Below are 56,109 nucleotides of genomic sequence, written 5' to 3'. Positions count from 1 at the left end.
CGATCTTCTCGACAGGCTTGGATTCTGCGATGGACCGGTTGCGGGCGGCAAGATCGATGATCTCGGGCACCCCGAACAGGCCCAGCAGGATCGGGATGATCGGCAGACCCTCCCAAAGATATAGGAACGGGCCGATGAAACGCGGATCGCCGGTGCCCGGCGCCTGCCCGACAGTCGACAGGATCAGCCCCAGCCCCGCCATCATCAGCCCACGCGACTGGCTGCGGCCAGACAGCGAAGCCGCCATGACGAGGCCCAGCACCACCATCATGAAGAACTCGGGCGAGGAGAAGCTGTTTACCAGCGCGCGCAGGAGCGGCAGGAACAGAATAAATATCACGGTCGCCACCAGCGTGCCGAAGATCGATCCGAAATAGGAGGCCGAGAGCGCCCGGCCCGCCTCGCCCCGCTTCGACATCGGGTATCCGTCAAGCGAGGTCGCCAGCGCCGCCGCCGTGCCCGGCACGCCGAGCAGGACAGCGGGGATCGAGTCGGTCTGGACGGTCACGGCATAGACCCCGAGCAGCATGGCAATCGCGGCCAGCGGATCGCCCATCTGCAACGCGAAGGGGATCAGCAGGATATGCGCCACCAGCCCGCCAAGGCCGGGGATCAGCCCGACGACCATGCCCGCCACGATGCCGATCATCATCGCGCCAAAGACATTGGGGGTAAAGACGATGCCCATACCCGATGCGAATGCGTTGAAAATAACGGTGAGTTCTTCCATGTCCGCCCCAAGCGCGTCCTGCCTGCCGGCGCCGCGTGGCGCCCGGCAGGCCAGTTTCCGTCAGTTCAGTTGGCGTTGACCGCGATGATCCGGTCGACGATGTCGCGGGCGGCCGGGCCGTCCGTCCATTCCGCCGGCAGACCATATTGTTTTTCGTGCAGCGCCAGGAACTCCGGGTCGCTCGCCGCCGCCGCGAAACCGGCTGACAGCGTGTCAACGAAATCGGCCGGGGTGCCCGCGGGCGCCCAGACCTGGTTCGAGACATTCGAGGTCAGCGATTGCAGGGTCATCTGGTCCCATGCCGGGGTTCCGGGTGCGTCCGCGTTCACTTTCAGCACCGCTTCATGCCCTGTGGGAATGTCGAGCGCGCCCGAGCGCACCACCTCGCCCGCTTCGGTAAAGCCGTACTGGATCATCGGCACGGCACCGTCCTGGGAAAGATCGGGACCGAAGCGCAGCCATTCGATCGCCGACATCGGCATCGCGTCCACCTCGCCGGTGCGGAACGCCTGAAGCGTGTCGGGGAAGCGCTGGTACGAGGTGATGAACCGGGCTTCGACCCCGGCCAGCTCGACAAATGCCTCGTAATAGGGCGTGGCGTCGCTTTCCATGCCAAGGATCAGTTCGTCCTCCATCGCCAGCAGGTCGTCGATGTTCTCGATCCCGTCCTTCTTGACCACCAAGAGCCGCGTCAGTTTCTGCGCGCCGACGATCTGCATCTCGGACAGGTCGAACTTGGCGCTGCTGTCGCCCGCCGCCGCCTTGTTGACCGCCAGGCCGTTCATCGTGCCGATGTTCAACCCGTCCGGCTCGACCGCGTTGGCGGTATAGTTGGCCGAGATCATCGACCCCGCGCCGGGCTTGTTGATCACGTTGATCTCGGGGGTGCCGGGCAGGTGTTTCGTCACGAAAGGCATCAGCGACCGGTACCACACGTCAGGCGGCGAGCCCGGCCCACCGAAGCTGACGAAATTGATGGTCTTGCCGGCGTAATCCGCAGCCTGCGCGTGGCCTGTCACAGCGAGCGTCGCGGCCAGAGTCATGGCGGCAGCGCCTGCCATCATCTTGCGGCGGGAAATCGTGCATTCTGTCATGGTTTTCCTCCCAGAAATGTTGTCTCAGACTCGTCGATATCGGCGGATTTCGCCAATGCCGAGTTCACTAACTGTCATAACTCTTGATTATGACACTGACGAATTCCAACTCAGGCCACATGCGTCGCATACGGCGCGGTATCGCCAAGCCGAATGGCTTCGCGCAGCATAGATTCCGTCATTTCTCTCTTTTTTATAACGTGTTCGACGTCACTCCACAGATTGCGCATTTCGTGCGGGTCGGTATTGCGGTCAAAAAGCTGGCCGCCGTCCATTCCCTGCCATAATGTCAAACGCCAGTTGTCTTCGATGTAGCTGCGGGTGCGCAACCCGTGCTCATGGCCCAGGTGCGCGCCCAGTTCGTCCTCTTCGATCAGGATGCCCCGGCGCGGGTTTTCCGCCTTGCCGTCGAGCACATCCAGAAGCGGCACGCCTTGGTTGCCGTTGAAAGACGCAAGCCCGGCTCGCGCAAGGATCATCGCGCCGATATCGATCGAACTGCCTGGCAGGTCAGTTCGCTTGCCGCCAATTCGGGCTGGATCGGCCCAGATGAAGGGCACGCGCAGCACACCCTCGTAATGCAACCCGTGTTTCAGCATCAGCCCATGGTCTCCCATGAAATCGCCGTGATCCGAGGTAAAGATCACCACCGTATTCTCCGTGAGCCCGCACGCCTCGAGATGCGCCAGAAGCCCGGCAATGGCATCGTCGATGCAACTGATCATGCCGTAGGTCAGCGCGAGGATCTGGCGGACCTCGTCTGCGCTTGCACAGAAGGGTAGCGGGCCGAGCCTGTCGCCCGTGCCTTGGACTTGTTCTCTGCGCAGCCGCTTCAGCATCTCGGGTTCGTTCTCCTCGCGGGCGGCGAAGGATGGCGGCAGCGGCATGTCGGCGGGGTCGTACATGTCCCAGTAGCGCCCCGGCGGCGTAAAGGGGTGGTGCGGGTCGGTGAAGGAACAATGCAGGAAAAACGGATCGTCGGGGCGCTCGTTCAGGTGCCTGTCGATGAAGTCGCGCGACTGCCCGGCGATATAGGCGGTGGGATATAGCTCCTCCGGCACCGCCGTGCGCCAGGCCTGTGGCGCGGTCACATCCGAGGTCAGGGCGTTCGCGGGCCCGCGCAGGGCATCACCGTTGCCCCCGGCCCGATCGTTCAGCCAGCCGGTATAATGGCCCTGCACGTGATCGGCATGGCCATTGGCGAAGCGAACGTGATCGAAGCCATAATAGGGCAGGTCCGGCCCCTCCCGCCCCGGATCGGCATGCCAGAGCGGCATCAGCTCGGCCTCGTATTCCGGCCCGGTGCGGCGCGTGCGGCTGGCATCGGACAGGGCCTCGGGCGGCGGGGCGCCCGAGGCGCCGGCGGGAAAGATGTCGGCCTCGTCCAGCGGATGCCCGGTGATGTTCTGCGCATGGCACTTGCCCACCATCGCGGTGTGATAGCCCCCTGCCCGCAGCACATCCACATAGGTCACCGCATCCAGCGCCAGCGGAATGCCGTTGTGCCTTGTGCCGTTCACCGAGGGCATCCGCCCGGTTAGGATGGCGATCCGGTTGGGCATGCAGATCGGGCAAGCCACGTAGAACCGGTCGAACACCGTGCCGCGCGTCGCCAGCCCGTCGATGGTCGGCGTCTTGACCACCGGGTTGCGGTAGCATCCCAGGTGGTCCGCGCGCTGCTGATCCGTCGAGATCAGAAGGATATTCGGCCGGTCCGACATCGACGAACCTATTTGTCCTCGTCGTACTTGATGTATTCGAAGTCATGCTCCGAATGCGACAGGTTGAAGGAATACATCTCGCTGATGACGTGAATGCGGAAGTCCCGCTCGACCACGGCTTTCCAGGGGCGCACGCAGATGTAATGCGTCATCCGGCGGCACGAGCGGCTTTTCTTCATGATGTCGCGCGCCAATTCCCAGGCGCGTTCGACGATCTGGTCGCGCTCGACCACCTCGTTCACCGCGCCCAGTTCCAGGCATTTCTGCGCATCGAAGGACTGGCAGGTCAGCATCGCGTAATTGCCGCGTTTGATGCCGAGGATCTCCTGCAAACACAGCCCCATGCCGTCGCCCGGCACGTGACCCGAGTCCATTCCGAAATGATCGTCCTGCAATATGAAATCGGGGGTGCAGAGCGTGATGTCGCTCATCATGCACATTTCCCAATGGATGCCCTTGCCGTTGATCGCGGCGATGGTCGGGATTTCGATGTCGTTGACGAAGTTTTCGACGATCTTCAGCGTGTCATAGATCTGTACGTCATAGCGCTGGTCGTCGTCGGGCGATTGCTCGACTTCCTTGAAGCTTTCGACATCCCATTCATTGATCCACTTGTCGCCCGACGAGGTCAGTATCAGCACTTCGTTCTTCTTGTCGTGGCCGATCACCGTCCAGAGCTCGGCCAGGGCGTGGTGCATCTGATAGCTCCACTTCACCGGGCCGCCCTTGGTGTGCATCTGCACTTCGAGGATGCCGTTCTCGCGCTTGAACTTAAAAAATTCCTTAAAGCGCTCGGCGTATTCCTCGAGCTCGGGGACCGGGTAGTATGAATTGATCGCCATGGGTCTTGTTCCTAGTTTTGGTTTGATCTGGCTTGCGCGATCAAGGCATCGCGCAGGCGTTTGCGGACGGCTTCGGCCTTGTCCGGCGTCCATTTGTAAAAGCCCTCGCCGCTCGACATGCCCAGCTTGCCCTCGGCCACGAGCCTTTGCAGCAGTGGGTGCGGGGTGTCAGTGGTGTCGAGGTCGGGCATCAGGGTTTCGTGGATGGCCTGCGTCAGGTTGAGCCCGACCAGATCGGATTGCTCCAATGGCCCCAGCACGCCCAGACGGCTGCCAAAGCCGTATTTCACCACGTCATCGACGGTTTCCGCGTCGCAGACGCCATTCGCCACCAGCGCGATGGCCTCGCGCTTGAGCGCATGTTGCAGGCGGTTGCCGATAAAGCCCGGCACGTCCTTCTTTACGTGTACCGCCTTGTACCCGGCGGCGCCGAGCAGGCGCATCGTGCGCTTCACCGTATCGCGCCGGGTGGTCCTGGCCTCGACAACCTCGACCAGTTTCACCAGGTGCGGCGGGTTCCAGAAATGGGTGCCGACCACCCGTCCGGGATGCAGCGCCTTTTCGGCGATCCGCCCGATCGGCAGGGCCGAGGTGTTCGAAGCGATGATCGCCTCCGGGGCAACCGTCGCTTCCAGTTCGGCGACGATGAATTGCTTGACCGCGAGGTTCTCGGTCGCCGCTTCGATCACCAGCGTGGCCGTTTCCGCCGCCTCGGCCAGGCTGGAAGCCGCTTGCACCGATTGCGCGATATGGGGGGGATCGCCGAACAAGTCGGCGATCCCGGCGAGGCGCTCGGGGAGCGCTGTGAGCGCCTCGGTCGACCGGTCGAACACGCGCACCCGATGGCCGGCGGAGGCCAGCGCATAGGCGATGGCATGGCCCATGAGGCCCGCGCCGACAATCGCGATGTCCTGCGGTGTCGTCATCGCTCAGCCCGCCGTAAAGCCGCCATCGACATACATGATCTGCCCGGTGCAGAAATCCGACGCCGGGGCCAGCAGATAGAGCGCCATGCCCATCAGATCCTCGGCCTCGCCCAGACGGCCCAGCGGAATGCGTGCGGCAGAGCGTTTCTTGGTGGCCTGTCCCACGGGATCGTCGCTCCACATCCAGGCGGTCAGCTTGGAGCGAAAGACAGTGGGCGCAATGGAATTGACGGTAATGCCGTGCTGCCCCCATTCGGTCGCCAGCACCCTTGTCAGCGCATCGGTCGCGCCCTTCGACGTGCAATAGCCGGTATAGCCTGAGATATTGCCATGCCGCCCCCGGACCGAGGACATCATCAGCATCTTGCCCTTGATCTCGTTCTCGATCCAATAGGTGCCGATCGCCTTGGCCATGAACCACGCGCCGCGCACGTTGGCATCCATCACCGCCTGCCAGTCCTCGTAGCTGAGATTCTGGATGAACCCGGCCTTGTTGTAGCCGGAGGCGATCACCAACTGGTCAATCTTGCCGTAGGTTTCGAGCGCGAAGTCGCGGATGGCCTCGGCGTCTTCAAGGCTGTCGGGGCGGCGTTTGAGCGTGACGGCCTCGCCGCCTACATCCTCGACTTCCGCTTTCACCTCGGCCAGTTCCTGCTCGGAGCCGGAGACCAACACCAGCTTGTTGCCAAGCGCGCCCAATGTCAGCGCGCAGGCCCGGCCGAACGCGCCGGAGGCACCGGTGATGACAGCGACCTTGCCGCGCACGTCGAACATCGACATCGGATCGCGCAATGTGGGTGTGATTTCGCTCATCTCAGGCCCCCGTCGGAATGGTGAATTTCTGGTCGGGGTCGATCACCGCCATGACCCGCACGCCGCTGCCCTCGCCATCGGGCCAGCGCCAGGGGAAGGCCATGAAGGTACAGCGCTTGCCGGTCACGAGGTCCAGCTCGCCGCCCACGTTCTCGATCCCCGGAATGCCGCCCTTCACCATCAGGATCTTGTGTGCGGCTTCCCAATGGGGGAAATCCTCTTTCACGTCGCGGCCGGTGTATTCCTTGTATTCGTCGATCAGGTGCGGATGGGTCGGCCCCAGCCCGTGATCGACCAGTTTCGTCGCCATCGGGTGATCGTTCGCCTGCACGTCATAGCCCACCATCTTGACGCCCTTCTCCACCAGCCATTCGGCGCCGTCGGCGTAAATACCAGGAGAATATGCATAATATTCGTCGCTGTCGGCCAGTTTCTTGTGCATGCCGGTGTTGATCATCACGATGTCGCCGGGCTGGATCTTGGGCGTCGCGTTTTCCAGGTCTTCCGCCGTGATGACCTCCCATTTCTTCTTGGGGATCGACACCGCGACGCCGGTGCCGAAAAAGCGCGAGACGTCATAGCCGGTCAGCGTCGGCGTGTTCTCGGTCACGTGCAGCGGCGCGTCCATGTGGGTGCCACGGTGCAGGATGCCCTCGAACTCGGTCATGAACACGCCGTCCTTGGCGTGGAACTTGTTCACCGTGACGTTCACGCCAGGGCTCGATGGCCACTCGGGCATCATGTGGCCCCAGCGATGCGACAGGTTGTAATAGCGCAGACCGTTGCGGGTTTGTGTCTCTGCCATGGTCTTTCCCCCTCAGTCCGTGTTTCCAGGTTCGATCCGGTTCTTGCCGCCGGGATCGTTGATCGCCACCAGCCGCACCGGGCAGGCATCGCCGCCGTCGAATTTCCAATGTGGCAGCGCGTGGATCAGCGCCTCCTTGCCCAGCACGTCGTTCACGTCGCCGCCAACCTGCTCGATGGTGGGAATGCCCGCCGCCAGCAGCACCTTGTGCGCTCCGTTCCAGACGGGGTGTTCCTGCTTCGGGTCCTTGCCGGTCTCGTCGATGTATTTCTGGGTCAGCCGGTTCATCGTCGGCCCGCCCCGGTTGGGGCCGAGCGAGGTGGCCAGCGGATGGTCGACCTGCGGCGTATCCACGCCAACCAGGCCCACGTCCTTTTCCACCAGCCATTCGGCGGCATCAACGGACAACCCCGGCGCATCCCCGAAATATTCCAGCGATTCCGAATACTTCTCGTGCCAGCCGGTGACGATGATCACCAGCGCGCCGGGCAAGATGCGGTCGGCGTGAGGTTCCAGATCAGCGGCGGTCACAAGCTCCCACTGGCCTTTCGGGATCGACAGGATCACGCCATTTCCGAACAGCCGCTCCATCGCCAGTTCACCCACACCGATCGCCTTCTGGATCAGGTGCAAGGGCGCGTTCAGGTGAGTGCCGGTGTGCAGCACGGTCTTGATGCGATGCGCCATGACCCCGTGCTGCGCGTGCTTGACGCTGCGATAGAGGGTCACGTCGGGAAAACCGGGAAGCGAGGGCACGCCGTGACCCCATTCGTGGCTGAGTTCGTGAAAAACTAGGCCGGTTGCGGCTTCGGTGTGGCCGGACATGGAACCTCCCATCCTGAGTGCGAAGGCCCGTTACGCGGACCTGTTGGCTTGAACTTCTACGGATCGGCGGGCGGATGGGCCAATATCAACTGGGGCCATATCCATAACTTTTTAGAATGCCATGCATGCAAAACCTCAGCCTTCTGGCGCGATACGGCTGGCTTTCCGGCAGACTGCATAACTATTTCGCATGAAATCCGCCCTGTTATCTATTGGACGCTCCGCCGTGCCGGGTGTTACCCCTGACGTCGAAAACAAGGGAGAGGCCCGCGTGAACATCCTGTTTCTGATGATCGACCAGCTGCGGTACGACTACCTCGGCTGTACCGGCCACCCGACAATCCGCACCCCGAATATCGACGCGCTGGCCGCGCGTGGCGTTCGGTTCGACCGGGCTTACGTGCAATCGCCGATCTGCGGGCCAAGCCGAATGAGCTTCTACACCGGCCGGTACACCCACAGCCACGGCGCCACCTGGAACGGCGTGCCGTTGCCCGTGGGCGAGATGACCCTGGGCGATCACCTCAGGCCGCTCGGCATGAACACCGTGCTCTGCGGCAAGTCCCACATGGCCCCCGACAGGGCGGGCATGGACCGGCTGGGGATCGACCCGAAGAGCACGGTGGGCCAAAGGCTGAGCGAATGCGGCTTCGACGCCTGGCTACGCCACGACGGCGAGCTGCCGGAATCGATGGACGGCGTCGCCACCCCCTATCAGGACTACCTGCGCAGCAAGGGGTATGACGGGTCAAACCCCTGGAACGAATGGGCGAATGCGGCCGAGGACAGCGACGGCACCCTGCGCTCCGGATGGTTGCTGAAATACGCGCGGCAGCCCGCGCGCGTGGCGAACGAAGATACCGAGACCCCGTGGACAACCACCCGTGCCATCGACTATCTCGAACAGGCGGGCGATGCGCCCTGGTGCCTGCATGTCAGCTATATCAAGCCGCACTGGCCCTACGTCGCCCCTGCCCCCTATCACGACATGTACAGCCCCGAGGACGTGGTGCCGCCGGTGCGCGCCGAGACCGAGCGCGACAATCCGCACCCGATCTTCGGCGACTACCAGAAGAAGCGCGTCAGCCAGGCGCTCTCACGCGATGAGGTGCGCGACACTGTGATCCCCGCCTACATGGGCCTGATTAGCCAGCTGGACGACGAGATCGGGCGGCTCCTGAAATACCTCGACGACACCGGCCAGCGCGACACTACCATGATCGTGCTGACCTCGGATCACGGCGATTACCTTGGCGATCACTGGATGGGCGAAAAGGAGCTGTTTCACGATTGCTCGTCCCGGGTGCCGCTGATCGTCGTCGATCCACGCGCCGAGGCCGACACCACCCGCGGCACCGTCAGCGACGCGCTGGTCGAGGCGATCGACCTGGTGCCGACATTCGTCCAAGCCGCTGGCGGGCAGCCGCGCTACGAAGTGCTCGAAGGGCGCTCTTTGATCGGCCATCTGCACGGGCAACAGGGCCCGTGGCGCGACCATGTGATCAGCGAATACGACTATGATTTCAAGTCCACGCGCCTGTCGCTGGACCAGCCGATCGGGGAATGCCGGTTGGCGATGATATTCGACGGTCGCTACAAGCTGATGCACGCCGAAGGCTTCCGCCCGATGCTGCACGACCTCGCGGCCGATCCGCAGGAATTGCACGACCTGGGCGAAGACCCGGCCCATGTCAAAACGCGCGCACGGCTGATGGACCGGCTGAACGCTTGGTATCGCCGTCACCATTCCCGCACTACGATCTCGGATGCCGAGATCGCGCGGCGCGCGGGCGGCGACATGAAAAAGGGCATCTTTCTGGGCTTCTGGGACGAGGCCGAGTTGGCCGCGGCGCGAAAGGCGGGCGTTTCCGGCAACTGAGCCTCGCCATAACCGAAAGGCAGGGATTTCAGCCGAAAACGGCCTCTGGCCATAATCAACGGATATGATAGATTGCGGCCAGCCCGGAGGAGGCCCCATGCAATCGCGCCTGCTGAAAAGTTTTCTGGCGGTGGCCGACAAGAGCTCGATTACCGAGGCCGCCGCCGCGCTCAACGTCAGTCAGCCTGCGCTGACCAAATCGATCAAGCAGCTCGAGGCGGACCTGGGCGTCACTCTTTTCGAACGCACGTCCACCGGGGTTTCACTGACCCGTTTCGGCAGCGTGTTGCAGCATCACGCCAAGATCATGGAGAACGAATACCGCCACGCCCTCAGCCGGATCGACGACCTGAAGGGCGGGCGAAAGGGTACCATCCGGATCGGGGCGGGGCCGATCTGGCTGGTGGCGATCCTGCCGCCCATCATCGCCCGGTTCCAGCGCGAGAACCCGGATGTCGATATCTCGCTGCTCGGCGGCGTGATCGACACGCTGGTGCCCGATCTGCTGAACGGCGATCTGGACATCATCTGCGTATCGCTCGACTTTCCGAACCGCCCTGAGATTGCCAAGCAACCGCTCATCAATGTGCGCAATGTCCTGATCGCCGATCCATCGCATCCCCTGGCCAAGCGTCGCGATCTGAGCCCGGCGGCGATCCATGGCTACCCGTGGATGATGTTGCGCAGCGACTATGTGGGCAACGAACGCATTGCTTCGTTTTTCGCTACCCACGGGTTGTCGCCCCCGAATATCGCGTTTGAGACCACATCAATCCACAGCCTGCTTCAGGGGCTGCGCAACGGTCATTATATCGCTCACGTCCCGGACCGGATGTTGCCGCTGGCAAACTCGATGGGGTTGGAAGAGTTGCGACTGAACCAGACGATCTGGGAAACCCCGGCGGGCGTGGCGTGGCGGACTGGCGCACGGCCTTCGGCGTCGATTCAGAAATTCATGACGATACTGTCCGAACAGACCTCTTGATCCTTCGTATCGTTCACGCCAAGCGCTTGACCATCAGAGGTGATCACCCTGCCTTGGCTGATAGCATCCACATTGCCTGCCGCTGAAAGCTCAGCGCCCTGCCCGTCTGCCGCCTGTCCACCGCTGTGGACATCGGCGTCTTCCCGAAGCTCGTCCTCGGGCCGCATAAAGCCCGGGGAAACGGCAAGCTCGCCCAAGCGATCAAGCGTCACAAAGGCCCCTGCCCGCCCGATCTTATCTACGCCGAAGATCAGCGGCCGCGCGTCGAACCCTTCGGGGAATTCATCCTGCGCTTCGTATTCCTCTTCAAGCGCCCGATACTCGGCAAGAAGTTTGGCATAGGCCGCGCCTTCGGCGTCCGTCATCGGCGCCGTGTCTTCGGATAGCCGGCGCAATCCGTGGCTGTAGCCATAAGGCAGGTCGAGCGAGACCTCGACCCACTTCTGGCTCTCGGTCGCGATGGCTTCAGCTTCAGCCCGAAGTTTCTCGCTGACCAGACACTCGAGCAAAGCAGGGCCTTCAAACCAGTCGCGCGCCATTTTCTCGATCTCACTTCCCGTTCTCTTTTTCACAGCGCTTCTCCACCTCCAAACATGTCCACCGCGGTGGTCGTCATGCAAAGGATGCCTCTGAACGAGAAAGCCTCTCCAACAAGAGTAATGGATTGAAGTCGGCCTGTCTGCGACCAAGCGTGATGCTATGGAAATACGCTCCAAAGTCTCGAATACGCGTGCCCATTTGGAGAATTATGAAAATGGCGCAGGATGCTTTCTGAGAGCCGATCTTCCTCGCAGCCTTTTCGAAGGCGCTTTCGTGGATTCCCATCATTGGAGCGAGTGTCCTGGCATGGCTTTCGACCTCGAGCCAGTTTCCAAGTGAGCTCGTAGCGAAAGATGTGGCTTGGTCACAAATGGCTGTGAGCATTTGCAGAGCGGGTGCTCCGCTGTCACTCGCGTTATCTAGATCTTTTTGTTCTTTTTCAGACGTAGAATGGTGCCGGTCAATTTGTCCGTCATTGGCGGGCAGTTTCATTGTATCCGGTGCGTCCACCGCGGTGGACATCTGCTCGCAATGACCTTCCAGCTCGCCGAGCAAGGCACGATACTCATTGATCGAAAGCTTCCTCCGAAGAACTCGGCGTACCTGATGAGTGAGTTCGTTCTCGGGGTCAGCTTCGTCGAGATGTGCGAGTCTGGTCAGGATTTTCTTTCGCAGAAATACGCGATCGCGGCGTGCGTTTTCCATCTCTTGCGCCGCCGCAAGTAGCTCGCTGGCACGCGCCAACAAAGGAGTCAGCGACAGGCCATAGGTGATAGATAGACCTTCCGAAGACTTTACTCGGTATCTTTTTCGATTTGGGCTGTCGTGACGATTCATAAAGCCGAGTTCGACAAAGCGATCGATGTGCCTGCGGAGCGTTCGTTCATCGATGCCGCCAATTCGACGGCAGATCTCGGCGTTGGACGCGAATACTGTGTCGCCATGCCCAGGCTTGAGAAAGCTCAACATCGCTTGGAGGGTTTGAACATGTCCGGGACGGAGGCCGAACAGGCTACGTGTGTCTCTGAGGGCTCGGAAGATAGCCCAGATGTCGGTTTCGGGTGTGGACGTGGGGGAGGGATCCTTGCCGACGCCCAAAGGTTGAACGGAAAGTTTTGTGAATGCCATGTTTTTTGAACGACGACCGTTGCGGCCCACAACTTTCCCGGCTCTTCCCGCAGTTTCAGGCGAGAAAAGGCAACAAAAAGCCGTCCACCGAAGTGGTGACTCTTGACCAGTATGTCGGAGATTGCTACATCACAGGTGCAAATCAGATGATGAGGGCTCTCCGGGGGAAACCTTGGGGGGCTCTTTTCTTTTTGGCCTTCGCCTTTCTCCTCTGCTCGTGTCTATAGTTGTGATCGGGGATCAGGCCCCCGAGCCTCTCTCATTCCGCCATTGTTCAAAAAGCTGCCGCAGCGTGGTTTCTGCGCGCTCTTCGAGCCATTGGCCGAATTCCGGGTTATCCTTGCGGGCGATCTTGATAGCGACCTGTTTGCCATCGACTGAAAGTGTGCCGACAGGGCTACCACTTTTGTCTTTGACCACCGTTGTTTGGCCACGGGCGCTTTGGCTGGCCGCGCCACGCGCTTTGCTGGTGCACGCGACGTAGACAGCTTGAAACTTGTCTGAGCTTGGAGTGGTGTCAGGGAGAGCGGCAAGCGTCTCCCGCGCAATATCGACAAGCGGTACCTTCTCTGAAAGTGCAGCCAGATCACCCCATTGCCGTCGACCCACGCCATGAGCCGGGCCGATAAGCGGGACAAGCTCGTCGGGCAGCTGACCGATGACCACACGATGGTTCGACACGCCTTGCCGGGTGAGGCCCAGAGCGTCCTGAATGACGCCCGGCTTGTAGCCGGCTTCTTGCATCTCTTTGATGAAAAGAGACTTTTCAATGAAGGACGGATCCAGCCGCAGGTTGTTTTCCTGGCCTTGCGCGATCAGAGAGGCATCGTCATCGAGTGTTCGAACGATAGCCTTGACGGTTCCGCCAATTCTTCGAATGGCTGCAAGCCTGCGACGGCCGTAGATGATGCGGTATCGATCCGGTTGCTCTGAGGGGCGAACCATGATCGGCACTTGCTGACCATGCTTGCGAATGCTCTCGGCAAGATCTTCAATACTGCTATCTTCCAGGATCAGGCGATCCCGGAGGCCATCCATATCGATCCGGTCGGGCTCGATGTCTCGGATCGAGTTGGCGGTGATCTCTCGGAGAGAATCCCGCAACCCGCCAACCGAGCCAGGCAGCTTCGTGGATTTGACCGGGGCAGGGGGGGGGGCCGCCGGCTCTTTCTCGTCTTTCGGAGGTTGGTTGAAGATATTTCGGGCCATCAGCGACGCCCCCATGACATCTGGATTGTCTGTTCCAGCTCATCAGCAACGCTGTTCATGCTGGTCATTGCCCGATCGATCGTTTTCCGAATGAGCTGGCTCGGGTCTACCTCGTAGATGGTTTGCTGAGTCATCCCGGCGTCGGAGATGGCTGTCGACTTCAGCATCGGCTCCGTCATGACCTGGCCCGCGAGGATTGAACGCAGGTACCCAGCCATTTGCGTTTGTGGCCCGTCCGAGGGCTCGTAGCGTGTGATCAGGAACTTCACGAAGTCCCAGGTGACATGCCGTCCAATCGCCTCTTCGACGGCTTTCACAGTTTCTGAAGCAAGTTTGAGGAACTGGCTCATCGAGGCGATGTCGAGCATGCCAGGAACCACCGTCACGAGCAGGCCTGTCGACGCTGCCAATGCCGTCAATGTCAGGAAACCCAACTGCGGGGGGCAGTCGATCAGCACGATGTCATAGTCGGAATCTACTTCCTCCAACGCCAGCGCCAGGCGCTCCGCGAAAATCGGCTGAACCCTGCGCGCGAGCGCGTTCGCTGTCTCGGTCTCGTATTCGGACAACATCAAGCCGGCCGGGACCATGTCGAGCTTATGGAAGTATGTTTTCTGGATTACCTCAGAAAGTGGAACCTGATCCTCGTACCTCAGGGCGTCATAGATCGTGCCGCCTTCGGCAAATTCGAGCTCGGGCCGGAAGCCGAAAAAGGTTGTCAAACTGGCTTGAGGGTCGAGGTCCAGTACAAGCACACGGTAGCCGCGCAGGGCATACCGGTTTGCCAAATGGATCGTCGCCGTTGTCTTCGAGCTGCCGCCCTTGAAATTCACGACCGAAATGACCTGAAGGCGGTCGCCCTCTCGACGGCCGGGGCGGTATGCGTCAGCGTTCTTCCCCGTCCGCGCCAAAATGTTGCGGAGTTCGTCAACGTCTTCGGCCGTGTAGAACCTGTGGCCGCGACCGTCAGTGTGAACTTCTGGGAAACTGCCATCTTTGTGGCGGTTGCGCAGGTTCGACGTGCTGACGCGCAGCAGTTCAGCGACCTCGGTAGAGCTGAAGCGGCGCAGGGATTTTCGTTCTTCTGGCTCGAACGCAACTTTCATCTGCCGGTCAAGCGACTCAGCAAGACTGTCTGCGAACGCTCCGATGTCAGAAGAGCCTATGCCTTGCGCGAAGCCCGTATTTCGATCATCCATATTCTGCCGCCTCTCATGGCCTTTGCTAAGGCTCTTTATCATTCTGACGGTCGAAGCCACGTCTGACGCGTTTTGCCGTCAGAATGGAAATGCCACGAACATCTGAGTCCGGCAAGAAGAATCTAAATATAGTGGAAAAGTTATCCACAGCATCAATGCAGACGCGCGGAGCCTTTTTATTGTAACATATTGACTACTAACGAAAAAGGCCACATCTGGCGAGGCTGGTATCCTTCAAGAGATTTTCTGGTCGTGCGAACTAAGCCTAAGCCTTTGTTGGATATTTCGGTGGTTTCAGTCCGATTGAGGCGATGATTCTGGGAGATTATGGCCGAGCGACAAGAGCAGTTTGCCCACCATAAGCGCCTACAACAGGCCGAGGCGCTTTGCCCGCTCCAGCAGCATTCTGACAGAGGACGGCTGCCAGCGGGTTCGCCCACGCGGGGTGCGTTCGCGCATCGCCTCCAACCGGTCGCAGATTGCTTGCAGCGTGATGTCGGGATCCGCTCCCTTGTTAGCTGCGACAATGGCGGGCAAGCGGTCGTCAGTCGCGCGACGTCCGGCACGGGCGAGCACGTCGGCAGGAAGAAATCCGTCACGCACATAGGCTTTTACTGCGCGGAGCAAGCGGCTTTGCGTCCAGCGCCGATCATGGGGCAGGGGGCCATTGATGATCCGCAGCACGTCCTCCCAGGCCATGTCCGGCCGAAGGCGCCGCACATGTGGCACCCAGTCCTGTGCCGTCTCGTTGAGGCGCTCCATATAGCCGTCCAGCCGCGCAAGACGCACCTTGCGCAGTGCGGCCGGATCCTTGGCGCGCAGCCCGGGGTTGCCGCCGACACGCCCTTTGGTGCGCGCGCTGGCCAGCCCGGCCTTGGTGCGTTCGCGGATCAGGGCGCGTTCGAACTCGGCGGCGGCGCCCAGCACCTGGAGCGTGAACTTACCCTGTGGGGAGGATGTGTCGATCGGGTCCTGGAGCGAACGGAAAAAGGCACCCTTTGCCTCCAGCCGCTCGATTACCTCCAAGAGATGCGACAGAGACCGCGCAAGCCGGTCGATCCGCACGACGACCAGCGTGTCGCCCTTGCTGATCCGTTCGAGCACCCGCGCAAGCACCGGTCTGGCGCGATTGCCGCCTGAGGCATGCTCGTCAAAGATCTCTACGCATCCGGCAGATCGCAGGGCTTCAGACTGGGGCAGGGGGGTCTGATCCTCTGTGGATACGGGTCCCTTGCATTATGCAGGTGGTCGGTGCGATCTTGCTTGCGAGGAGGAGCCGCCATGCCGTGTCGTGACCCGTTCAAAGGCTATCGATTTCCGAAAGATGTGATCCTGCTCGCCGTTCGGTGGTATTGCCGGTATCCGCTGTCCTATCGCAACGTTCGCGATCTTCTTGCCGAGCGTGGGATCACGATCGACGCGGCCACGATATACCGTTGGGTGCAGAAGTTTGCTCCCGAAATCCGCAGACGCGCTTACGGTCGACACCGCAGCTGGCGCGGCCTGCAGTGGCATGTTGACGAAACCTTCGTCCGCGTGAATGGCCGATGGTGCTATCTTTGGCGTGCTGTCGACCAATGTGGCCAACTGATCGATTTCCGCCTGACGGCGCGGCGAACGGCCAGTGCAGCAAGGGCATTCATGCGCCAGGCATCGGACACCGTCCGCTGCTATCATCCTCTAACCAACGTGACCGACAAGGCTCACAGCTACGCGAAGGTTATCGGCGAGTGGAATGCCCGCTCGGGTCCGGAAGACGCAATTCGCCATGTCACCAGGAAGTATCTCAACAATCGGATTGAAGGCGATCATGCGGTGCTCAAGTATCGACTGGCGCCGATGCGCGGACTTCAAAGCCTGAGTTCTGCGAAAGCCACCCTGAAAGGGGTCGAAACGTTCCGCGCCATCCGCAACGGTCATTTCGCAGGATGCGAGCAGGGCGTCGCCAACGAGATAGCCTTCGTCAGGAATCTGTTCGATGATAAGAAAAAGGTCGTCTGAACAAGGCGTGACACGCTTTCACCGACCTGAACCCAACAACGCAACGGACCCCTTCAGACGGTCTGGTTTGCTGGGATCAGATCAGTTCTTTGGGTCTCACCTTGAGACTGCCCGGAACCATTCAGATCAGGCCAAGATGCATTCCTACGTGCGGTTGGTTCAGGCTGCTTCCAGAGCGACGCGACTATCGCGTTCGTCAAAATGAAAGGCGCGCGCGTCATCGAAATCGAGGCTGACGTGTGCGCCGACCGGCGTCAGGTCCTGCCCGAAGAGGCGCAGGGTCAGGCGTTCGCCCTCGTCGGTCTTGACCAGCAGGTTGGTGTCGCCGCCAAGACGTTCCACGTAGGTCACCTCGCCGTTGATGCGGCCGTGGTCCACGACACGCAGGTGTTCGGGGCGGATGCCTAGGGTGTGGCCGGGGCGGAGGCCGGGTACGGAGCGTTCGAGGAAATTCATCGAGGGGGAGCCGAGGAAACCTGCGACGAAGCGGTTGCCGGGGTTGTTGTAGAGTTCGAGCGGCGAGCCCACCTGCTCGATCCGGCCGTCGCGGAGCACCACGATCTTGTCGGCGAGCGTCATGGCCTCGATCTGGTCGTGGGTGACGTAGATCATCGAGGCAGAGAGGGTGCGGTGGAGGGCGGCGATCTCGACGCGGGTGTTCATCCGCAGGGCTGCGTCGAGGTTCGACAGCGGTTCGTCGAACAGGAACAGTTTCGGTTCGCGCACGATGGCGCGGCCAATGGCGACACGCTGGCGCTGGCCCCCGGAGAGCTCGGCGGGGCGGCGGGTGAGATACTTGTCGAGGTCGAGCATTTTCGACGCCTTGGTGACGCGTTCTTCCACCACGGGTTTGGCTTGGCCCTCCTGTTTCAGCCCCAGCCCCATGTTGTCCTTGACGTTGAGGTGCGGGTAGAGCGCGTAGGACTGGAACACCATGGCGATGCCGCGCTTGGCAGGCGGCACGGTATTGACCACATCGCCGCCGATGGCGACGGTGCCGCTGGAGGCGTCCTCCAGCCCGGCGATCACCCGCAAGAGGGTCGACTTGCCGCAGCCGGAGGGGCCGACGAAGACGACGAACTCGCCGTCCTCGACGGTGAGGTTGATGTCTTTCAGCACGTGGACCGAGCCGAAGGACTTGTTCACGTTTTCCAGTTTCAAGGCGGTCATGTCTGGTCTCCTCCCAGGGTGACGGGTTTGCCGGTCCGGATGCTTTCGTCGGCGGCAAGACAGATGGCGAGCGAGGTCACGGCGTCGCTCATGTGGCGGGTGAGGTCGGTGTCATTGGCGATGGCATCCAGCATGAAGGTCTGTTCGGCATCGCAGAGCTGCTGGTGGCCGGGCTCGTCGGGCAGGTCGATCAGGCGGTCGCCTTCGGGGCGGTGGACCAGCAGCCCGCCGACGCGGGTGTGGCCGTCGACGTCGTCGGATTTGCCCTTGTCCGCGTCGGTGATCGAGACCGAGCCTTTGGGGCTGACCACGTCCTTCACGAAAAACGCGGTTTCCGACATCATCGGGCCCCAGCCGGCCTCGTACCAGCCGACCGAGCCGTCGTCGAAGATCACCTGGAACTGGCCGTAGTTGTACATGCCCTCGGGGATTTCATCGCTGAGGCGCAGGCCCATGCCGTGCAGGCGGGTGGGCTTGGCGTCGGTGATCTGGCACATGACATCGACGTAATGCACGCCGCAATCGACGATGGGAGAGGTGGTCTGCATGAGGGCCTTGTGGGTCTCCCATGTTTCGCCGGTGGACTGCTGGTTGAGGTTGAGGCGGAAGACGTAGGGCCCCCCGAGGGTGCGGGCTTCGGCGATCAGGCGCTGCCATGAGGGGTGGTGGCGCAGGATGTAGCCGACGACCAGCTTGCGGTTCAGGCGGGTGGCGGTGTCGGTGACGCTTTGCGCCTCCTCGGCGGTCATGGCGAGGGGTTTCTCGACAAAGACATGCGCGCCCGCCTCCATCGCGGCGATGGCATAGGGGGCGTGGGTGTCGGTGTAGGTGGCGATGACCACGAGGTCGGGTTTTGTTTCGGTGAGGGCGGTGTGGAAGTCGTTGAACGCCGGATAGTCGGTGAGGTCGGGGTGATCCACGGTGCCGGAGCGGTTGACGAGGCCGACGATCTGCGCGTCGGGGTGGCGGTGGTGGGCGAGGGCATGGGAGAGGCCCATGTTGCCCAGGCCGGCGATAAGGACGCGGGTCATTGGGTTGCTCCTCCGTTGCAGTGAGGTTGCTCGGCGGAACGCCGGGCCGCGCCCGACCCACCCCCCGGGAGGGCGCATTTCTGCTGTTGCGCTCCGAGCCAAGGTTGTGCGCGGTGCGGGTGCTGTGCGTCCGACCGGCGGAGTGTGCGCCCACCCGTCGCCATTGTCGCTCGGACCAATGGCGCTCCGATGGCGACCGGGCGCGGCCCTCTGTTGCGTAGGGTCATTTCACCGCTCCCGAGGTGATGCCGCGGATCAGCTGGCGCGAGAAGATGACGTAGAGCACCATGACCGGCAGGATTGCGAGCGACAGGGCCGAGAGGACGGCGTTCCAGTCGGTCACGAATTGGCCGATGAACACCTGCGAACCCAGTGTGAGAGTCTTGGTTTCCTCGGCGGGGGCAAGGATCAGCGGGAACCAGAGGTCGTTCCAGATCGGGATCATGTTGAACACCGCGACCGTGGCCATGGCCGGGCGGACCAATGGCAGGACGAGGCGGAAGAAGATCTTGTATTCGCTCAGCCCGTCGATGCGGCCCGCGTTCTTCAGGTCGTCCGAGACGCCCCGCATGAACTCGGACAGGATGAAGACGGCGAGCGGCAGGCCTTGCGCGGTATAGACCAGAATCAGCGCCCAGAGCGTGTTCACCAGCCCGGTCGAGACCATCATCTCGAGGATCGCCACGGTGCCGATGCGGATCGGGATCATGATGCCCAAAGCAAGGTACAATCCCATCAGGGTGTTGCCCTTGAAGCGGTACTCGGCCAGGGCAAAGGCCGCCATGGCGCCGAACAGCAGGATGAAGAACAGCGAGGCCACGGTGACGATCATGGAGTTCTGGAAGTAGAGGAAGAAATCGCCCTGCTTCATGACCGTCTCGTATCCGATCAGGCTGAAGCTCTCCTCGTCGGGCAGGGCCAGCGGATCGCGAAAGATCGCGCGGCGGGTCTTGAAGCTGTTGGTGACGATCACGAAGACCGGAAAGAGCGCGATCAGGGTGTAGAGGATCAGGACCCCGTGTGACCCGATGCGGGTCGAGAGTGTCTGGCGTGCGGCTTGCATGGCGGCGCCTCCTTCAGAACTGATAGGTGCGCAGGCGGCGCTGGATACCGAAGAGGTACAGGCACACGCCGACGAGGATGATGAGGAACATGGCCGAGGCGATGGCCGAGCCCATGTGCGGATCGCCCAGTTGCAGCTGGAAGCCGAAGAAGGTGCGATACATGAAGGTGCCGAGGATATCGGTCGAGAAATCCGGCCCGGCCAGCGCGCCCTGGGCGGCATAGATCAGGTCGAAGGCGTTGAAGTTGGCCACGAAGGTGAGGATCGAGATGATGCCGATCGAGGGCAGGATCAGCGGCAGCTTGATCTTCCAGAAGGCCGCCATGCCGGTGATGCCGTCGCATTCGCCCGCTTCAAGGATTTCCTCGGGGATCGACAAAAGGGCTGCATAGATCAGCATCATCGGGATGCCGACGAACTGCCAGACCGAGACGAGGCTCAGGGTGGTCAGGGCGTATTCCTCCTTGCCCAACCAAGGCGCGTAGAGGAACTTCAGGCCGATGGCGTCGAGCATGTCGGGCGCGATGCCCCAGATCGGCGACAGGATCAGTTTCCAGGCGAAGCCGACGATGACGAAGCTCAGGATGGTGGGGACGAAGATCGCGGTGCGGTAGAGGGCGGCGAAGCGCAGGCGCGGCGACGACAGGATCGCGGCCAGTGCGATGCCGATGGGGTTCTGCACCAGCATGTGAATGAGGAAGAACCAGAAATTGTTGCCGAGCGCGTTCCAGAACTGGTCGGACCAGATGGCGTCTCCGAACAGGGTGCGGAAGTTGTCGAGCCCGACGAAGACCCGCTCCTGGTCGATGCGGTTGAAGAACGACAGCCGCATTGTGTTGAACAGCGGGTAGATCATCACCGCGGTATAGACCAGCACGGCAGGGGCCAGGAAAACCACCACGTGCCATCTGATCTTCGACTGTCCTGAGGGCGTCGCCATCGGGTTTCTCCTCTCTGGAGCTTCGTTTGATTGTCGGTAAAGGGGGGTGGCCCCGGGATATCTGCCCGGGGCCGGTGCGCGCCTATTGTTGCGGCGCGTACCACTTGGCGAGACCGTCCTGAAGCCGCTGGGCCGCGTCCTCGGGCGTCTCGGTGCCCTTGATCACGGCAGCCGAGGCGTTCCAGGTGTCGTTCTCGAGGTTGGGCGTGCCGCGCGACAGGATCTGGTAGGTCGACCGGATCGTGCTTTCGCATTCCTCGCGCCAGGACAGGAATTCCTGTGCCAGCGGGTCTTCTACCGTGACCTCGCCGGACGACAGCGGGAAGAAGCCCGGCAGCGCGTTGGCAAAGATCGTCGCGAACTCGGGCGAGGCGACCCAGTTGAGGAACGTCTTCGCGGCCTCGGGGTTGTCGGTGGCGGCGTTCATGCCGATGCCGATGTCGGTGTGATCCGAAATGTAGCAGGTGTCACCCTCGGCCGGGACCGGCGGCGGGAAGGCCCCCATTTCGAAGTCGACGAGGTTGTTGAAGCCCGACACCTCCCACGAGCCTGCCGGATAGATCGCGGCGCGGCCGAGCGTGAAGATGTTCTGGCTGTCGGGATAAGTCTGCGCCTCGAAGCCGTCGCCCAGGTATTCGCCCCAGCGGGCCAGCTGGCGGAAGGGGGCGATCCATTGCTCGTCGGTCAGCTTCTGTTCGCCGGCGATCAGCGCATTGCGGCCTTCCTCGCCCTTCCAGTAGTTCGGGCCGATGTTGTTGTAGCCCATGGTGGCGGCTTCCCACTGGTCATTGGTGCCCATCGCCATCGGGATATAGCCGCCGTCTTCCTTGATCGCGTCGAGCACGGCGAAGAATTCGTCGACCGTCTCGGGCTCTTCGAGGCCCAGTTCTTCGAAGGCGTCCTTGTTGTAGATGAAGCCATGGACCACGGAGGCCATCGGCACGCAGTAGGTGGCGGAGCCGTCGTCGGAGCTCCAGCCGGATTTTGCCACGTCGGAGAAGTTGGACATGCCTTCGAGGTCGGACAGATCGGTCAGATGACCGTTGTCATAGAGCGCCAGCGAAGCATCAAACGGCCGGCAGGTGATGATGTCGCCGGCGCTGCCCGCGTCGAGCTTGGAATTCAGCACGGCGTTGTATTCGGCGGGGGCCGAGGGGGTGAACTTGACCTTGATGTCGGGGTGCTGGGCCTGGAAGGCGGGGATGATCTGGTCCTGCCAGATGGCAAGGTCGTCATTGCGCCAGCTTTCGATGATCAGCTCGGCTTCCTGCGCGAAAGCGCTGGTGGTCAGGACCGTTGAGGCCAGCAGCGTGGCGGGCAAAGTGCGTATCAGCATGGGTCTTCCTCTCTGTTGTCGTTCAGTTGGTTGAAGCGGCGCCGCGTTCGAGGCAGGGCCGCAGGCGGTTGTCGTGTCGGGCGAGCAGGCGGCGCGCGTCGGCCACGCTGATCCCGGTCGCGACAAGCACGGCGGGTTTGGTGTCGTAATCGGTGGCTTCGAGGGCCGCTTCGGCCTGCGCCTGGCTGACACCGGTGATGCGGGTGACGATGGTGGCGGCGCGGGCGCGCAGCTTGATGTTGTCGGGCCGCAGGTTGACCATCAGCCCGTCGTGGACATGACCCATAAGGATGCCCGCCAGCGTCGATATCATGTTGAGCGCGACCTTCTGAGCGGTGCCGGCGCCAAGGCGGGTGGAGCCCTCAATGACTTCCGGCGCGGTCGGCAGGGGGATGGCGATGTCGGCGAGGTCGAGCAGCGGCGCCTGTGCCACGTTGGCAATGGCGATGACGGGCAGGCCTCGGTGGCGGACAGCCTGTGCCATGGCCAGCGCATAGGGCGTGGTGCCGCTGGCGCTCAGGATGATGGCCGTGTCCTGCGGGCCCATGGTGGCAGCAATGGCCTCGGTCTGGTCGGTGGCGTCCTCGGTGTCGCCGGGCATGTCGGCGTCAACGGGCACGCCGCCGGCCATGGCGATGCGGGTCTGCGACGGCGCAGTGCCAAAGGTGCCGGCAAGCTCCGAGGCGTCCGAGAGCGCCATGAGGCCGGAACTTCCCGCCGCCGCGTAGGTGAGGGTGCCACCCCGGGAGAGGGTTTCAGCCACCTGCTGCGCCGCTTTTTCGAGCGCAGGGAGGGCGCTGCGCACCGCTTCCGCCGCCGCGATATGCGAGTCGAGCATCGCGCCGAGGGCGGCGTCGGACGGCAGCGCGTCGATATGGGTTGGTATGGTGGCCAAGGTGATTCTCTCCTCCGTTTCGAGACATAATACCGAAACAATACCTTTTGTCTACCATTTCGCTCACCCTGCCTCAAGAAGCGCGCAGAAGCGAGGGTTTCAGCGCTAATTGCCTGATTTTGGTCTTTTAATGCCACAAAAGGTATGATACTGGTATTGCATGACTGATGCGACTCCCAGATACCTTGTTGGCGTGGACGGCGGCGGAACCGGCTGCCGTGCGGCAATTGCCGACCTCACCGGCCGTCTGCTGGGGCAGGGCGCGGCGGGGCCGGCGAATGCCACGACCGACCTCGCACAGACCATAGTAAATGTGCGTGTCGCGCTGGACGCGGCGGCGGTTGGCTTGCCCGCGGGGGCGCTGAAACACAGCGTCGCGCATGTGGGTCTGGCTGGGGTGCTGGATGGCGATATCGCGCGTGCTGTGGCCGAAGAGCTGATGATGCGCAACGTAACGGTGACTGACGACCGGGCGATCTCGGTCGCCGGGGCCTTGGGCGCGCGCGACGGGGTGCTGGCGGCGATCGGGACCGGCTCGACCCTGGCGGCTCAGCGTGGCGACTCCATACTGCGGATCGGCGGCTGGGGGCTGAACCTCGGCGATCAGGCTTCGGGTGCTTGGCTGGGGCGCGAGTTGCTGGAACATGCGCTGTTGGTGCATGACGGGTTGGCCGATGGCTGCGCACTAAGCACGGCGATGCTGGAGGCATTCGGCGGACCGGGGGGAATCGTGCGGTTTGCGTCGAAGGCGCGACCGGCGGATTACGCGGCATTTGCGCCCCGCATCGTTGCGGCGGGACAGGCGGGACAGGCCGCGGGGCGGCTGCTGATGCTGCGCGGGGCGGCCTACCTGATGGACGCGCTTGCGGCGATGGAATTTGGCCGCGACGACGTGCTCTGCCTGACTGGCGGGCTGGGGCCCCATTACGCGGAGCATCTGCCAGAGGAGGTCCGCACGCGGATCATCGCGCCGGAGGGTAGCGCGCTCGATGGCGCCTTGGCGCTGGCGAAAGCGGCGTTCGAACGGGGGACAGGCAGATGAACATCCAGGAATTTTTGACCCCCGAAAGCTGGTTCCGGCGCAACGCCGGGCCGCGCTACGTGCAGCTACGCAACCGGCTGGCCGAGGCGGTGGCCCAGGGCATCCTCGCCCCCGGCAGCCCGCTGCCTCCGGAGCGCGAGATCGCCAGCATCACCGATTTTTCCCGCGTGACCGTGCGCAAGGCCTTCGAGGACCTCGTCGGCGAAGGAATGATCGTGCAGAAGCAGGGGTCGGGGTCTTTCGTGTCGACCTCGCCTGCGCGCGTGGAACAGAAACTGTCGCGGCTGACCTCTTTCTCCGAGGACATGGCGCGGCGGGGCAAGACATCCTCGGTGCGCTGGCTGGAGCGGGGGCTGTTCATGCCGTCGCCGGACGAAACGCTGGCGCTGGGGCTGTCGCCCGAGGACTCGGTGTCGCGGATCGTGCGGCTGAGGCTGGCGGACGGCAAGCCGATGGCGATCGAGCGGGCCTCGATGCCCGTGGACATCCTGCCCAACCCGCTGGAGGTCGAGACCTCGCTTTACGAAGTGCTGGAGCGTCACGGGACGCGGCCGGTGCGGGCGATCCAGAAGATTTCCGCCGTGAACCTCAAGGGCCGCGACGCGGAACTCCTGGAGGTCGAACCCGGGCAGGCGGGGCTGCGGATCGAACGGACATCCTATCTCGAAGGCGGTCGGACCGCCGAATTCACCCAATCGCTCTATCGCGGCGATGCCTACAACTTCGTCGCCGAACTGCGGCTTGCAAAGGACTGACCATGACTGCTGCCACACATATGTTTCGCGAAATCCGGGAGATCCCCGGTGCTGTCGACAATCTTTTGAGCCGTGGTGACAAGGCCGTCGGTGCCGCCGCCAAAGCGATCCGCGACCTCGATCCGCTGTTTCTGGTGTCGGTGGCGCGCGGGTCGTCGGACCACGCGGCGACCTATGCCAAGTATGTCTCGGAACTGCTGACCGGCTTGCCGGTGGCCTCGGTGGGGCCGTCGGTGGCCTCGGTCTACGGGCGGACCCTGAGGCTGGAGCGGGCGGCCTGCCTGGCGATCTCGCAGTCGGGCAAGAGCCCGGACATCGTGCGGATGGTGGACATGGCCGGGAAACAGGGCGCGCTGAGTGTGGCTCTGACCAATAATCCCGACAGCGATCTGGCGAAGGTCAGCGCGCATACGCTGGAACTGCACGCGGGCGAAGAGCTGAGCGTGGCGGCGACCAAGACCTTCGTGACCTCGGCGGTGGCCGGGGTCTGGCTGCTGGCGGAGCTGGCGCAAGACGGGGAGCTTCTGGCGGCGATAAAAGCCTTGCCGGCGGCGCTGGAGCGCGCGGTCGAGGCCGACTGGGGGCCGCTCTGCGAAGCGGTGACGGGCAAGGAGTCGCTCTATTGCCTGGGGCGCGGTCCGGCGTTTGCGATCTCGAACGAGGCGGCGCTGAAGTTCAAGGAAACCTGCCAGGTGCATGGCGAAAGCTACTCCTCGGCCGAAGTGCTGCACGGGCCGGTGTCGATCGTGGATCAGGGCTTCCCGGTGATCGCGATGGCGGCGGCGGATGCGGCAGAAGGCGCCCTGGTCGAGGTGGCCGACCAGATCGCAGCCAAGGGGGCGACGGTCTTCGTGACCTCGGACAGGGCACAAGCGGCGACGCGGCTGCCGGTGGAGCGCACGGGGCATCCGCTGACCGATCCGATTGCGCTGATCGCTTCGTTCTATGCGATGGTCGAGAAAACGGCTGTGGCGCGGGGGATCAACCCGGACGCGCCCCGTCACTTGCGCAAGGTCACGGAAACGGTATGACGGGCAAAGCTTACACCGGGGCGGCGATCTTCGACGGCACGACGCTGCACGAAAATGGCGTGCTGCTGGCCGAAGACGGTATTTGCCAGGGAATTGCGAAGGCCGTGCCCGAGGGATATCGCGAGGACCGGCTGGAGGGTGGCGTAATCGCGCCCGGCTTTGTCGATCTGCAAGTCAACGGCGGCGGCGGTGTCATGTTCAATGACGAAACCACGGTCGCGGGGGTGCGCCGGATCGCCGAAGCGCATGCCTCGACCGGGACGCTGGCATTGCTGCCGACTCTGATCACCGACACACCCGAGCGAAGCCGCGCCGCCGTAGATGCAGTCGCCGAGGCGATTTCCACCGGCGTGCCGGGCATTCTGGGCGTGCATCTCGAAGGGCCGCACCTGTCGCTGGCGCGCAAAGGGGCGCATGATCCGACGTTGATCCGCCCGATGACAGATCAGGATGAGGCCTTTTTGATCGAAGCGGGGTCGTGCCTGCCCAACATGCTCGTGACCCTCGCGCCAGAGAGTGTGACGCCCGCCCAGATTGCCCGACTGGTCAAGGCCGGGGTGATCGTGTCGCTGGGTCACACGGATTGCACGTACGCCACAGCGCAGCAGAGTTTCGCCGCGGGCGCGCGCTGCGTGACACACCTCTTCAACGCAATGAGCCAATTGGGAAACCGAGAGCCGGGACTGGTCGGCGCCACGCTCGATGCCGGCGCGGTGCATGCCGGGTTGATCGCCGACAATATTCATGTCCACGCCGCTGCAATTCGCATGGCTTGCGCGGCGAAAACAGGCCCGGGACAGATCTTCCTGGTTACCGACGCCATGTCGACCGCCGGCTCCGACATCAATGGATTCACCCTTAACGGACGGCACATCCGACGAAGCAATGGTCGGCTGACCCTCTCGGACGGTACGCTGGCCGGCGCCGACCTTGACATGCCTACGGCGCTGTCGGTGATGATAAAGGAGGCTGGGATTTCGAGCGCTTCAGCGCTCGGGATGGCGACCTCGGCCGCGTGTGGTGTTCTGAAGAACCCGATGGGGTTCGGAAGTCTCGTTGCAGGTGGCCCGCTGCACGCGATCCACCTGTCTCAAGGCGCCTCCGGCGAAATCCGGTTCGTCGGCAAGCTGACATGATTTGACCACCCCGCTTACGCCGAAATCGACCGCGGAATTTCCACTACCGCCTCGGATACTTCAATTTTTCCAATGCCACTCAAGGGCGCCTTTGCTGATCGCGGGGATCGGAAGCGCTGGCGGTAGCCAAGCAGGCGCATCACCGCGTGGTCGCTTTCGATCAGGTTTTCCGCTGCATGAGTAACCTCAAGAAAACCTGAACCTGGCCAAGCGCTCCTGATAATCAACAGTCCCGTTCAGCGCATTCAGCCAAGTGTTGCAACATACACCTGCGCGTGGCCGCTCTGGTCCGAGGTGAAGACGGTCTGGGAACCGTCTGGCGAAAAGCGGGGATGGGGGTGGGTGTGCTGGGGCGCGTACACCTTGACCGGCCCGTTGTTGTAGGGAAACGGACCGGCCCAATGCGCCCCTTGGGAGGAGGCCTTGGGTTCGGTTTGGAACCGTGCCGGCGCCTGCCCGGTCAGATCCAGCAGGTGCAGCCCGCGGTCCGGGAAGTTGGTGTCGCAGATCAGGCGCGTGCCGGTTGCGTCCGGGGCGCCGTGCCAGACGGGGAACTCGGTGATCGGGCGGACCTCGCCGGTGGCCAGGTCGATCTCTCCCAGGCCGTTGGGCCAATCGACGAACAACACGGAGCGGTGGCCGGGGCGCCAGACCTCGTGGGTGATCCATTGCATGTCGTGGGCGCGTTCATGAATGCGGCGGGCGTTGCCGGCCCGGTCGGTCACCCAGACCCGGTCGGTCATCGGCCCGGCGTAGAGGACCAGATCGTCGTCGTCCGGGCAGAACTGCGGATGGCCGATGGTTGGGGTCTCGAGGAAGACGCCGGCGGTCTGCCGTTCCGTGTCGATCAGCCAGAACTGGCTGATCCGGCCCGACTTCACCGGCACCGCCCAGTAGCACCCGCAGGCCGAGAGGGCAGTGGTGCCCATGGCCGCGCCGACCATGCCGGCCTCGCGCATCTCCTTGCTGCCGAAGCGCACCAGCACCTCGACCGTACCGTCGCGGGGGCTGACGCGCTTGCCCTCCTGTCCCGCGACGAAATAGATCCAGCGCCCGTCCTTAGAGGGGATCACCGACCATTCGGCCAGGGCGGGTTCCTCGGTCAGCTGGATCAGGTCGTCGCCCGGCGCGCGCTCGATGTAGATCTGCGGTGTGCCGGTCCGGTGCGAGATCAGCAGCAGGAAGGACATCGCCTGATCCCAGGCATCGACGAAGAAGAACGGGTGATGGTGGATCGAGGGGTGATCGGTCACCTGCCGGATCGTCACGCTGTCGGAGGCGTCTATGATGCGGCTCTCGGGGCGGTGCAGGATAGTCATGGATTACTCCGCCGGGTTGGGGATGCCGTCGGTCTTGGCGCGCCGCGACAGGGCGGCGACGCCAAGGGTCAGGCTCCAGCCAAGTGCCAGCGCGATCATCCAGGGGGTCGAGCCCGAGGGCGCGATCACCGCCACCAGACCAGCCGCCCCGATCGGCAGGCGCGAGGCCCAGCCCAGGGGCCGCCCGGCCCAGCCGCCGAAGGCCACGGCCCAGAGCGCGGTGGAGACCAGGAGCGACAGGGCGCTGAAGCCGATCTGCGCCGCCGTGCCCTGGGCGAGGACGCCCGGATCGAAGACGAAGGCGAAGGGCACGAAGAAGGCCACCAGCGAAAGGCCGAAGGCCGCCAGCGAAGTCTTTACGGTAGAGGCCTGGCCCACGGCGGCGGCTGCAAAGGAGGCCAGCGCCACCGGCGGGGTCACCATCGATAGCACGCAGTAGTAGAAGATGAAGAAATGCGCGGCCAGCGGCGGGATGCCCAGGTCCTGGATCGCCGGAACGAAGAGCACCGCGCCGATGATATAGGCGGCGACCGTCGGCAGGCCCATGCCCATGACGATGCAGCCCACCATGGCCAGCATCAGAGAGAGGTAGATCGACCCTTCCGAGAGCGACAGCAGCGAGCCGGCGAACTTCAGCGCCAGGTTCGACTGCACGGCCACCGCGATGACGATGCCGATGGCGGCAATCGGCACGGCGACCTCAGCCACTTGTTTCGGGGCATCGCGCAGGGCGTCGACGATTTCCTTGCCGCCGATCCAGGTGGCGCGGCGCAGGAAAGGCACCACAAGGCAGGAGAGCGAAGCGATGACCGCGGAATAGGCGGCGGAATAGCCGCTGACCAGCGTGCCGATCAGGATCAGCGGCGGCAGGATCAGGTGCAGCCGCGGGGCGATCGGGGCGATCTGCGCGATCTCCTCGGCGGTCATCGCCCGCACGCCGTCACGGCGGGCCGAGAGATCGACCACCATGATCAGCGCGAGGTAGAAGGCCACCGCCGGGATCAGCCCGGCCAGCGCGATCTGCGCATAGGGCACGCCCAGAAGCTCGGCCATGATGAAGGCCGCGACCCCCATGATCGGCGGCATCAGCTGACCGCCGGTCGAGGCGATGGCCTCGATCCCCGAGGCGCGGTGCGCCGGCACGCCGGTCTTTTTCATCAGCGGGATGGTGAAGACGCCGGTGGAGACCACGTTGGCCACGGCGGAGCCGGAGATCGAGCCCATCAGCGAGGAGCCGATGATGGCCGCCTTGGCGGTGCCGCCGGTGGCGCGGCCTGCGGCGCGGATCGCGAGGTCGATGAAAAGCTGCCCGCCGCCGACGGCCGCATAGAAGGCGCCGAAGAGGACGAAGTAGAAGATGAAGCTGACCGAGGTCGAGGTGGTGATGCCCAGCACGCCGGCGGTGGTCATCGTGGTGATCTCGGTCGCGGCCTCCGCGTCGAAACCGCGAAAGTTCAGCCAGCCGGGCAGCAGGTTGCCCCAGAGGGCATAGGCGATGAAGGCCAGCAGCACCCAGACCAGCACCCAACCCACGGCACGACGCGAGCCTTCGAGCAGCAGAAAGACCAGCAGAGCGCCGAAGAGGATGTCGGTGGTGAAGATCGGCGAGACGTTCTCCATTCGGGTGGTCAGCCGCTCGAAGCCGATCAGGTAATAGCCGAGCACCGCGACGGCGCCGAGGATCAGCAGCGCGTCGATCGCGCCGCAGAGCCAGCGGGGCAGGGTCTCGGAGCGCAGCGGCTTATAGAGAAACAGCAGGACCAAGGCGGCACAGAGGTGCACAGGACGTTCCAGCAGCGGTTGCTGTGCCTCGAACAGGAGCCAGCTCTGGAAAGCGATCAGGGCAAGGCCGATCGCAAAGGCGATGGCCGGGACGGGGTTGCGGGACAGCATGGCGGGCACGGTCTCCTCTCTTCAGCGCATCGCGGGACAGGGGTGCGGCCGCAGCGGGCGGCCGCACCAAGCCGATCACATCAGGCCGGCTTCCTGGTAGTAGCGGATCGCACCGGGGTGCAGTTCGATGCCGGTGTTCTCGGGCAGCATCGCCCGCGTCGGATCGAAGCGCGACCAGGCGCCATGCGAGCCCTTGAGTTGCTCGGCGTTCTCGATGATCGCCTTGGTGATCTTGTAGGCGGTCTCCTCGTCGAGATTGGCGCTGGCAATGAGCACGGTGCCGAGGTTGGCGCCGGCGGTGGCCGCGGTCTGGCCCTTGTACCACTCGGGGCCGTAGGTGCCGGGGATCAGGCCGTTCTGCGCTAGCAGGTCCATGGCGGCCTCCGGCACGTCGAGGAAGACCACGTCGGTGGTCAGGGCGACTTCTGTGATCGTCGGATGGCCCTTGATCATCGTGTCGATGTAAATGTCGGCATTTCCGTTGCGCATCTGGTCGGGGATCTGGCCGGTGCCGACCTGGATCACGTCGCCACCGTTTGCCTTGATCTGATCGACCGAGGTGCCCAGCCCTTCGAAGATCATCTGCGCCACCGGCACCGCCGATGAGCCGACCGGCTTCATCAGCACCCGCACCGGCTTGCCGGAGGCGAGGATCTCGGTCAGATCGGTGGTGCCCATCTCGTCGGTGAAGGCCTTGCGCGCCATGACGCCGACGTAGACGGAGTTCAGGCCGCCGACCAGCGCGCGGATGTCGGGGGCCGACATGCCCTGGTAAACATCGGCGCCTTCGGCGGCCCAGACCGCAGAGGCGACGTTGGACAGCGCGATCTCGGCCTTGCCGCCCTGGACGACCATCGGGTTGGCGACGCCGCCGCCGCGGGCAATGACCTCGACCGAGTTCTTGCCGAGGATCGGCTCGATGATCTGCTCCAGCGTCGCGGCAAAGACATACCAGGCGGAGCCTTCGCGCATGGCGCCGATACGAATTTCGGTCGCGGCCACTGAGGTCGCGGCGATGGCGCCGGCGAGCGTGGCCGTTGCGGCAAGCCGCAGGCCGGAGAATTTGAAGTTGAACATGGTTTCCTCCCTTGGGTTCAATGTGCCCCCGGTGCGGGACCGGGGGCAACCGTCTGCGGGTTACTCGGCGGCTACGGCCAGTTCGACCCGGCCGATGCCGGCGGCCTCGAAGGCGGCCTCGATCTCGCGCTCGGCCGCTTCGCCGAGGTCCTTGAGCGGTTCACGGATCGTCGCATGGTCCAGAAGGCCGCGATGGCGCAGGCCGATCTTGAGCGCGACGGTGCCTTCCATATGCGAGCCACGGTGATAGACCGCTTGCGTGACCGGCAGAAGCCGCTCGAACACCTCGCGCGCGGCGGTGTAATCCTGCGCCTTGCCGGCGGCGATCAGATCGATCAGCAGTTCCGGCGCGATGTTGCCATAGCCGACCAGCAGGCCGTCAACGTCAAACATGGTCGGCAGCAGCCATTCGTCGTGGCAGGACAGGATTTGCAGATCCGGCTGGGCCTCTTTCAGCGCCGGAATTTCGACGTACCAGCGCTTCATGTCGCGCACGCCGTTCTTGGTGGCGACGCAGCCTTCCTGCGCGGCGATGTCGAGCTGGGTCTCGAGGTCATAGTTCGCCTTGGTCGCGGCCGGGTACTGGAACAGGATGGTTTGCAGGCCGCCCTCTTGGTAGATCGCCTTGTAGCGGTCCTGCGGCGCGCCCTTCTGGAAACCGAAGCGCAGCCAGCCGTGGTTCGGATAGACGAGCGCGCCGGTGGCGCCGGCGTCGTAGGAGCGCTTGGCCTCTTCCGCGGCCACCTTGGTGCCCTCGCCAGTGATGCCGGCGATGATCGGAATGTCGACCGCGTCCCTGTAGGCCGCAATCAGCTCCAGCCGCTCTTCGGTGGTCAGGAAGGTGCCTTCGCCGGCGTGGCCGAGGATCACCAGCGACTTCACCTCGTCAAAACTGGCCAGCCATTTGGCAATGCGGACGTTCGCCTCGATGTCGAGCGAGCCGTCGCGATTGAAGGCGGTGACGGGGGCGGGGTTCAGGCCGCGCAGGTCCATGGATTGCATTTCGGAAACTCCTCCAGATGCGTTTTCAAAACTGTCTGACCCGCCGTTTCAGCCCGTTTTGGGAACGATTGCGGGAACGTTCCCAAAACAGCATTGCCATGAGGTCGTGTCAAGTGGTAGTTTTTGCCTACGGCGCAGATCGCGTCTGAGGAGGACCCATGGCCGAGGGCAGTTCATCAATGAAAACAAAGGCGCGCGTGACCCTGCACGACGTCGCCCGAGAGGCCGGCGTGTCCAAGTCGACGGTGTCGCGGATGCTGGACGAGCGCCTGCCGAACTCCGATTCGCCCAAGGCGCGACACGTGCGCGAGGTCGCCCGCAAGCTTGGCTATGTCCGCGATCTCTCGGCCGCGAACCTGCGGCGCGGCTCGACGGGGACGATCGGTGTCATCGTGCCGCGGTTGACCGACACGGTGATGGCGATGTTCTACGAAGCGGTCAGCGCCGCCGCGGCCCAGCAGGGCCGCTTCGCCATCGTGGCCACCACCGACGACAGTCCCGACGCCAGCCGCAAGGCCGCCGAGGCGCTGATCCGGCGCGGCGTCGACGGGCTGATCCTGACCACCGCCCGCGAAGGCGACCATTTCGGCGAGGCACTGCGCGAGCGCGGCGTGCCCTTCGTCTATGCGCTGCGCCACAACGGCGCCAGCGCCGCCTCGGTCGGCGACGACAAGCTGGGCGGCTACTTGGCGACGCGGCACCTGATCGACCTCGGCCACCGCCGGATCGGCATCGTCGCCGGGCCGGACTATGCCACCAGTTCCCGTGGGCGGCTGGCCGGATACCTGCACGCTCTGGAAGAGGGCCAGATCGCCGTCGCGCCGGAGCTGATCGTGCCCTCGACCTTCAGCATCGACTCCGGCGAAGCGGCGGCCCGGCATCTGATGGAACTGACGAGGCCGCCAACCGCGATCTTCGCGATCAACGACAATACCGCGATCGGCAGCATGTCCGCGATCATGCAGTCCGGGCGCAGTGTCCCGGAGGATATTTCCCTGGTCGGCTACAACGACATTCCGATCGTCAGCCGGCTTCCGGTGCCGCTGACCACCGTGCGGGTGCCGTTCGACCGCGTGGCGGAGGTCGCTCTGCACCTGCTCTTCGAGGCCGCCGAGACGCCGGAGGTCAGAAAGATCACGCCGAGCCTGATCCCGCGCAAATCTACGGCACCCTTGGGGTGAAGGAAACGAATCTCAAGTTGCGCAATCGGCGATGCATCCAGCAAAGCGGACAGGGCACGGCAGCACGAACCGCCGAGTGCCAGATCCCGATCGCTGATCTCACCGGTATCGCGGTACAAGATATCGCGATGGCCAACGCTGTGTTGGTCGCTCGACGTCTCGGTGCGGGCGCAGGTTCTGAGCCTGCTCTGCGTGGTGCAGGACCGGCTCGGGCTGACCTATTTCTTCATCCGCCACGATCTCGCCTTGGTGCGCTACCCCTGCGACCGGGTGGCGCTGATCCACTGCGGCGAACTGGTGGAAGAGGGCGAGGCCGATCGGATTTTTGATCATTCCGAGAGCGCATATGCCCGGATGCTGATCCAGCCAATGCCGGAGGTGCGGGTGCCGGCCTGAGAACGCGGGTCAACACTCCAGACGGCTACGCCGAAGCGGCGGTGTCAGAATTGGTGCAGGCTACGGGTCTGACGGTGAAACTGGCCGGTGACCTGATCGAGGCCTCCTCCGATACGGGAGCCTATGTTGCCTTCTAGTATGTCCTGAAGCGGATAGAGGTGAAGCTCTCGAAAATCTGCAATGACCTGACGCTTTTGTCCTCTGATCCGCACTGCGGGTTTCATGAAATCAGGCTGCCGCCGGTGCAGGCAGGGTCGCCGACCGTGCCCGGCAAGGTGACCCCGGTGATTCCGGAGGTGGTCAAGGATGGACATACACCATGAGAATTTGTATAACCCTATATAAACAACAATTTAAAGAAAATTTGATTTAAAATAAAAGTCTGCTATCCTCGCTCTCGAAAAGCTTGATACCAGGAGGTTCACGACAATGCGCAAACCCGGACGTCATTTTCTGCAGATACCCGGTCCAAGCACCGTGCCTGACCGTATTCTGCGCGCCATCGACCAACCCGTGATCGACCACCGCAGCCCGGAATTCGGCGATCTCGGTCGTCGCGCGCTTGAAGGGATCAAGACGATTTTCGGCACCGACGCGAATATGATCATCTATCCGGCCTCCGGCACCGGTGCCTGGGAGGCGGCGTTGGTCAACACCATGTCCGCAGGCGACAGGGTGCTGATGTGTGAAACCGGCCATTTCGCCTGGCTGTGGCAACGCCTCGCCACGCGCTTGGGGTTGCAGCCAGAGCTGATCGACACCGATTGGCGGCAGGCGGCGGATGTCGCGGCAATCGAAGCCCGCCTGCGCGCCGACAGCAGCCATGAGATCAAGGCCGTCTGCGTGGTGCACAACGAAACCTCGACCGGCTGCACCTCGGACATTGCCGCGATCCGGGAGGCGATGGACGGCACCGGCCATCCCGCGCTTTTGATGGTCGATACGATTTCGTCGCTGGGTTCGGTCGATTATCGCCACGATGCCTGGGGCGTCGACGTGACGGTCGGCGGGTCGCAGAAGGGATTGATGTTGCCGCCGGGCCTGTCGTTCAACGCGGTGAGCGAGAAGGCAAGGGCCGCGTCGGTAGCAGCCGATCTGCCGCGGTCGTTCTGGGACTGGAGCGAAATGATCGCCGCAAACGCGACCGGCTATTTCCCCTACACACCGGCGACGAACATGCTTTACGGGCTGGTCGAGGCGGTAGACATGCTGCACGAAGAAGGGCTGGAGGCCGTCTTTGCCCGACACAAGCGCCACGCTGAAGCCACCCGTCGCGCGGTGACGGCCTGGGGGCTAGAGGTGCTGTGCCGCGTGCCCGACCATTATTCGCCTGTTCTGACCGCCGTGCTCATGCCCGAAGGGCAGTCTGCCGATGTCCTGCGTCGGACCATCCATACCGAATTCAACATGTCATTGGGCAATGGCTTGGGTCGGCTTCAGGACAGGGTGTTCCGCATCGGCCACCTGGGCGATTTCAACGACCTGATGCTGTTGGGCACGCTCTCGGGCATCGAAATGGGGCTGGCGCGCGCCGGCGTGCCTCATGAACGCGGCGGGGTACAGGCGGCCCTTGATTTCCTGTCCCAGACGCCGGACGCAGCAAAGGCCGAACGTGCGGCCTGACCGAAATAACCTCCCTGAACTTCGGCCGGGCTTTGTGCCCGGCCTTTTTTCGCGCTGCCCGCCTGTAGCGGAGGCGCCCTGCCGCGAGCGATTACTGCGCGGCCGCCTGATCGGTTTCCGCCTCCCAAAGGGCCACAAGGCGGCAGGCCTCGTTGCCGGCGCGTTCGAGGTGGGCCTGCCAGACATCGCGCGCCCTGTCAGGATCGCCGTCTCGCAGCGCCTGCATCAGGTTGTCGTGATCCCGCACCGACAGGTCGCGATGCCCGCGTGTGGCCACCGAAACGAACCGTGCGCGTTCGACATGAAAGGCCAGGCTGGTGCGGGTCCGGGTCAGGTCCGAGTTTTTGGCCGCATCCACGACGAGGTTGTGGATTTCAAGGTTGAGGTCGAAATAGGCTTGGAGGTCGTTGGCCTGATGACTCTCGATCATCTGGCGGTGCAGGTCTTCAAGTTCTTGCAGCTCGGCACCGGTAATTCGACGGGCGGCCAGTTCCGCCGCCAGCGCTTCGAGCCGCGAGATCACTTCGAACAGGCTGCGCGTGCCATCAACCGTAATCTCGGACACGCGGGCGCCACGGTTGGCGATCAGGTCCACGAGGCTTTCCTTGCCCAGGATCTTCAGCGCCTCGCGCATGGGGGTCAGCGACACGTCGAGCTCTTCCGCCAGTTCGGAAACCTTGATCTTTTCGCCCGGTGCCAGCCTGCCGGTGACAATCATGCGGCGGATTTCCTCGGCCACTTGCTCATGCAGCGGCGCCCGGCTGATTACCACTTTGCCGCGCGCGTCCACGCGACGGCGCGGATGATCCGATCTGCGTGTCTTCATCGTCGTCCTCCCATCGCCAGGCCTCTTCGTGGGCCTGCAATACCCCGGCCTTGTCGCGCGCGACCGCTTGCTGCGGGAAAGTGCAGGATTTAAAATTAAGTAAACTATATCAACATGAAAGTAGAGAACAAATGAAAATCGAAACCGGAGACGTGACGGAAAGTGCGCTGGCGGCCGCCTTGATCGAGGCACGCGAGGCAGGGGGGATCGTATCCCCCGAGAAGCTGCCGACGACCGATCCCAGCATGAAAGAAGCTCTTGGTATCCAACGCGAAGTTGTTCGTGCCACGGGCCCGGTCGGCGGCTTCAAGGTTGCCAACAAGCCCGGCGCTGATCGGATCATGGCGCCGATCTTCGCCAAGGACATTCTGCCATCTCCTGCCGTGCTGACGGTGCCGGCAGACGAACAGATCGGCATCGAGCTTGAGATCGGATTTCGCATCGACGCGCCGCTGCCGGGGCAGGGGGCGGCGAACCGGCGGCAGGCGATGGCCGATTGCCTCTCGCTGGTGCCGGTGATCGAGATCGTGCGCACCCGGCTGCCGGGGGGCGCCGCGCCGATGCTGAAACTGGCCGACAATCAGATCAACGGCGGGCTGGTCGTCGGCTCGCCGGTCAAGGATTGGCTGGGGATGTCGGTGGCGCAGGTGACGGCAGCTCTGACAGCCGGGGACACCGTTCTGCTGGAGGGCGCTGCGCAGGTGCCGGGCGGCGATGCCTTTGAAAACTTCCTGGTGCTGGAGGCGATGATCGGTGATCACTGCGGCGGGCTTTGCCCCGGCCAGGTGGTGATCACCGGCTCGCTGAATGGCCTGCCTTACGTGCAGGCCGAGACCACCGTCCGGGGGCGGATCGACGGTCTCGGTTCGGTGTCACTCGACCTCGAAATCCAGCGCTGAGGTTTCGGCGAGGGCCGGCCAGCGCCAGCCCTCGCATTCCGCCGCCAGATCGGCGGCCAGGGCGATCAGCCCTGCCTCGCTCCCCAGATCCCCGATCAGCTGGCACCCGATTGGCAGGCCCCTGCCGTCAAACCCGGCGGGCACAGCAAGGCCGGGATGACCTGCGGCATTGACCCAGCCGGTATAGATCGCATGGCCACGCGGCCCCACCGCTTGTCCGTCGATCACCGACGGATGGCTTTCTCCGGCGGGCCAGGGCTGGGCCGCCGCGCAGGGCATCAGGATGACATCCCAATCGCCGAAGAGCCGCGACGTCTCGGCCCTGAGCCGCTGCACCGCCTGCGTGGCGGCAAAAAGATCGCGCGCGGGCACCGCGTTGCCCTCGTCGGCCATGGCGAGGTATTGCGGCGCCGCCTTTTCCGGCATCGCCGGCACCGCCGCGCGCAGTTGCGCCAGCCCCACCTGCCCGAACCTTCCCCAGAAGCCCGCCACCTCGTCGAGATCGAGGGGCAGGGGGCCTTCGATCACCGCGTGGCCCATATCCGCAAGCCGCCCGGCCAGCGCGCGGGTGGCAGCAAGGATCTCGGGGTCGCAGGGATGTTCCTCGAGCAATGGCGCCGAAAGGATGCGCAGCCTGTCGTCCTGCCGGGACTTTGCCTGACAGCGTGACACCGGGTCGGCGCGATCCGAACCGGCCAGAACGCCATGCAGAATTTCGAGATCGCGGATGTCGCGGGCAAAGCTGCCAAGAACCTCGAAATCCATCAGGATTTGTGGCAGCCCGCCGCCTCGCGGAATGCAGCCCAGCGACGGTTTCAGCCCGTAAAGCCCGGTATGCCCGGCGGGTCGGCGGGTCGAGCCGCCGCCATCGGTGCCAATCGCCAGTGTCGCCAGCCCCGCCGCCACAGCGGCCACCGATCCGCCGGACGAGCCGCCGGGGGTCAGCGCCGTATCCCAAGGGTTGCGGGTCACGCCGAAGCGGGCATTGCCGGTATAGCCTTCGACGGCAAACTCCGGCGTGTTGGTCTTGCCGACGATAACCGCCCCCGCCGCGCGCAGCCGCGCCACGGGCAATTCGTCGGCCTCGGCCACCGCGTCGAACGTCCACCCGCCCCAGCAGGTCTTCAGACCTGCCACATGCAAGTTGTCCTTCACCGCCACCGGCACACCGTCGAGGGCCGACAGAGGCTGGCCCGCCTGCCAGCGCCTGCGCGACGCCTCGGCCTGCGCGGCCAGGTCGTCGGCCAGCGCGACATAGGCGTTGATCTGCGGATTGAGCGCCGCAATCCGCGCCTGAAGTTCCGCCATCACCGCCACCGGATCGGCGCGCCCCGCTCCATAGGCGGCCGAAAGCTCGGCCGCCGTCCATCTCCAGAACTCCGCCATCGCCCTAGCGCCCACTCATCGTTTCTGGCAGCCAGGTCACGATCTGCGGCACGAAGATCAGCAGGATGGTGAACAGCACCATGATCAACGCATAGGGGATCGCCCCCAGCACCACGTCACGGAACGGCCCGCCATCGGTGCGCACGCCCTGCACGACGTAAAGGTTCATACCGACCGGCGGGGTGATCATGCCCAACTCGCACATCAGCACGATGAAGATGCCGAACCAGATCGGATCGATGCCGACGGCCGTCACGATGGGCAGCGCCACCGGGATGGTCAGCACCTGCATCGACAGCACGTCCATGAACATTCCGAGGAACAGGTAGAAGACGATCAGCGCCATCAGCAACGCCCAGGGCGCCAGACCGAAAGAAGCGACCCAAGCGGTCATCGTCTGCGCGATCCCGCCAAGTGCCAGCGTCACATTCAGCATGAAGGCGGCGGTGATGATCAGGAGGATCATGCCCGTCGTCTTGGCGGTCTGGCGGAAGCAGTTGTCGAAGAACTCAAGGCTCAGCTTGCCCTCGCGGGCGGCAAAGGCCAGCGCCACCACTACGCCAAGCGCGGCGGATTCCGTGGGCGTGGCGATCCCGAAATAAATCGAGCCCATGACCACCGCGAAGATGATCGCCGGCGGCACCAGATGCTTGAGCGCGGCCAGTTTCATGGCCAGCGGCACCTTGGCCTCTTCCTCGCCATCGGACGCCGGAATGAAATAGCTCTCGCTCGCGATATAGACCATGAAGAGAAGCGTCAGCGCGATGCCCGGAATGATCCCGGCAATAAAGAGCTGCCCGATGGATTCATTGGCCAGAGAGCCGTAGATCAGCAGGTTGACCGAGGGTGGGATCAGGATGCCCAGCGTGCCCCCCGCCGCCAACGACCCCAGCGCCTGGCGCGAACCATAGCCGCGCCGCTTAAGGTTGGGCAGCGCCACCGTGCCCACTGTCGCCGCTGTCGCCACCGACGAGCCCGAGGTGGCGGCAAACAGCGAACAACAGCCGATATTGGTATGCAGCAGCCCGCCCGGCAGCCGGTTGAGCCAGATCGCCAACGCGCCGTACATGCGGTCGGCAATGCCGCTGCGCAAGAGCAACTCACCCAGCAGGATAAACAGCGGCACGGCGGTCAGGATATTCTCGTTCTGCACTCCCCAGATCACCGGCCCCATCGAATTCAGCAGCGGCCAGCCATAAAGAAGCACCCCGCCGATGACGCCCAGAACCACCATGATGACGGCAATCGGGAAGGACATGAGCAACAGCCCCATCATCCCGAAAAAGCCCGTGAAAACAACACCCACACCCATGTCTCTCACTCCCTTCTACGGGGCGCGCACGGCCCCGGATTGTTGCCGGATCGGGGCGGCCTAGCGGCGCCCCAGATCCTCCATTTCTTCCTGAAGTTCCTCGATGGCGCCTTTCGGATGGAATTCCGCGGTCACCTGATCGAGCCGGCCGTTGATGACATGCACCGTTGCCCGCACCGCCATGTAGATTGACGCCAATGCGAACAGGCAGAGCGCGGCGTACCAGGCGGCCTGCGGCCAGATCAGCGGCGTCGCCCAAGGCGTGGGGGCGGTCGAGCCATAGGCCAGCGTATCGACGATCACGATCCGGCCCACGTAGAGGATGAACAGCCCCAGCCCGGCAATCGAGACAATCGACAGCCAGTCCATCACCGCCTGCAACCGCTTGGGAAAACGCGCGTGAAGCACGTCGATGCGAATATGCGCCCGGTCGACCAGCGCCACCACGAAGGCGAGGCTGGAGCCGATCGCTAGCACGTAGCCGCCCAACTCGTCGGCGCCTTCGAAGGAGAAGTTGAACAGCTTGCGCGCCACGGTCTCGATCGAGACGAAAATCGACAGCGCAACCAGCGCGACGCCGAACAGGCGGGCGGCAAAGGCGGCGAAGTGTTCCATGACGTTCCCTCCGGCGAGCGTTCCGACAGGCGGGGAAGACGGGGCCGCGATGGCCCCGTCTGTGGTCTGATCCGTCATTGGGTCAGCGCAGCGTCGATCGCCGCCTTCCAATCCGCCGAGCAGGACGCATTCTGCTTGTCACAGACCTCGGCCCAGGTCGGGAAAGAGATCTCGGTCACCGCATTGCCGATGATGTCCTTGTCGGCAGCGCTGATCTCGACCAGCTTCAGGTCGTATTTCTTGACTGTCTCGCAGGGCTCTTCACCGATGTTGCAGCGCACCGCGTCGTCAAAGAGTTCCTCGGAATAGGTCCAGATATCCTCGACCAGCGTGTCGAATCCGGCTTCCAGCTTGGCCTGATCTTCTTCCGACAGCTTGTTCCAGGTGTCGAGATTGATGCCATAGCCGTTAAGCGCCAGCTGGAAGGCGACCGGCAGCATGTAGTTGGTGACTTCCGGCCAGCCGGCGGAATTGGCCGAGGACGGCCCGGTGATGGCGCAATCCACGACGCCACGAGCCAGCGATTGATGCACATCGGGGAAGCCGATGGGCACCGGCGTTCCGCCGACCGAAGAGACGAAATTGGCCAGGTTCTGGTCATAAACCCGCACCTTCTTGCCTTTCAGATCAGACAATTGCGCGATCTCGGGCTCACAGAACAGCACCTGCGGGCCGAAGGGCCAGACGCCCAGCAGTTTGGTGTTGAACTTGGCTTGCAGCTGCGCGTCAACCTTGTCCTGGAAGGCCGCCACGGTCTTGCGGCCGGTGTCGTAGTCGGGGTTCAGGCCCACAAGGTCGAGGCCCAGGATGGTGGGTTCGTCGCGCGACACCTGGCTCATGCGCAGCGACACGATGTCGAACAGCCCGGCCTTGAGAATGCGCAGTTGTTCGGTGTCCTTGATGCCGGTCACGTCGAGCGGCTTGTAGTCCACCGTGGCGTCGATGCCGGTCTTTTCGGCGAAGTTCTCGAAGAACGGCTGTTCCACGTTCTTCTGGATCAGGCCGGTGGCGACCGGCTGGCCCAGCGCCTTGAGCTGGTAGGTCTCCGCCTGAGCCGTCGCCGTGGCGGCGATCAGCGCCGAGGCGGCGAGGGTCATTATGGTTTTCATTCTTGCTCTCCTTGTTGGTCGGCCTTGCGGCCCTTGGGTTACGCCGTGACCGGCGTGGTTGCGCTGCGTTCCGGGAGGGCGCAGCGGAAGATGCGGCCCCAATCCGCCAGCGCCGCGGTATCGCGGCCGGCCAGGCGCAGGGCGTGCCAGAGGGTGACGGCGATGCTGTCGAGCACCGCGATGCCGGTGTCGCGCTCGATGCCGGGGGCGACGCGGGGGCCGTCGAAGTTGGTGCAGTAAACGGCAATGGCTTCGGGTTTGGCTGTCGCGACCTCCTGGATCAGGCCGGCGATCCGCTCCTCCGGATATGTCGCGAAGCTGAAGTTGCCGGGATCGCCAAGGTGGCGCTCGGCGGCGCAGGTAAAGCCCAACGCGGCAAAGTTGCGGACGATCGCCTCCTGCACCTCTTCGAGGTAGGGCGTGGCCAGGGCGTAGCGGCTGACCCCGAGGGCGCGGAATGCGTCGAGCGTGGCCAGGGTCGAGGTGGTCGCGGGCACGCCGGTGCGCTCGGTGATCGCGCGGACCAGCGCCGCGTCGTTGTCGGCGCCGAGCCAGCCGCCCGATGTGCCGCCCCAAGCGATGACATCGCATTTCGCGTCGGCCAGATGCTCGGCGGCTTCGAGTTGTGGCGCGAAGCTGAATTGCCCAAGTGCCTCGTCGCTCATGGCGATCTTCACCACCCGGAACCGCGCGAAATGTGCGGTGGTCCCCGGCGTGTCGGCCAGGATCTGGCTCACCCGGGGTTCCATGATGGTGTTGGATGAAGGCGTGAGCAGGCCGATACGGCAGGTCGAACTCATTCGGATCCCTCCTTGTGTGGATGGATTGATCGTGGGTCCGGTGCAGTCAAAGATCAAATAAAAAATTTAAAATGATGTAACATTTGGGAAATAAATGAAATAATCGTTCACGTAGGCAGGTTGATGAATTCTCGGGCAGTTTGAGAATGATTCGTGGGGCGGTGCCGCCATGTCCCGACATGATCACCGCAGCTGGGTTGATTCGGGGCCGCGGTTTCCGTGCGGCCGCACAGCACCTGACGTTGGGAAAGAGCGCACGGATGCGTCATGCCGCCACCCACAATTCCATACAGAGTACGGGGATGCTTGATATCGTATGCTTAAAATAAACATTAAAAACAGTACGATAGCCGATTTATAATTTTTTATAAAAAATCGTCTTGATTTCGGGAGGGCGGGAATTCACCCTAGGCCGCGTTGCAGTCATGGCAGTGTCACACCGCAGGGAGCGACGGTCGGCTGCCGAAAAAAATCAGATGGGAGAGACCTGATGAAACCACTTTTCGCATTGTTTGGCGCCGCTGCCTTGTCCCTCGCGGCCACCGGGCCAGCGCTGGCCGAAACCCTGAGGCTGGCGGGCAATTTCCCGGTCGAACATTCCAGCTCGCTTGCCATGGAACGCTTTGCCGACGCGGTGGCCGAGAAGACCGGCGGCGCGCTTGCGATCCAGACCTTTCCGGCGATGCAGCTTGGCGGCGCCAAGGAAAACGTCGACCAGGTACGGTCTGGCGTGGTTTTCGGCACCTGGATCGGTTCGGCCTACCTGTCGCGCACCGTGCCCGAGCTTGAAGCCGTGTCGTTGCCTTTCGCCTATCCCGACCGCGAAACCGCCTTTCGGGTGATCGACGGCAAGGCCGGCCAAATGCTGGAAGACAAGCTGGCCGAACGCGGCTTTGTGGCACTGGGCTGGATGGAACTGGGCTCGCGCAACGTCACCAACGACGTCCGCCCGATTGCCTCGGTCGAGGATTTCGAGGGCCTGAAAATTCGCCTGCAACCGAACGAGACCCATCTCGCCACCTTCCGCGCCATTGGCGCCAACCCGGTGTCGATGGGCATTTCCGAAGTCTACTCGGCGTTGCAACAAGGCGTACTCGACGGCCAGGAAAACCCGTTCTCGATCATCGCTTCGCGCAATTTCAACGAGGTGCAGGGCCATCTGTCGGACAGCGGGCACTTCTTCGATTACATCGCTCTGGTCGCAAACAAGCGCAAGTTCGAGCGCCTGCCCGAGGATCAGCAGCAAGCGGTGCGCGATGCCGCCGCGGAAGCGATCGCCTGGCAACGTGACACCGCCGCCGCCGAGGATACCGCGTCGCGCGAGGCGCTGGTCAAGGCGGGCATGACATTCACCCCGCTCAGCGATGAGACCCGAGCCGCCCTGCGCGCGCGCAGCCAGCCGGTGATCGGCGCGCTGAAAGAGCGGATCGGTGATGAGCTGATCGATCTCGTGCTGGCCGAGGCCGCCGCGAAATGATCGCCGAGGCGCAGATTGCCGGACCTCTCAAGGGAGGCCCGGCGCTGGCCCGGGCGCGCGGGATCCTCGCGCGTCTGGACCGGGTAACGGGCTGGGCGGTGATCGGCGCCATGGCCGTCATGGCCGGGCTGGTGGTAACGCAGGTTGTGTTCCGATACGCCTTTGCCAGCGCCATCGACTGGTCGGAAGAGGTGGCGCGTCTGGCCTTTGTCTGGGCGATGTTCCTTGCCATTCCGCACGGTATCCGGCGCGGCGTGCATGTCGGCATCGACGCGCTGGTGGTCAAATTGCCCGAACGGCTGCAAGAGGCGCTGTTTCGCGTCGCGGCGGCGCTGGCGGCGGTGCTGATGGTGGTGATCTTCCGGTTCGCCTGGGAAGTCACGGCCTATACCTGGCCAGAAATGATGCCGACCCTGCCGGTCACGGCGGCGGTCTATTACATCGCCGTGCTGCTTGCGGCGGTACATTCGGTGCTGCACCTCGGCCTGCTGGCCTGGGGCGGGCGCGACACCTGGCCTTCGGAGAATCCGTCATGACCATCGTTGTCATCCTTGTCTTTTTCACCCTCGCCCTTCTGGGCATGCCGCTGGCCTTTGCCCTCGGGCTGGCCTCGCTGGGCGGGCTTCTTGCGGGCGGGATCGAACTCAGCGTCCTGCCGCAGCGGATGATGCACGCGGTCGACAGCTTCCCGCTTATGGCCATTCCGCTTTTCATGCTGGCGGGCGAGTTGATGGTGCGTGCCGGGATCATGAAGCGCATGATCCATTTCGCCAACGCTCTGGTGGGCCGGGTGCACGGCGGGCTGGCGCATGTCGCCATCGTCGCCGGCATGATGCTTGCGGCGGTCTCGGGCGCGGCGGTGGCCTCGGCTTCTGCGCTTGGCTCCACCCTCGTTCCGGCGATGCGCAAGACCTATGACGACGGCTATTCCAGTGCCGTCGTGGCCTCGGCCGCCAACCTCGGCGCGATCATTCCGCCGTCGAACGCGATGATCGTCTATGCGCTGATGGCAGGCTCCGCCGTTTCGGTCGGCGGGCTGTTCATGGCCGGTGTCGTGCCGGGCATCCTTCTGACGCTGGGCTTCATGACGGTGGCCTCCGTGCTTTCCGTGAAGCGCGGATTCAAGCTCACCGGCGACGCGTTTTCGTTTCGCACGGCGGCGATCGAAGCTTGGCGCGCGCTGCCGGTTCTGGCGATGCCCGTTGTGGTCGTCGGTGGCATTGTCGGCGGCGTCTTCACGCCCACCGAGGGTGCCGGCATCGCCGTGGCCTATGCGGTGATCGTGGGCTTTTGTGTCACGCGCGAGCTGAAGATCTCCGACCTCGCGCCGGCGCTGTTCCAGGCCGCCATCGGTGCCGCGATGGTGGGCGCGCTGATTGCCTTTGCCGCCGGCGTGACCTTCCTCTTCACCATCGACATGGTGCCTGCGGCGATGGCCGACTTCCTGCAAGGCGTCAGCGACAATCCGACCGTGTTCCTGGTGCTGGTGATGAGCCTGCTGATCGTCGTCGGCATGTTCATCGAATCGAACGCCGCCTACATCATGCTGGTGCCGCTCTTTGCGCCGGTGGCCGGGACCTTCGGCATCGACCCGCTGCTCTTTGGCTTCCTCTTCGTATTCAACCTGGTGATCGGGATGATGACACCGCCGGTGGGCGTGGTGCTCTTTGTCATGAGCGGCATCACGCGGGTTAAGATGGCGGCGCTGATCCGCAATGTCTGGCCCTATGTGGCGGTGCAATACGCCGTGCTGATCCTGTGCCTGATCTTCCCCGGAATAGTGACCTGGCTGCCGCGCGCGCTTGGCTATTGATCGAAAGACGAGTGAAAATTATGAAAATACTGCTGATCAACCCCAACACCACCGAGGCGCTGACCGAGCTTCTGTCCGAGGCTGCGCGCTCGGTCCTGCCGCCGGATACCACGCTCGACAGCGTGACCGCGGCGGTGGGCGTGCCCTATATCTCGACACGGACCGAGGCAATCGTGGGTGGCATGTCGGTGCTGGAAATCCTGTCCGAGCGCCATGCCGACTACGATGCCGCCATTGTCGCCGCCTTCGGCGATCCCGGCATCGGCGCCGCGCGCGAGCTGTTCGATATCCCCGTGGTTGGGCTGGCCGAGGCGGGTATGCTGACCGCCTGCATGCTGGGCGGGCGGTTCTCGATCGTCACCTTCGCCCAGGCGCTGGGGCCTTGGTATCGCGAATGCGTCGACTGGCACGGGCTTGGCGGACGCTGCGCCAGCATCCGCATGCTGAACGGTGCCTTCCGGTCGATTTCGGACGTGCAATGCGAAAAGGCCGATCTGCTGGTCGACCTGGCCATGCAGGCGATCGAACAGGACGGTGCCGATGTGATCGTGCTGGCCGGCGCGCCGCTTTCGGGCCTTGCGCCAATGGTGCGCGACCGCATCCCCGTGCCGGTGGTCGATTGCGCCCAGGCCGCCCTGCGCCACGCGGCCACACTGGCGGCGCTGCGGCCGGTCGGCCCGCAAAAGGGCAGCTTCGCCCGGCCTGCCGCAAAGGCTTCGGTCGGACTGCCGAAGGCCCTGGCGCTGCGCATCGCGCATAAGGATTGCGCCTGAAAGGAGGAGTGCACATGATGACCCTTGCCCAACGCAAGGTGCCGCGGGGCGAAGGCGGCCTCAGCCGCGCCCACCTGCACGAACGGGTGGCCGAGGCATTGCGCGACCGGATCATTACCGGCGCGCTCGCTCCGGGCGAAAGGCTGGCCGTCACCGCCCTGGCCGAAGAGATCGGCGTTTCGCTCACTCCGATGCGCGAAGCGCTGAAGCTGCTTGCCACCGAGGGGCTGGTCGATCTCACCCCCAATCGCGGCGCCGCGGCCAGCCGGGTGACGGTCGATCAGACCCGCGCCCTTTTCGAAGTCATCGCCGGAATCGAGGCATTGGCGGCGGAACTGGCCTGCAAACGCATGACTGCCGAAGAACTGGCCGAGTTGCACGACCTTCATGCAAACATGCAGCACCTCGCCGGTTGCGAGGACCGCACCCGGTATTTCGATGTCAATCGGCGCATTCACGACCGCATCGTCGATTTCGCCCGCAACCCGATCCTGAGCGATCAGCGAAGCCGGCTGGCGCAACAGGCCGAGCGGGTGAGGTTCATCGCCCTGGGCCGCGACGCCCGGCGCAACGCCGCAATGCAGGAGCACCTCGACCTGATGGCCGCTTTCGACGCGCGCGATGCCGACCGGGCCCGACGTATCTGGCGCGGGCACCTTCTGGCATCGGGCGACCAGACCATAGATTTTCTCGCGCGCCGTGCCGCGCCAGACGCAAGGACAGACAGGCCATGACCACAGAACTCGACCTCGTCATTCGCGGCGGACGCATTGCCACTGCCGCCGACGTCTTTGACGCCGATATCGGCATTCGGGGCGGACGCATCGTGGCGCTGGGCCATGATCTGGGCGCGGCGTCTGAAGAGATCGACGCAACCGGCAAGCTGGTCTTGCCTGGCGGGGTCGATGCGCATTGCCATTTCGATCAACCGTCCTCTGACGGCTCCGTCATGGCCGACGATTTCGACAGCGGGCCGCGCTCGGCCGCCTTTGGCGGAACCACCACCGTCATTCCCTTCGCCTGCCAGCAAAAGGGCCAGACCCTGCGCGCGGCGGTGGATGATTACCACCGGCGCGCTGACGGAAAATCGGTGATCGACTATGCCTTCCACCTGATTGTCACCGACCCGACGCCGCAGGTGCTGGGGCAGGAACTGCCCGCCTTGATCCGCGAGGGCTACACCTCGTTCAAGATCTACACCACCTATGACGATCTCAAGCTGAACGACCGGCAGATTATCGAGGTGCTGGCGCTGGCCAAGCGCGAAGGCGCGCTGACCATGATCCATGCCGAAAATTCCGACGCCATCGCCTGGCTGACCGAGGCGCTGGAGCAGGCCGGCCAGACCGCGCCACGCTTTCATGCCGATGCGCGCCCCGCGATAGCCGAGCGCGAGGCGACGCACCGGGCCATCTCGCTGGCAGAGATCGTCGATGTACCGATGCTGGTGGTGCATGTCTCGGGCGGCGAGGCGATGGACCAGATCGCCGCCGCCCGCGCCAAAGGGCTGAGGGTCTTTGCCGAGACCTGCCCGCAATACATCCTGCTCACCGCCGACGATCTCGATCTCGACGGGTTCGAGGGCGCCAAGCACATCTGTTCGCCGCCGCCGCGCGATACCGCCAGCCAGCAAAGCGTCTGGCGCGGGCTGGCGAACGGCACGTTTCAGGTGTTCTCGTCGGATCACGCGCCGTTCAAGTTCGACAGCGCCACCGGCAAGAAACTTTGCGGTGACGGGGCCAGTTTCACCCATGTCCCCAACGGGATCCCCGGTGTCGAAACCCGCCTGCCGCTGCTGTTTTCGGAAGGGGTGGGCAAGGGGCGGATTTCGCTCAATCAATTCGTGGCTCTCACCGCCACCAATCCGGCGCGGCTTTACGGGCTTTATCCGCGCAAGGGAACGATTGCCGTCGGCGCCGATGCCGACATTGCGATCTGGGATGCCGAACGCGAGGTGACAATCCGCAACGAGCTTTTGCATCACAATGTGGACTACACGCCTTACGAGGGTCGCACGATCACGGGCTGGCCCGAGATCGTCCTGTCGCGGGGCAAAACCGTTGTACGTGGCGAACGGCTATACGCCGAAAGTGGCCGTGGTCAGTTTCTGGAATGTGGCGCACCGGATACACTGATCTGAAGTGTTTCGGGGTATCGGTTAACCATCGATCATCGCCAAGCTGGTCGCGCCCCGAACCGATGGAAGCGGTTGCGCCAAAGAAGAGCGCACCGGTGATGCGGTAGACCACGACCTCGGGGTTCGCCGCGGCCTCTTCGTCATAGCTGCCGCGCGGGTGTGCGCCGTCCGCCTCGTCCCGTCCGACAAGGGGGGTTTGGGTGGAGATGGCGGTGGTCTTGCTCATCCGTTGGATAAAGAGGACCGAGCCGAGCGCGAAGCCGACGACGATGGCTTCGGTCAGGTCGCGGAAGATCGTCAGGAAGAATGTGGCGGCGAGGACCGTCGCCTCTCCCCAACCGGACCGGACGAGAATGGCGATGGCCGGCTTCTCGATCATGTTCCAGGCGACGACGGCGAGGACACCCGCAAGAGCGGCAAGCGGAATGTAGGCGGCAAGCGGCGCGGCCACAGCCATGAAGAGCAGGATGAACAGCGCGTGCAGCATGCCCGAGCCCGGACCATGCGCACCCGAGCGCACATTGGTTGCGGTCCGCGCGATGGTGCCAGAGACGCAGAAACCGCCGAAGAGCGCCGATCCGAGATTGGCCGCGCCCTGCGCGACAAGCTCGCAGTTCGAGCGGTGCCGACGCCCGGTCATGCCGTCGGCAACCACCGCGGAGAGAAGCGACTCGATGGCGCCCAGAAGCGTGAAGGAGATTGCGGCGGGCAGAACCGCCATGACCTTGTCGAGCGACAGGTCCGGCAGGCTGGGCGCCGGCAAGGTCGAGGGAATGCCGCCGAACTTCGTACCGATTGTCTGCACCGGCAGGTTCAGGAGTGCCGTTGCCAGGGCCGCGGCGCCGACTGCAACCAGCATGCCCGGCCAATGCGGCCGCCATTTGCGCAGGCCGAGGATGATCGCGACCGTCGCCACCGAGACGAGAAGCGCGTCCGGCGTCAGGCTCGCACGCGCCTCCCACAGGGCGGGGGCTTCTCCAGCAACTCGCCCGGCTCATGGTCGAGCGTCAGGCCAAAAAGTTCCTTGATCTGGCTGGCAAAGATGATGACCGCGATCCCGGCGGTGAAGCCGACCGTCACCGGGAAGGGAATGAACTTGATGAAGGTGCCGAGGCGCAGGAAGCCGACGGCCGCCAGCATCAGGCCCGAGAGGAAGGTTGCAAGGATCAGCCCCTCTATCCCGTGTTGCGCCACCGTCGCAGCGACCAGCACGATGAAGGCGCCCGCGGGCCCGCCGATCTGGAACCGCGATCCGCCCAGAAGCGAGACGAGGAAGCCGCCGACGATGGCCGTGTAGAGCCCCTGCGCCGGGGTTGCGCCCGAGGCGATGGCGATCGCCATCGAGAGGGGCAAGGCGACGATGGCAACCGTTAGACCTGCAATGGCGTCCGCGCGTATTTGGGACAGTCCGTAGCCTTCTCGCAGGACCGTGACGAGTTTCGGAGTGAAGAGGTCGGCGAAGCTGGGTGCCGCACTCTGTCTGGTGGTCTGGTCTTTCATCTTCGGCCGCACCTTTGAGGGTTGCGGCGGGATCGTCGGCATGTCGTCGGCGGTCGCCGTCGCGAGTCTTGGGTCAGACTTTCGGGGGTGGTGGTTTCAGGCGGACGCCGCGCCCGCCTGCCGTACTGGGGATGCCTTCACCGATCAGTTCGACACCGGCGAGCTCCAGCGCTGTCACAATCTTTGTCAGGCTGTCGACCACACCACGCACGTTGCCGGCGCTGGCCTCCATGCGCTGGATCGTCGGAACGGAGAGGCCGGATAGCTCGGCCAGGGTCTTCTGATCGATGCCGAGAAGGGCACGCGCCGCGCGCATCTGAGGGCCGGTGATCATGTGGCTTATCCCGATTGCAGTGCCGACCTTATGAAACATCACTATTGATATTCCAAGTATCAATATAGCAAATTGGAATATGTATTCTGATGTATTTGCGACCGCGGGCGGCGCGGCGGCAATGCCAAGTCGCAAGGCCTTCGGGAAAGCCATCAGATCCTTGCCTTCCTTCCATTGGCGCGCGGGTCCGGGAGAACCGACTTCGCCTAGCGGTCGGACAGCCGCTGCGGGGTGGTCGGCGATGTCGCGGTCCACGCGCCGCACCGCGAGGGCGATCAGCGCAACCACCACGCCCATGTGCTCACCTCCACCCGCAAGCTGGAGGCGCAAGGCTTCACGGCCAAGATCACCGTACGATCACGACCAGCAAGAGGATGTTCGTCCATCGGATCACGCGCGGAATATCTCGCCGGCGTCGCCGCGATTTCCCACAAGACCATTGCTGCAAGCACGCCGAGAAACGCCGTCCAGCCTATGGCAGGCTCAGGGCCAAGGATCGTTTCGGCTTTTCCTGCCCGTGCAACTCAGATTGTCTTGTGGGTTTTGCGGCAACTTATCCCACGGTGAACTGGCCCATCATCCCGCGGTCCTCGTGTTCGAGGATGTGGCAATGGTACATGAACGGGGCCTCAGCCGTGGCCGGCTTGTCGAAGCGGACGAGAATTTCGGTCAGACCGTCGACATGCACCACGTCCTTGAGACCGGTCGCCTGCGGATCAACGGCCCGGCCGCCCATGCCCGTGACCAGGAACGAGGCTCCATGCACATGGAAGGGATGGGCCATCATGTCGGCGTTGATGCGCCAGCGTTCGGTTTCACCCAAGGGGACGTGGAAATCGACACGGCTCATGTCATAGGATGACCCGTTAATGCCCATCGTCTGCCCGTCGCGGCCAACGAGGTTGTTGAGCATGCTGCCCATCATGCCACCCGAATGGACGTTCAGGGTGAAATCGCGCGTCCGCACGGGCGCACCAAGGTCGGGCAAGGTGGCGGGCAGGCGTGCGGGCAGCGCGCCGGAAACGCGCGCAGGCTGTTCCGAAACCTCGATCGACAGGATGTCGAGCGTGCCGGTCGCGCCGGTGTCTGCGCCCATCATGCCCCCGCCGCCCATCATGCCGCCCATGGACCCGCCCCCCATCATGCCGCCTGCGATATCGGCGGAGACGAGCCGCACCGCACGGCGATCCGAGAAATCGGCCACGATCTCGGCCCGCTCGCCGGAGGACAGATGCAGGCCGGTCATCGCTTGCGGCGCAGGCAGCAGCCCGCCGTCGCTGGCGACCTGATGGAACTCGCGGCCATCCGAGAAGCCGAATTCGTAGGTCCGCGCGTTCGACGCATTCAAAAGCCGCAGCCGCACCAGACCGGCAGGGACGGTCAGCTTGGGTTGGAGTGTCCCGTTGACAAGGATATCGCTGCCCTGGAACCCCGCCATCTGGTCCATGTGTCCGAGGTCATAGGTCATCACCCCGCGCCGGAACAGGCGATCCTGGACAATCAGCGGGAAATCATCCTCGCCATAGGTTCGCGGAAGGGGAACGTCGATCTCGGGATCGTCCAACAGGATCATGCCGGCCAACCCCCGATAGACCTGGGTGGCGGTCTCTCCGTGGACGTGGCTATGATACCAGAGTGTCGCCGCCGGGTGATTGACGGGAAGCTCGGGCGTCCAGGTCTCGCCGGGACCGAACGCCAGTTGCGGCCCGCCGTCGAGGTGGCCGGGCAGGTGCATTCCGTGCCAGTGCGCGGTAATGGGGGCTTCGGTGCGGTTTTCGACCGCGATCTTCGCGGTTCGCCCCTTGACCAAGCGCAGCGTCGGGCCGAGATAGTCCTGCGAGAAACCAAGCGTGGGCGAGGAGACACCGGGATAGAAATTCCGCGTTCCGGCGCGCGCGCTGAGCGTGTTCCCGGCCCTTCCATCCACCTCCATCAAGGGAGGGATCGGCAGGGGGGCGCCCGGTTCCGCCGCGATCGCGCGGCGGGTCACCAGCATCGGTGCGGCCAAGGCCGCGCCAGCCGCCGCACCGGCCAACAGAAAGTGTCGTCGTTTCATGGGTTCGTCCTTTCGCGGCGTGTGCCGCAGTTAATCCTTAGCCCGTGTCAGCCGCATCTAAGCGGTCGGCAAGCCCGCCTTTTTCCAGCCTGCCAGACCGCCATCGACCAGCTGCGCGTCATATCCCATCTCCTTCAGCCGGGCGGCGGCCATGGCGGCGCGCGCGCCCGAGGCGCAGACGACCATGACGGGCGACTTCCCCTGCACGGCGGTCAGGTCGGCCTCGGCCACGCCGCTGTCGGGATCGGCCTTGGCCTCGAGCAGGCCGCGCGGGATGTGGATGTGGTCTGGCCCCAGCTTGCCGTCTTTGGCCAGTTCGCCGGGCTCGCGCACATCCAGAAGCAGACCGGCGCCCGACCGGGCGTTCGCCTCGGCCTGTTCCGGCGAGATGGTCTCAACGGTTGCTTTCGCTTCGGCGACGAAATCCTTGATGCCTTTGGTCATCCTTGTTCTCCTTCAGAACTTGTTTGCGGTGGTCTTGAAATTGCTGTGCCCATCGGCCTCGGCCGGGTGCAGGCGACCGCCGCGCAGGTTAACCTGTGCGGCGTGCGGCATGCGGTCGGGCAGGGCGGGTGTGGCAGCACGGTCGTCGCGCGTTTTGATGAATTCGGGCTTGGCCGTGCCGCAGCGTGTCAGGCACGAAGTCCGCGCCGTCAGCGGGTCGAAATCCGGCACCACATCGATAGGCGCGGCTTTGCGGGTGCGCGGACAGGCCGCGGGGTGCTGGATGGCTCCGGTGTCCTCCTCATGAAGCCCCCAGATGTCGGGGGACGTCGGTCCGGTGGAAGGGCTTTGGCGCGCCAGGATCATGTTCGTTTCAATTCCGATTTTCTAGGGATTTGGAGGAGGGTGAGCGTGAATTCAGTGGCCAGAATCGCTGCGGCCGCGCTCCTCTTCGCCATCGCAGAAGATACTATAGAGCGTGTCCAGAAGGCGTTTCGCGTCTTCGTTCGACAGGGCGTAATAGATGGTCTGACCCTCTCGCCGGCCCGCGACGAGCCCCTCTCGCCGCAATATGGCCAGGTGCTGGGACACGATGCTTTCCCGAACATCGAGCGAAGCGGCAAGGGCGCCGACCGATTGTTCGCCTTCGACCAGTGTGCAGAGGATCATCAACCTGTTCCGACTGGCCAGGCACTTGAGCAGGGCTTCCGCCGCGTCGGCATTTTTTTGCATCGCATCCAGTTCCATACAGATGTATCTGCGAATGTTCGCAGATACATCAAGGGGCGCGGCGCGAAGTTTTTTTGGTACATGCTTTCCTTTGTCTCGGGACCGTATTGCGATAAGCGTTCAGTCATGGCGTCGCTCACTCAAATCGAAGTGCTTCTCCCGGAGTTCCGGGCCTACGCGATTGCCATTTGTGCGTCTTCGGACGACGCAGAAGACCTTGTGCAGGATGCCATCGAACGTGCGCTGAGAACCGAGAGCCGCCCGACAGTTCTTGACGAATTGAGACCCTGGATGTTCCGGGTGATCCGCAATCTTCACTACGACGAGCTGAGAAAAAGACGTGTGCGCCGGGAATATTTGGCGGTTGAGAAACGTCTATCAGATGAAGCGGGCATATCAGACGCGGCGCGGGACATTTTGATCCGCATGGCGTTCGAGAAGTTGCCGCCGGATATGCGCGAAGTGCTGTGTCTTGTGGACGTAATGGGATTGAAATACGCCGAGGCGGCGAAGGTGATGGATGTGGCGAACGGGACGGTCATGAGCCGGATTAGCCGGGCGCGTAAGGCACTTTTGGCACTGGTCGAAGGATCGGACGCTGCGGATGAAATAGAGAAAAGCGCACGATGAACGAGTTGAACGAGAACGATTGGGAACTGGTCAACGCCTATCATGATGGCGAGTTGAGTGACGTTGAGCGCCAAGCGATGGAGTCGCGCCTCCGGTTCGAACCCGCTTTGCAAGAGGCGTTGAGGGATGTTGCCAGCGTTTCGGCCAGCCTTGGTGCCTTGCGTCCGGAAACAGGGCCCTCCCCTTCCGAGCAGGTTGCAGAAGCGGCAAATCAGAACCGTTGGCCAACTCGATGGCTCGTTGGTGGCGCGGTTGCCGCAGCCATTGCGTTGGCCGTCGGTTTGGGACCGCAGTTCACCTCGGAACCGTCGGTGTTCGACGTGCATACGGAATTGGCAGGGCAACCATTCGCAATTGATGTGGGGGGTATGACCCCCGCAGCGGCTGCGAGCAGCAAAGATATTCCAGACCTTGCCGGTGCGAACCTGACGCCGGTCGCTATGCGTACGCTGGAAGACGGAAATGTGACCCATTATGCGGGTCACAACGGCTGCCGCCTCACATACTACCGAGGGTTGCTGGACCTGGATGGTGAGGATTCCATGAAGGATGCTCAGCTCGCAACCTGGGCAACAGCGGACAATATAAATCATATGATCATCGCGAACGGCATGGATCAGGGCAAGTTTGACGCCATCGCCGATTTTCTGCGGCTTGTGACCAAACAACAGGTCAGTGAGCAGATGATGGCCTCATTGGAAGAAACGACAGCAAACGCAGGACGATGCGTGGGCTGACTAAAGCAGAACGAATTTCAGACCTGAAATCAGGACTGCAACGGCCAGGATCAGGACTGCCGGTTTGACAGGGTGCGACCGTACTTCCAGCCCGGTGCCGGCGATTGATGTAACTGCTTTTCCGATCCCACCCTTCTGCCGCCTCCGTGATCTGAGATTGGCTCGTTCGAGGATGAACCAGAGGGAGTTTCTCCGTGGAGACTACGATGGAGTTCTCATGTCGCGGCGTGGGGGCATGCGCAGTCGCAAGTGGCCGGATGAGGTGAAGGCGCGGATCGTGGCGGAGACGCTGGTTTCGGGCGCCACGGTCAACGAGGTCGCTGCCCGGCATGGCCTGAAAGCGAACCATCTATCGCCGTGGCGGACGATGGCGCGACAGGGCAAGTTGGTATTGCCTGCGCCCGAAGACCGGATCGAATTTGCCGCGATGGTTGTTGCAGCCTCGCCGCCCGAACAGGCCGCTGACGAAGTCCGCTCTTCACGTAACTAAATTATTCTAAAAAGCTGAATTAATTTACCTTTTCCGATTAGCGTCCAGCACCTTGTACAGCAAAATGTACAGCAATTCTTTTCGTGTGCAAACTAGCGCATCCTAGCAGGACTTCGGTAACGGGGCCGTCGTAGGGTCAGGACTCATAGCCAGTAAATGACGAGTGCGGCGAGAGCGATGGCTGACAGGAAGACCTTCGGGCACCGGTCGTATCGGGTCGCCACACGCCGCCAATCCTTCAGCCTGCCGAACATGATTTCGATCCGATTGCGGCGTCTGTAGCGGCGCTTGTCGTACTTGACGGTTTTCTTGCGCTGCTTGCGACCGGGGATGCAGGCGCGTATCCCTTTGTCTTTCAACGCTTCTCGGAACCAGTCGGCGTCATACCCTCGATCTCCGAGCAGCCATTCCACCTTTGGCAAACTGCTCACCAAGGCGCGGGCACCGATATAGTC

General features: G+C 63.5%; 55 protein-coding genes and 3 pseudogenes (1 of these 58 only partly in view). 22 read left to right on the top strand and 36 right to left on the bottom strand.

The genetic code is table 11. From position 1 onward, the window contains the following. From BMW90_RS22390 to BMW90_RS22355, 8 genes are all read right to left on the bottom strand, one after another. Positions 1–730, bottom strand: the beginning of a protein-coding gene (locus tag BMW90_RS22390) for a tripartite tricarboxylate transporter permease (RefSeq protein ID WP_048534778.1). It extends 797 nt beyond the left edge of the window; 730 of the gene's 1,527 nt are visible here — the first part of the coding sequence; it begins with the start codon at positions 728–730; the stop codon falls past the left edge of the window. A 65-nt stretch (positions 731–795) separates the two neighbouring features. Then, positions 796–1,824 (bottom strand): type 2 periplasmic-binding domain-containing protein, encoded by a 1,029-nt coding sequence (locus BMW90_RS22385; RefSeq protein WP_074839450.1) that lies wholly within the window; start codon positions 1,822–1,824, stop codon positions 796–798. Positions 1,825–1,934: 110 nt separating this feature from the next. Next, positions 1,935–3,545, bottom strand: a complete 1,611-nt coding sequence (locus BMW90_RS22380; protein WP_074839447.1) for a sulfatase family protein — start codon at positions 3,543–3,545, stop codon at positions 1,935–1,937. A gap of 8 nt (positions 3,546–3,553) precedes the next feature. Beyond that, positions 3,554–4,387 carry an enoyl-CoA hydratase/isomerase family protein gene (locus BMW90_RS22375; RefSeq protein WP_048534783.1) on the bottom strand — a complete coding sequence of 278 codons (834 nt, stop codon included), beginning with the start codon at positions 4,385–4,387 and terminating at the stop codon, positions 3,554–3,556. An 11-nt stretch (positions 4,388–4,398) separates the two neighbouring features. Continuing rightward, positions 4,399–5,313 carry a 3-hydroxyacyl-CoA dehydrogenase family protein gene (locus BMW90_RS22370; protein ID WP_074839445.1) on the bottom strand — a complete coding sequence of 305 codons (915 nt, stop codon included), beginning with the start codon at positions 5,311–5,313 and terminating at the stop codon, positions 4,399–4,401. 3 nt (positions 5,314–5,316) lie between these two features. Beyond that, positions 5,317–6,126 carry an SDR family NAD(P)-dependent oxidoreductase gene (locus BMW90_RS22365; protein ID WP_074839443.1) on the bottom strand — a complete coding sequence of 270 codons (810 nt, stop codon included), beginning with the start codon at positions 6,124–6,126 and terminating at the stop codon, positions 5,317–5,319. A 1-nt stretch (position 6,127) separates the two neighbouring features. Then, on the bottom strand, positions 6,128–6,931 hold the full coding sequence (locus BMW90_RS22360) for a cyclase family protein (RefSeq protein ID WP_048534788.1): 804 nt from the start codon (positions 6,929–6,931) through the stop codon (positions 6,128–6,130). 12 nt (positions 6,932–6,943) lie between these two features. Further along, entirely contained in the window at positions 6,944–7,756 is an 813-nt protein-coding gene (locus tag BMW90_RS22355) for a cyclase family protein (protein ID WP_048534790.1), read from the bottom strand. A 271-nt stretch (positions 7,757–8,027) separates the two neighbouring features. Between BMW90_RS22355 and BMW90_RS22350 the strand changes: the two genes are divergently transcribed. Beyond that, on the top strand, positions 8,028–9,635 hold the full coding sequence (locus tag BMW90_RS22350; protein WP_275937331.1) for an alkaline phosphatase family protein: 1,608 nt from the start codon (positions 8,028–8,030) through the stop codon (positions 9,633–9,635). A gap of 97 nt (positions 9,636–9,732) precedes the next feature. Next, entirely contained in the window at positions 9,733–10,620 is an 888-nt protein-coding gene (locus BMW90_RS22345) for a LysR family transcriptional regulator (RefSeq protein ID WP_074839441.1), read from the top strand. On the opposite strand, the gene BMW90_RS22340 is transcribed toward BMW90_RS22345, so the two are convergent. From BMW90_RS22340 to BMW90_RS22320, 5 genes and pseudogenes are all read right to left on the bottom strand, one after another. Continuing rightward, complete coding sequence (locus BMW90_RS22340; protein ID WP_244526591.1) at positions 10,581–11,192, bottom strand: hypothetical protein; 612 nt, start codon at positions 11,190–11,192, stop codon at positions 10,581–10,583. The two genes, BMW90_RS22345 and BMW90_RS22340, sit on opposite strands and share 40 nt — an antisense overlap. A 40-nt stretch (positions 11,193–11,232) precedes the next feature. Continuing rightward, positions 11,233–12,288 carry a plasmid replication protein RepC gene (repC, locus tag BMW90_RS22335; protein WP_074839437.1) on the bottom strand — a complete coding sequence of 352 codons (1,056 nt, stop codon included), beginning with the start codon at positions 12,286–12,288 and terminating at the stop codon, positions 11,233–11,235. A 240-nt stretch (positions 12,289–12,528) separates the two neighbouring features. Next, positions 12,529–13,497 (bottom strand): plasmid partitioning protein RepB, encoded by a 969-nt coding sequence (gene repB / locus BMW90_RS22330; RefSeq protein ID WP_244526589.1) that lies wholly within the window; start codon positions 13,495–13,497, stop codon positions 12,529–12,531. Next, positions 13,497–14,696 (bottom strand): plasmid partitioning protein RepA, encoded by a 1,200-nt coding sequence (gene repA, locus BMW90_RS22325; protein ID WP_074839432.1) that lies wholly within the window; start codon positions 14,694–14,696, stop codon positions 13,497–13,499. Before repA ends, repB begins: the two co-directional genes overlap by 1 nt. A 366-nt stretch (positions 14,697–15,062) precedes the next feature. Then, positions 15,063–15,920: pseudogene (locus BMW90_RS22320) on the bottom strand (recombinase family protein); the annotation flags it as partial. Positions 15,921–15,977: 57 nt separating this feature from the next. On the opposite strand from BMW90_RS22320, the gene BMW90_RS22315 reads away from it, so the two are divergent. Then, the gene (locus BMW90_RS22315) at positions 15,978–16,697 is read left to right on the top strand and encodes an IS6 family transposase (RefSeq protein WP_074839426.1); all 720 of its coding nucleotides are present in this window, start codon (positions 15,978–15,980) and stop codon (positions 16,695–16,697) included. Positions 16,698–16,856: 159 nt separating this feature from the next. Here BMW90_RS22315 and BMW90_RS22310 read toward each other — a convergent pair whose 3' ends face one another. From BMW90_RS22310 to BMW90_RS22285, 6 genes are all read right to left on the bottom strand, one after another. After that, a complete protein-coding gene (locus BMW90_RS22310) occupies positions 16,857–17,867 on the bottom strand; it encodes an ABC transporter ATP-binding protein (protein WP_074839423.1) in 1,011 nt (336 codons plus the stop codon). After that, positions 17,864–18,898 (bottom strand): Gfo/Idh/MocA family protein, encoded by a 1,035-nt coding sequence (locus BMW90_RS22305; RefSeq protein ID WP_074839420.1) that lies wholly within the window; start codon positions 18,896–18,898, stop codon positions 17,864–17,866. Before BMW90_RS22305 ends, BMW90_RS22310 begins: the two co-directional genes overlap by 4 nt. Before the next feature lie 223 nt (positions 18,899–19,121). Continuing rightward, positions 19,122–19,961 carry a carbohydrate ABC transporter permease gene (locus tag BMW90_RS22300; protein WP_048534825.1) on the bottom strand — a complete coding sequence of 280 codons (840 nt, stop codon included), beginning with the start codon at positions 19,959–19,961 and terminating at the stop codon, positions 19,122–19,124. Between the two features lie 13 nt (positions 19,962–19,974). Further along, positions 19,975–20,901 carry a carbohydrate ABC transporter permease gene (locus BMW90_RS22295; protein ID WP_048534823.1) on the bottom strand — a complete coding sequence of 309 codons (927 nt, stop codon included), beginning with the start codon at positions 20,899–20,901 and terminating at the stop codon, positions 19,975–19,977. 82 nt (positions 20,902–20,983) lie between these two features. Next, the gene (locus BMW90_RS22290) at positions 20,984–22,237 is read right to left on the bottom strand and encodes an ABC transporter substrate-binding protein (protein ID WP_074839417.1); all 1,254 of its coding nucleotides are present in this window, start codon (positions 22,235–22,237) and stop codon (positions 20,984–20,986) included. A gap of 22 nt (positions 22,238–22,259) precedes the next feature. Beyond that, complete coding sequence (locus BMW90_RS22285; protein ID WP_244526588.1) at positions 22,260–23,132, bottom strand: N-acetylmuramic acid 6-phosphate etherase; 873 nt, start codon at positions 23,130–23,132, stop codon at positions 22,260–22,262. 160 nt (positions 23,133–23,292) lie between these two features. On the opposite strand from BMW90_RS22285, the gene BMW90_RS22280 reads away from it, so the two are divergent. Genes BMW90_RS22280 through nagA form a run of 4 tightly spaced genes read left to right on the top strand, consistent with a single transcriptional unit; the run spans position 23,293 to position 27,096 of the window. Further along, positions 23,293–24,174 carry a glucosamine kinase nucleotide-binding domain-containing protein gene (locus tag BMW90_RS22280; protein WP_074839412.1) on the top strand — a complete coding sequence of 294 codons (882 nt, stop codon included), beginning with the start codon at positions 23,293–23,295 and terminating at the stop codon, positions 24,172–24,174. Next, a complete protein-coding gene (locus BMW90_RS22275) occupies positions 24,171–24,929 on the top strand; it encodes a GntR family transcriptional regulator (protein ID WP_074839410.1) in 759 nt (252 codons plus the stop codon). The genes BMW90_RS22280 and BMW90_RS22275 overlap by 4 nt, the downstream gene beginning before the upstream one ends. Before the next feature lie 2 nt (positions 24,930–24,931). Beyond that, entirely contained in the window at positions 24,932–25,960 is a 1,029-nt protein-coding gene (locus BMW90_RS22270) for an SIS domain-containing protein (protein WP_074839407.1), read from the top strand. Then, complete coding sequence (gene nagA / locus BMW90_RS22265) at positions 25,957–27,096, top strand: N-acetylglucosamine-6-phosphate deacetylase (protein ID WP_074839405.1); 1,140 nt, start codon at positions 25,957–25,959, stop codon at positions 27,094–27,096. The genes BMW90_RS22270 and nagA overlap by 4 nt, the downstream gene beginning before the upstream one ends. A 62-nt stretch (positions 27,097–27,158) precedes the next feature. On the opposite strand, the pseudogene BMW90_RS27365 reads toward nagA, so the two are convergent. From BMW90_RS27365 to BMW90_RS22240, 5 genes and pseudogenes are all read right to left on the bottom strand, one after another. After that, positions 27,159–27,263, bottom strand: a pseudogene (locus BMW90_RS27365) (IS6 family transposase); the annotation flags it as partial. A gap of 78 nt (positions 27,264–27,341) precedes the next feature. Next, positions 27,342–28,415: a TolB family protein gene (locus tag BMW90_RS22255; protein ID WP_074839399.1), complete on the bottom strand. Its 1,074-nt coding sequence runs from the start codon at positions 28,413–28,415 to the stop codon at positions 27,342–27,344. Between the two features lie 3 nt (positions 28,416–28,418). Next, complete coding sequence (locus tag BMW90_RS22250) at positions 28,419–30,308, bottom strand: TRAP transporter permease (protein WP_074839397.1); 1,890 nt, start codon at positions 30,306–30,308, stop codon at positions 28,419–28,421. Positions 30,309–30,383: 75 nt separating this feature from the next. Beyond that, positions 30,384–31,385: a TAXI family TRAP transporter solute-binding subunit gene (locus BMW90_RS22245; RefSeq protein WP_074839395.1), complete on the bottom strand. Its 1,002-nt coding sequence runs from the start codon at positions 31,383–31,385 to the stop codon at positions 30,384–30,386. Positions 31,386–31,445: 60 nt separating this feature from the next. Beyond that, positions 31,446–32,387, bottom strand: coding sequence for a dihydrodipicolinate synthase family protein (locus tag BMW90_RS22240; protein WP_048534808.1), 942 nt, complete (start codon positions 32,385–32,387; stop codon positions 31,446–31,448). 179 nt (positions 32,388–32,566) lie between these two features. Here BMW90_RS22240 and BMW90_RS22235 point away from each other — a divergent pair, with 179 nt between their 5' ends. The 4 genes from BMW90_RS22235 to BMW90_RS22220 all read left to right on the top strand — a co-directional run bounded on the left by BMW90_RS22235 (position 32,567) and on the right by BMW90_RS22220 (position 35,587). Then, positions 32,567–33,568: a LacI family DNA-binding transcriptional regulator gene (locus tag BMW90_RS22235; RefSeq protein WP_211569008.1), complete on the top strand. Its 1,002-nt coding sequence runs from the start codon at positions 32,567–32,569 to the stop codon at positions 33,566–33,568. 162 nt (positions 33,569–33,730) lie between these two features. After that, positions 33,731–33,964 carry a hypothetical protein gene (locus tag BMW90_RS22230; RefSeq protein ID WP_211569006.1) on the top strand — a complete coding sequence of 78 codons (234 nt, stop codon included), beginning with the start codon at positions 33,731–33,733 and terminating at the stop codon, positions 33,962–33,964. Between the two features lie 143 nt (positions 33,965–34,107). Continuing rightward, positions 34,108–34,287: a lyase family protein gene (locus tag BMW90_RS27095; protein ID WP_306456270.1), complete on the top strand. Its 180-nt coding sequence runs from the start codon at positions 34,108–34,110 to the stop codon at positions 34,285–34,287. 154 nt (positions 34,288–34,441) lie between these two features. Continuing rightward, positions 34,442–35,587 (top strand): pyridoxal-phosphate-dependent aminotransferase family protein, encoded by a 1,146-nt coding sequence (locus BMW90_RS22220; protein WP_306456269.1) that lies wholly within the window; start codon positions 34,442–34,444, stop codon positions 35,585–35,587. A 91-nt stretch (positions 35,588–35,678) separates the two neighbouring features. On the opposite strand, the gene BMW90_RS22215 is transcribed toward BMW90_RS22220, so the two are convergent. After that, complete coding sequence (locus tag BMW90_RS22215) at positions 35,679–36,413, bottom strand: GntR family transcriptional regulator (protein WP_074839387.1); 735 nt, start codon at positions 36,411–36,413, stop codon at positions 35,679–35,681. 131 nt (positions 36,414–36,544) lie between these two features. On the opposite strand from BMW90_RS22215, the gene BMW90_RS22210 reads away from it, so the two are divergent. Beyond that, positions 36,545–37,312 carry a hypothetical protein gene (locus BMW90_RS22210; RefSeq protein WP_074839384.1) on the top strand — a complete coding sequence of 256 codons (768 nt, stop codon included), beginning with the start codon at positions 36,545–36,547 and terminating at the stop codon, positions 37,310–37,312. Here BMW90_RS22210 and BMW90_RS22205 read toward each other — a convergent pair. From BMW90_RS22205 to BMW90_RS22185, 5 genes are all read right to left on the bottom strand, one after another. Beyond that, the gene (locus tag BMW90_RS22205) at positions 37,286–38,698 is read right to left on the bottom strand and encodes an amidase (RefSeq protein ID WP_048534566.1); all 1,413 of its coding nucleotides are present in this window, start codon (positions 38,696–38,698) and stop codon (positions 37,286–37,288) included. The genes BMW90_RS22210 and BMW90_RS22205 overlap by 27 nt on opposite strands. Before the next feature lie 4 nt (positions 38,699–38,702). Beyond that, entirely contained in the window at positions 38,703–40,010 is a 1,308-nt protein-coding gene (locus tag BMW90_RS22200; RefSeq protein ID WP_074839382.1) for a TRAP transporter large permease, read from the bottom strand. Between the two features lie 60 nt (positions 40,011–40,070). Further along, positions 40,071–40,625, bottom strand: a complete 555-nt coding sequence (locus tag BMW90_RS22195; RefSeq protein ID WP_074839379.1) for a TRAP transporter small permease subunit — start codon at positions 40,623–40,625, stop codon at positions 40,071–40,073. 74 nt (positions 40,626–40,699) lie between these two features. Continuing rightward, positions 40,700–41,734, bottom strand: coding sequence for a TRAP transporter substrate-binding protein (locus tag BMW90_RS22190; protein ID WP_048534571.1), 1,035 nt, complete (start codon positions 41,732–41,734; stop codon positions 40,700–40,702). A gap of 38 nt (positions 41,735–41,772) precedes the next feature. Beyond that, the gene (locus tag BMW90_RS22185; RefSeq protein WP_074839377.1) at positions 41,773–42,534 is read right to left on the bottom strand and encodes a maleate cis-trans isomerase family protein; all 762 of its coding nucleotides are present in this window, start codon (positions 42,532–42,534) and stop codon (positions 41,773–41,775) included. A gap of 490 nt (positions 42,535–43,024) precedes the next feature. Between BMW90_RS22185 and BMW90_RS22180 the strand changes: the two genes are divergently transcribed. From BMW90_RS22180 to hydA, 6 genes are read left to right on the top strand one after another with little or no spacing between them, the layout of a single operon-like run. Further along, positions 43,025–44,011, top strand: coding sequence for a TRAP transporter substrate-binding protein (locus BMW90_RS22180; RefSeq protein WP_048534573.1), 987 nt, complete (start codon positions 43,025–43,027; stop codon positions 44,009–44,011). Next, a complete protein-coding gene (locus BMW90_RS22175) occupies positions 44,008–44,547 on the top strand; it encodes a TRAP transporter small permease (RefSeq protein WP_048534574.1) in 540 nt (179 codons plus the stop codon). Before BMW90_RS22180 ends, BMW90_RS22175 begins: the two co-directional genes overlap by 4 nt. Further along, the gene (locus BMW90_RS22170; protein ID WP_074839375.1) at positions 44,544–45,824 is read left to right on the top strand and encodes a TRAP transporter large permease; all 1,281 of its coding nucleotides are present in this window, start codon (positions 44,544–44,546) and stop codon (positions 45,822–45,824) included. Before BMW90_RS22175 ends, BMW90_RS22170 begins: the two co-directional genes overlap by 4 nt. A 20-nt stretch (positions 45,825–45,844) precedes the next feature. Next, complete coding sequence (locus BMW90_RS22165; protein WP_074839371.1) at positions 45,845–46,597, top strand: aspartate/glutamate racemase family protein; 753 nt, start codon at positions 45,845–45,847, stop codon at positions 46,595–46,597. Between the two features lie 14 nt (positions 46,598–46,611). Continuing rightward, positions 46,612–47,331, top strand: coding sequence for a GntR family transcriptional regulator (locus tag BMW90_RS22160; protein WP_048534580.1), 720 nt, complete (start codon positions 46,612–46,614; stop codon positions 47,329–47,331). Further along, a complete protein-coding gene (hydA, locus tag BMW90_RS22155; protein WP_074839368.1) occupies positions 47,328–48,737 on the top strand; it encodes a dihydropyrimidinase in 1,410 nt (469 codons plus the stop codon). Before BMW90_RS22160 ends, hydA begins: the two co-directional genes overlap by 4 nt. 31 nt (positions 48,738–48,768) lie before the next feature. Here hydA and BMW90_RS27090 read toward each other — a convergent pair. Together BMW90_RS27090 and BMW90_RS27085 are read right to left on the bottom strand one after the other, a co-directional pair. After that, positions 48,769–50,234: pseudogene (locus BMW90_RS27090) on the bottom strand (SulP family inorganic anion transporter); the annotation flags it as partial. Between the two features lie 73 nt (positions 50,235–50,307). Then, entirely contained in the window at positions 50,308–50,865 is a 558-nt protein-coding gene (locus BMW90_RS27085) for a helix-turn-helix domain-containing protein (RefSeq protein ID WP_244526585.1), read from the bottom strand. Here BMW90_RS27085 and BMW90_RS27080 point away from each other — a divergent pair. Continuing rightward, entirely contained in the window at positions 50,800–51,135 is a 336-nt protein-coding gene (locus BMW90_RS27080) for a MobA/MobL family protein (RefSeq protein ID WP_244526584.1), read from the top strand. The two genes, BMW90_RS27085 and BMW90_RS27080, sit on opposite strands and share 66 nt — an antisense overlap. Here the strand turns inward: BMW90_RS27080 and BMW90_RS22135 are convergent. The 3 genes from BMW90_RS22135 to BMW90_RS22125 form a co-directional block, all read right to left on the bottom strand. Next, complete coding sequence (locus BMW90_RS22135) at positions 51,122–52,564, bottom strand: multicopper oxidase family protein (RefSeq protein ID WP_244526583.1); 1,443 nt, start codon at positions 52,562–52,564, stop codon at positions 51,122–51,124. The genes BMW90_RS27080 and BMW90_RS22135 overlap by 14 nt on opposite strands. 117 nt (positions 52,565–52,681) lie before the next feature. Then, on the bottom strand, positions 52,682–53,068 hold the full coding sequence (locus BMW90_RS22130; protein ID WP_074839366.1) for a rhodanese-like domain-containing protein: 387 nt from the start codon (positions 53,066–53,068) through the stop codon (positions 52,682–52,684). A 12-nt stretch (positions 53,069–53,080) separates the two neighbouring features. Further along, positions 53,081–53,434 (bottom strand): hypothetical protein, encoded by a 354-nt coding sequence (locus BMW90_RS22125; RefSeq protein ID WP_074839363.1) that lies wholly within the window; start codon positions 53,432–53,434, stop codon positions 53,081–53,083. A 45-nt stretch (positions 53,435–53,479) separates the two neighbouring features. On the opposite strand from BMW90_RS22125, the gene BMW90_RS27360 reads away from it, so the two are divergent. From BMW90_RS27360 to BMW90_RS22105, 3 genes are all read left to right on the top strand, one after another. Further along, the gene (locus BMW90_RS27360) at positions 53,480–54,427 is read left to right on the top strand and encodes an RNA polymerase sigma factor (RefSeq protein ID WP_423135772.1); all 948 of its coding nucleotides are present in this window, start codon (positions 53,480–53,482) and stop codon (positions 54,425–54,427) included. Further along, positions 54,424–55,164 carry an anti-sigma factor family protein gene (locus BMW90_RS22110; protein ID WP_074839358.1) on the top strand — a complete coding sequence of 247 codons (741 nt, stop codon included), beginning with the start codon at positions 54,424–54,426 and terminating at the stop codon, positions 55,162–55,164. Before BMW90_RS27360 ends, BMW90_RS22110 begins: the two co-directional genes overlap by 4 nt. Positions 55,165–55,399: 235 nt before the next feature. Further along, on the top strand, positions 55,400–55,654 hold the full coding sequence (locus BMW90_RS22105; RefSeq protein WP_244526582.1) for a transposase: 255 nt from the start codon (positions 55,400–55,402) through the stop codon (positions 55,652–55,654). 143 nt (positions 55,655–55,797) lie between these two features. Here BMW90_RS22105 and BMW90_RS22100 read toward each other — a convergent pair. Next, the coding region (locus BMW90_RS22100) for an IS5/IS1182 family transposase (RefSeq protein WP_074839352.1) at positions 55,798–56,109 on the bottom strand (312 nt) is incomplete at its 5' end.

The sequence above is a fragment of the Marinovum algicola genome, assembly GCF_900109145.1.
Taxonomy (GTDB): domain Bacteria; phylum Pseudomonadota; class Alphaproteobacteria; order Rhodobacterales; family Rhodobacteraceae; genus Marinovum; species Marinovum algicola.
This window is presented reverse-complemented; position numbering and strand designations above follow the sequence as displayed.

Bases quoted from the DNA above. Each gene is read 5' to 3' on its own strand.
- repA (WP_074839432.1), bottom strand. From the start codon at position 14,696: ATGGATGATCGAAATACGGGCTTCGCGCAAGGCATAGGCTCTTCTGAC.
- BMW90_RS22125 (WP_074839363.1), bottom strand. From the start codon at position 53,434: ATGATCCTGGCGCGCCAAAGCCCTTCCACCGGACCGACGTCCCCCGAC.
- BMW90_RS22170 (WP_074839375.1), top strand. From the start codon at position 44,544: ATGACCATCGTTGTCATCCTTGTCTTTTTCACCCTCGCCCTTCTGGGC.
- BMW90_RS22310 (WP_074839423.1), bottom strand. From the start codon at position 17,867: ATGACCGCCTTGAAACTGGAAAACGTGAACAAGTCCTTCGGCTCGGTC.
- BMW90_RS22250 (WP_074839397.1), bottom strand. From the start codon at position 30,308: ATGCTGTCCCGCAACCCCGTCCCGGCCATCGCCTTTGCGATCGGCCTT.
- BMW90_RS22195 (WP_074839379.1), bottom strand. From the start codon at position 40,625: ATGGAACACTTCGCCGCCTTTGCCGCCCGCCTGTTCGGCGTCGCGCTG.
- BMW90_RS22255 (WP_074839399.1), bottom strand. From the start codon at position 28,415: ATGACTATCCTGCACCGCCCCGAGAGCCGCATCATAGACGCCTCCGAC.
- BMW90_RS22180 (WP_048534573.1), top strand. From the start codon at position 43,025: ATGAAACCACTTTTCGCATTGTTTGGCGCCGCTGCCTTGTCCCTCGCG.
- BMW90_RS27085 (WP_244526585.1), bottom strand. From the start codon at position 50,865: ATGGGCGTGGTGGTTGCGCTGATCGCCCTCGCGGTGCGGCGCGTGGAC.
- BMW90_RS22130 (WP_074839366.1), bottom strand. From the start codon at position 53,068: ATGACCAAAGGCATCAAGGATTTCGTCGCCGAAGCGAAAGCAACCGTT.
- BMW90_RS22205 (WP_048534566.1), bottom strand. From the start codon at position 38,698: ATGGCGGAGTTCTGGAGATGGACGGCGGCCGAGCTTTCGGCCGCCTAT.
- BMW90_RS22345 (WP_074839441.1), top strand. From the start codon at position 9,733: ATGCAATCGCGCCTGCTGAAAAGTTTTCTGGCGGTGGCCGACAAGAGC.
- BMW90_RS22360 (WP_048534788.1), bottom strand. From the start codon at position 6,931: ATGGCAGAGACACAAACCCGCAACGGTCTGCGCTATTACAACCTGTCG.
- BMW90_RS22135 (WP_244526583.1), bottom strand. From the start codon at position 52,564: ATGCTGGTGACCCGCCGCGCGATCGCGGCGGAACCGGGCGCCCCCCTG.
- BMW90_RS22290 (WP_074839417.1), bottom strand. From the start codon at position 22,237: ATGCTGATACGCACTTTGCCCGCCACGCTGCTGGCCTCAACGGTCCTG.
- BMW90_RS22315 (WP_074839426.1), top strand. From the start codon at position 15,978: ATGCCGTGTCGTGACCCGTTCAAAGGCTATCGATTTCCGAAAGATGTG.
- BMW90_RS22190 (WP_048534571.1), bottom strand. From the start codon at position 41,734: ATGAAAACCATAATGACCCTCGCCGCCTCGGCGCTGATCGCCGCCACG.
- BMW90_RS22165 (WP_074839371.1), top strand. From the start codon at position 45,845: ATGAAAATACTGCTGATCAACCCCAACACCACCGAGGCGCTGACCGAG.
- BMW90_RS22380 (WP_074839447.1), bottom strand. From the start codon at position 3,545: ATGTCGGACCGGCCGAATATCCTTCTGATCTCGACGGATCAGCAGCGC.
- BMW90_RS22235 (WP_211569008.1), top strand. From the start codon at position 32,567: ATGAAAACAAAGGCGCGCGTGACCCTGCACGACGTCGCCCGAGAGGCC.
- BMW90_RS22385 (WP_074839450.1), bottom strand. From the start codon at position 1,824: ATGACAGAATGCACGATTTCCCGCCGCAAGATGATGGCAGGCGCTGCC.
- BMW90_RS22160 (WP_048534580.1), top strand. From the start codon at position 46,612: ATGATGACCCTTGCCCAACGCAAGGTGCCGCGGGGCGAAGGCGGCCTC.
- BMW90_RS22355 (WP_048534790.1), bottom strand. From the start codon at position 7,756: ATGTCCGGCCACACCGAAGCCGCAACCGGCCTAGTTTTTCACGAACTC.
- BMW90_RS22275 (WP_074839410.1), top strand. From the start codon at position 24,171: ATGAACATCCAGGAATTTTTGACCCCCGAAAGCTGGTTCCGGCGCAAC.
- BMW90_RS22370 (WP_074839445.1), bottom strand. From the start codon at position 5,313: ATGACGACACCGCAGGACATCGCGATTGTCGGCGCGGGCCTCATGGGC.
- repB (WP_244526589.1), bottom strand. From the start codon at position 13,497: ATGGCCCGAAATATCTTCAACCAACCTCCGAAAGACGAGAAAGAGCCG.
- BMW90_RS22365 (WP_074839443.1), bottom strand. From the start codon at position 6,126: ATGAGCGAAATCACACCCACATTGCGCGATCCGATGTCGATGTTCGAC.
- nagA (WP_074839405.1), top strand. From the start codon at position 25,957: ATGACGGGCAAAGCTTACACCGGGGCGGCGATCTTCGACGGCACGACG.
- BMW90_RS22240 (WP_048534808.1), bottom strand. From the start codon at position 32,387: ATGCAATCCATGGACCTGCGCGGCCTGAACCCCGCCCCCGTCACCGCC.
- BMW90_RS22245 (WP_074839395.1), bottom strand. From the start codon at position 31,385: ATGTTCAACTTCAAATTCTCCGGCCTGCGGCTTGCCGCAACGGCCACG.
- BMW90_RS22185 (WP_074839377.1), bottom strand. From the start codon at position 42,534: ATGAGTTCGACCTGCCGTATCGGCCTGCTCACGCCTTCATCCAACACC.
- BMW90_RS22175 (WP_048534574.1), top strand. From the start codon at position 44,008: ATGATCGCCGAGGCGCAGATTGCCGGACCTCTCAAGGGAGGCCCGGCG.
- BMW90_RS22300 (WP_048534825.1), bottom strand. From the start codon at position 19,961: ATGCAAGCCGCACGCCAGACACTCTCGACCCGCATCGGGTCACACGGG.
- BMW90_RS22375 (WP_048534783.1), bottom strand. From the start codon at position 4,387: ATGGCGATCAATTCATACTACCCGGTCCCCGAGCTCGAGGAATACGCC.
- BMW90_RS22270 (WP_074839407.1), top strand. From the start codon at position 24,932: ATGACTGCTGCCACACATATGTTTCGCGAAATCCGGGAGATCCCCGGT.
- BMW90_RS22295 (WP_048534823.1), bottom strand. From the start codon at position 20,901: ATGGCGACGCCCTCAGGACAGTCGAAGATCAGATGGCACGTGGTGGTT.
- hydA (WP_074839368.1), top strand. From the start codon at position 47,328: ATGACCACAGAACTCGACCTCGTCATTCGCGGCGGACGCATTGCCACT.
- repC (WP_074839437.1), bottom strand. From the start codon at position 12,288: ATGGCATTCACAAAACTTTCCGTTCAACCTTTGGGCGTCGGCAAGGAT.
- BMW90_RS22105 (WP_244526582.1), top strand. From the start codon at position 55,400: ATGCGCAGTCGCAAGTGGCCGGATGAGGTGAAGGCGCGGATCGTGGCG.
- BMW90_RS22215 (WP_074839387.1), bottom strand. From the start codon at position 36,413: ATGAAGACACGCAGATCGGATCATCCGCGCCGTCGCGTGGACGCGCGC.
- BMW90_RS22200 (WP_074839382.1), bottom strand. From the start codon at position 40,010: ATGGGTGTGGGTGTTGTTTTCACGGGCTTTTTCGGGATGATGGGGCTG.
- BMW90_RS22305 (WP_074839420.1), bottom strand. From the start codon at position 18,898: ATGACCCGCGTCCTTATCGCCGGCCTGGGCAACATGGGCCTCTCCCAT.
- BMW90_RS22280 (WP_074839412.1), top strand. From the start codon at position 23,293: ATGACTGATGCGACTCCCAGATACCTTGTTGGCGTGGACGGCGGCGGA.
- BMW90_RS22210 (WP_074839384.1), top strand. From the start codon at position 36,545: ATGAAAATCGAAACCGGAGACGTGACGGAAAGTGCGCTGGCGGCCGCC.
- BMW90_RS22110 (WP_074839358.1), top strand. From the start codon at position 54,424: ATGAACGAGTTGAACGAGAACGATTGGGAACTGGTCAACGCCTATCAT.